A 54,288-nucleotide genomic window follows, 5' to 3' on the forward strand; every position below is an offset into this window, starting at 1 on the left:
GCGCGCACCTGCAGCAGGCAGAACAGGCAATAAGGCACGAAGCTGCTGCCGATGCCGATATCGCCGTAGGCCATCAGCTTGACGAAGCTGACCAGCACCCCGGCGAGGAAAATTTCCACCATGCACCAGGTTTTGAACTGGAACAGCACCCGGGCCATCCACTCTTTGAGCCCCAGCGGCAAGCGCACTTTGGCGCACAGCAGAACGATCGCCACCATGCAAAACGCCGGGATCAGCTGCACGAACACCATAAACAAGGTGGCCATACTGGCGTAATCTTCCGCCACCATGACCTCCGGAATTTGAATCAGCCGGATTTCGTTGCCGAGGCCGGCGACGCGCATGTTGATAAACGGGAAAATGTTGGCCAGCACCAGCATGAACAAGGCACTGAGCGCGTAACCGATCGGCCGCTTGCGCGGTTCGTCCCAGCGGACGCTGAGCGTGGTTTTGCAGCGCGGGCATACCGCTTTGCTGCCATAGGCCAGCGGCGGTAGCGCCACCAGCATGTCGCACTGCGGGCAAAGCGTCTTATCGTGTGACGACGCGTCGATGTGCTGTAGCGCTGGCCGACAGAAGGATGGCAACTGGTTTTCCCTGCAATTGGGGGGCAATGTACGGGGTATTTGACTCAAAAAACGGTCCCAAGAATGATCATGATAGTTTCATTAAGCGATTTTCGCGCAGAGGTTAGTCGTATTAAGCGTGCGCACTTGCTCTGCTATATCGTCTATGATCTGAAAACGTCGGCGATACTCCGCCCGCTTTTTACTGGGGATATGTTCCAAAGATTTTCTTTCAAACGTCAATGGCAGCTGCCAGCGCCACGAATTCTGTTTTACCCCACCTATCAACGACCAGAAATCGTCGTAACTTGCATGCAAATGTCGGCCTTTACTCATTCGATACCGCAGTGAGCGAAAAACGTGTCCATTATCGCTGACGCCATAAATAGCGTGTACCGCGGTGAGATCAGCGAGGCGGCTAATAAACTCCATCAAAACACGTTTGGGGAAAATACCCGACAGAGCGCGCGTAGCTTCTTTGATGGTCTCGTGAGGGACATGCCGTCCAGGACCTTGCAGGCCACCAATGACGAAATGCCATTCGGCCCTCTCGGACACGGCAGAAAAGGTCGCGCTGGCGAGCAGTTCTTTATTGTCGCCACGCAACCATAGCGTTGACTCGCCCTCTCGTTCTGCTTTGTGCGCACAAGAGGCCGAAATGGTAAAACGAGCTTTCTCTCTGCCGGTGAATTCCGCCAAAATCGTTTCTTCTCGCGATATCAGCGCGCTGGACAGTGCTTTGTTACTGAGAGAGGACACATACCGGTAATGGCTGACAATTGCCGATGCACGTTGTTTGGCATTGAGGTTGCGCGTCAAGTATTGCCGGTGCGTTTTACACGGGAATGTGTCTTGATTATATAGCATCGATTTCAACTCACTCTGTAGAGTTAAAATGGATAGTGATTTTTTAGTCGATGAATAGTATAAAATAAGGCGAAGCAAGAACTTTGCACGGAAGCTCTTTTTCCTCCACGCCGGACCAGGGACGATCTGTCCCGAGAGTAATTCTAAGATAATATTTCTTTTCAAGATTTCCATCCTATAAGTGCGTTTTTTATTTTGATTTTTCGTTTATTAATTGACGGCATTCTTGATATTTTAATGGGGGATTGTTAATTTATTATCCATAATCTATCAAGATTTGATGGAGAAGGCGCTTTTAACCGGACAGCATGTCGTCCTGAGTCTGCTTCGGCCGGCCTTTTGCGCATGCGGTTCAGGTTGTGCACCTGGTTGGTGAGCAGTGCTACTTGCGGAGAATGTAGCTGCAACTTTAATCAATGTATTGAAGTGACATGGTAAGGTTGAAAATAGTGCATAGGGTGAACGGCTTTCCGATAAATTTTTTCTGAATAGGACAATTATTGGTAACGCCTGCCTTGTAAGAAAAATGCGGTGCCGGCGTCAAATACCTATTTGTGGGAGAGTTCTCTGTTTGTTGCTGAGTGATAATGTGCTGCCAGGTATATATATTAGTGTGTTTGTTTAATCATTCACACAACCAGCAAGCGTCGTAAGCAGAATAATCTGTTGCTACGGTTGAACCTCACCGTCTTTTCCCTCATCTGGGAAAAGACATTATCGCCAGTGTTAAATTACTGGCTTGTTTATAAAGTGAGGTTGTTATGTGTGGATGTTTGATTTCAAGAACGAAGGACTTTAGCTTTAATGATCAGCGTTATAGAGTTTTTATTGCTCATGACAAGCAAGCACATGGCGATTTAAAAGCGCTTTACTTTCTCGATGCCAATACTCAGTTCTCCAGGCTGACTGAACGCCATCGGTACAGAAGTAACGACAATATTCTTTATGTCGGCATCGGCTATCAGGATGGGGTGGATAGACTAAAGGCAAGAACCCGCGACTATACGGTTCCCTCTGATGATAAAGAGTTTATTGACGGTGGCGGAGCGCCGGCATTTTATCAGTTTATCACCACACGCGTTAAGCCTTGGATTGAGTCACACTACTCAATCAATAAAGACAAACAAACGCTGGCAGGTCATTCACATGGCGGGCATTTTGTACTTTATACGTTGTTGAACCATTCTGACGCGTTTCAAAATTATCTGGCAGCCAGCCCATCGATCTGGTGGGGGAATGGCGCGTTGCTTCCTGATGGCAAGTTAACAATCGCTGAAAGCGTTAATAAAATAACCCTGATGATCGGCGAGTATGAAGAAAAGGTTCATCCGCAAAGCAATCAAACTGAAAGAGAGCGGGTGACCAGAATTAATGCAACACCCAAATTGCGAGTCAGGCATCTGGCAAAAAAACTGATCGAAGATGAGCAACGCTGTGCTTTTATTTTCTGCTCAGGGCGTCGTCACTCGGGGGTCATCAAGGATTATGCACTGATGGCGAATGCGATTGCGGCGCATAATATTCAAAGTGATGGGCTTTAGTGGCGTGATGCGATCATTTTTTTGAACGCCTGCAAGTGAGCCGCTTTTAGCCGTCTGCAGGTATTCACCAGGGAAACTAAAAATGAGAACGGTATGCCAATATCAGACAATGAAAATCTGTTTTAACCTTATCTCTTATAATGACTGCTGCGGGATCATTGTCGTCCATCTATTATGCCGACGAGATCCTGCAAGCGTACGTGCTTTTTGAGCCGAAACCGGGCGTCTGTCGCCTCACCTCCCATGCTTCCCTTTGCTTACCTTTTCGCCGGTTAAACAACCGTTTAATCATCCGCTGTTATAATTACCCCTGTTGAGTCTTGATGGATGAATGTTTTCTCCTCAAGCATTGCGATGCGGCGCTCTGTGGAGCGGCATCCGTTTTTTGGACATGCCGGTGGTTCGGTGAGAAGTTAGGAGAAGTGCACTATGAGCAGAAAAGACAAGCTCGCGGCGGCCCTGCTGGCCATCTTCCTGGGTGGGTTGGGCATTCACAAGTTTTACTTAGGCATGAAGTGGTGGGGGCTGTTCTACCTGCTGTTCTGCTGGACGGGGATCCCGGCGATTGTCGGCTTTATCGAAGGCATTATTTATCTGTTCCAGTCGGAAGAGAAATTCAACCAGAAATACAATCCTGGTCTGATTTAACGCGTTTTCTGGCGGCGCTTCCTGTTAAGGGGAGCGCCGCTTTTCATTCCGCTACTGTTTTTTCATCATCATCTTGCCGCGCATCTCTTTGCTCATCATTTTATTCGAGCTGGAGATTACGCAGTTATATTGCTTGCCTTGGTTGATGATCATAAAGGTGCTGACCGGATTTTTAAAATCCTTGTCGATGGTGAAATAAATATAGGCCTGCGGCAGTGCGGCCGGTTTAAAGGCGCCGAAGGCATACACATCCGCCAGGCCCAACGCGGAGAGATCGACCGTCAGCTCCATGGGCTTCATGGAATCCGGTGATGGGAACATCGATTTGGCCGACATCATCATGGTGCTGCTGTTAATGGTGTAATCGGTTTTAACCTTCATGCCCATATATTTCGATTCCGGCATGGAAAGTTCTTTTTTGCAGGCGGCGTCGTGCTGTGGAGCCGGGCTGCCGTTTTCCATCACGGCGTGCACGTGTTCCAGCGTCACTGCCGCGCTGCCGGTGGTAGGCTGCGCATCGGCCGCGTAAGCCGCGCCGCTGAAGGCGGCTACAGAGGTAAGGATGATGCCTGTAACGATTTTCATTGTCGCTCTCCGGAATACTAATAATGATATTAATTGCGGTGTGTAGCCTATTGGCTTGATAAAACGCAAGGTTACCCGTTCCGTGGAAATAAAATCCCATCGGAATATTGCTATAGAATGTTTTTCCACCCTCGCGGTTAGCGGGGGTGATTCAACTTTGCTAAACGCCTTTCACTTTTTTATTCAGCGTTTTTACCTGCATATAAATAGTATGTCTAAACATAGTCAATGTTTAGAATATACACAAATTATTGCGGTTTTTTTCCTCTTTTATCTTTTGGCTTTTAATGGGGTTGCGAATATTGCATTGAGATACAGAGGGTTATCTTTTTACGTTGAAATCAACTCTGTGAAGCGTTATTTATGTGATCTTCACAGTCACAGAAATAACGATGAAATTATTACCTTTCTATTTAACGGCTAATTATTCATGGCATAGGCTTCAACCCCGCTAACCGCCTGAGCTAGAATCAGGCGGTTTTCTCGTGGAAAAGGATATCGCCATGGCCGCCTGGGCCCTTTTGATCGTCGGTTGGTTGTTGATTTGGCAGGATCACCCGGTTTTCGGCGTGCTGTGCATCGCGCTGTTTGCCGTGCTGCAATGGGCGAAGTACGCCGCTAAAAGCGCGCAAGACCCCGCAGAGGCGGCAGAATGGCGCAAGACCGACTGGCGCTCGCAGCCGATTGAGATGGCGCACGCCGGCGACAGCGATCGGCAGATTGGCGGCGTGGGGGAGCTGGGCATGGGCGGCCCCAATTTTTGGACGCTGCTGCTGCGTGACGGGGCGATTGTGCATAGCGCCTGTGCCGCGCCGCAGGACGTGGACGGCGGCAAGCTGCGCCTGATCCCGACCCGCAGCCGCGAGGGTGAGGGGCTGACGGTGTACGAGCCTGCCGCCCGAGTGGTGTACGCGCTGCCTGCATTGACCGATCGCGAGCAGGACGCGTTGGCCGCCGGTTCCGCTGAGGCGCTGGCGCGGCTGCGGGCGAGGTGTCGGCAGGCGGAGGCTACGCCGCTGCGTCAGCTGCGCGGTCTGTGGGTGCCTCAGTGGACTGAGGATCCGGCGGATCGTCTGGCGATCGCCTTACCCAGTGGGCGGGCGCTGGCGGCGCGCTCGATGTTGCCGGCGGATCTGCGCCAGGCGGACGATCCGGCCGCGTTGCTGCACGCGCCCCCTTATGAGCTGTTGCTGGATAACCGGCCGACGGATCGTTTTGTGCGCGATCTCGAACGCGTGGCGGAATCCCCGGCGGGTGACGGCTTGAGCGTCGGCGGCTGCCAGTTCCACGGCGAGCATATTGTCGATGGTCTGTACCATCTGTACTTCGCCGGCGAGTGGTTCAGCCTGCTCTCTCACGCGCACAAACCGGCGGGCGGGCGCGGTTCGGACACCACTTTTTTCGTCGAGCGGGTCGAGCCGCAAGACGGCGGCGTGTTCGTGATTGAATGGGATGCCTACGGCGTGGGGCCCGACGGGCGTGCGCCGCGCGTAGCGGCGCCGCCGGTCTTGGTTATCGCGGTGAGCTGGCAGGAAGCGCCGCTGCAGCTGCCCACGGCCAATAACCGCGTGACCGTGCGCTTGCCCAACGCCACGGCGTAAGGCTTAGGGCAGCACCCTGACTTCGCCGTTGTGCAAGGTCAGTACGGCGATCGGGCTGCCGGAGAAGCACTCCCTAAAGGCCCAACCGCTGGGCCGAAACGCCGCCGCAGGCAGCCCGGCCTGCCACTCCTCCCACTGCGGAGCCGGCCGATCCGGCGGCAACAAGAAGGTGACCAGCCAGCCGGCTTCGCAGCGCACCCTTTGGCCGGTTGGACGGGTGAAGGTATGCGCACCTGCCAGCTCCATCACCGGCGGTAAAACCTCAAAGGCGATGATCGGCACGCCGGCCACGCTCTGTGGCTGAGGAAAACGCACGGCGGTCACGCCGTCCATCGTGATAGGGCTGTCTTCGGTGCCGGGCAGGCGTGGCTCCTGCCGATTTACCCAGCTTCCCTTCGGCAGCGTGATTTCACCGAACGGCTTTGCCTCGTCGAGCGTCAGGTAGCTGCGTTGATTCCAACGATCTTCCGCCCGCTGGCTCTTGATGTCCTGGATGGCCATGCCGATCAGCATCAGCGCGCACGCCACCGGGTAGACCGCCAGCGCCGAGGCCAGCAGATAGCCGCCCCAGGAGAGCGGCGGTCGCGGTCGGCCGCAGCGGGCGGCGATGTAGCGCCAGCCCCACCAGGTGAGCAGGATACCGGTGAGCAGCAGGGCCAACAACAGCGCCAGCAATCCTGCGGCGCCGGCGCCATAACCTAGCAGCATGGCAGGTTCCTCATGTTCACGGCGTGGTGGAACGATAGCGAACGAAGTAGGGCAGTGGCGGGGTCTCCCCGTCATCGCCATAGTGGCTTTCCGGTTCGATCACGGTCTGACGTGCGTCGTCGCGCCCGTTGTAGCGGTACTCCAACGGCTGCCGGTAGCGCACGTCGGATGAGCGCAGATCGAAAATCAGCGAAAGGCGCGCATCGCCGTTATCCGTTTGGGCGACCAGCTTGTCGTTGCCCGCCCACAGCTGATACAGCGATTTATCGCCGTTTTCCAACAGCACCGTCAGCTGCCCGCTAGATTGATAACGCAGGAGCTGATACAGCCCCCTGTCCAGCGTTTGCGCGATCAGGTAGATGCCGCCATCCGGGGCCTGGGCGCTTTCCTTCACGCGCACCGTTAGCCAATGCAGTTCGGCCACCTCGCCGGTTTTGCCGTTAACGGCGATGTGCAGGGCGCCGGAACCGAGCACCGGGTTCATCCAGAACAGCACGCGTTCGCCATCAACGGCGGTAAAGATCTCGGGCATGGATTTGCGCTTTCCGGCGGCGTTAACCGTCGGTGAGTCCTCCTCGCCGCGCTCAAAGCCCAGCAGCTGCCGCGCGTCCAGCTGCGCCGGCAGATCCAGCGTTTGCCGCCAATGGGCGCCAAAGTCCGGGCTGTAGAATACGCCTTCGGTGCTGATGAAATACAGCGCGTGTTGCCCCGGCAGCGCCACCAGTTTGCCGCCGATAAAGGAAGGCTGGTTGTCGTCGCCCTCCGGCCAGGGGATCAGCGCCCCGAGGGTGCCCCGTTGCACATCGACCAGCCGGCGCCCCTTGGACAGAAAAAGCGCGCACTCCTGCTCGACGCAAACCGCATCGTAGATCGATTCGTCGAGTTGCCCCAGCATCTGCAACCCCTTCGGGCCGGTGAATAACACCTGGCTGAGGTAGCTGGCCGCCCAGCCGTAAAAGCTATTGTAGGCCCCGCGTTCACTCCTTTTGCTGATGAGCAGCAGAGCACCGTCCTGCGCCGGGTAGCTGTGGATGAGATCGTAACGGGCTATCGTCGGCAAGGCTTCGTCGCTCTGGGTCCATTGCCACTGTGCATAGCGTTGTTCAGGGGCGAGGAAATAGACGCCCAGCGCGCTGGCCAAAAACAGCATCAGGATAATAAGGGGTCTTTTATAAAGCGCTAACGTCATCATTTCAGCTCCGTCACCTGTTCCTGCCGCCATAGCCTGCGGCGCAGATGGCGCAGGTATTTGAAGGTTTTAAACGTGCGGTGCTGGTCAAACGCGTAGAGGCGGCAGATCTGGGCGAAGCCCTCGATCAACAGCGCCAGGCCGCTGACCATCAACATCATCAGCAGCAGAATCGGCGGCAATTCACTGCCGAGGCGCTTCAGGGTCCAGGCATCCAGGTAAAAGCCCGCTGGGGTATCGGCGTTATCCCACACGATCATGCCGAGCATCAAACACATCATGATCGCGCCGAGGATGAAGACGACGCGCGTGCTCAGGTTAAGGCCGGCTTCGGTGAAGTAGCGGCTGCTGCCGATGAGATAGGTTTGGCGGTCGCGGTGATTGATGATCCCACGCACCGTCGGCAACTCGGGGACGGTGTCGTTTTCGCAATACAGCACCTGCAGCGGATCGCCTTTGGCGATGAAAAGCGGATGTTGCCGACGAAATACCGGATGCAGTTTGGTATTGGGGACGTTGAGCGCGCGGGTCGTCAACGCGAAGTGCGTCTCCTTCTGGCGCCACGCATAAGTGTCCAAATACTGCACCTGCCGCGGGAGCTTATAGTCGCGGAGTTCGTAGCTCAGGGCGTTGACCGTCTCGATGCCGGAGGCCTCGACGCCGTCAGGGAGGGGGAACTCGGTTTGTTGCGTTGTGGGCACTGGCGTTGCGTCTGCACGGACGGCCCGGTATTTGATGCCGGGAATTTTCAGGCTGAGTGAGCCGGGCGGCGTGACGTCTTGCCCCAGCAGCACGCGATCCAGAGCCCTGAGCAGGCGCCTGCGGCCGCGGTGCGCTATCAGCAGGAGCTCCGAACCGACGAACAGCACCAGGCCGATGCCGATAAGGCCGGCGATAATGGCGATAAAGAACAGGGCGATGGTCAGCCAGGAATCTTCTCGGTCCATGATGAAAAAGGCCGCCGGGAAACCGCCGGTGAGCGCCGCGCCCAGCACCAGCAGGGCGAAGTATTTCAGCTTGTATTTCAGCGTTCTGTCTGGCTCCAGCCGGCCTTTAGTGCTGTGTAGCAGCCAGTGCAGCCAATAGCTGCCGTCTTGCAGGCGGTGGGCGCCAATCTTCACCCGATCGCCGGCGGCGAGCCTGGCCAGCAGATTTTCGCTGTCGCTGAAGTCGTCACGGTAAAAAAAGAACGTCTGGCCGGAAGCGATGATCCTCACCAGGTTGTCGGGCGCCGTCTGTTGGCTAGCGCATTGCTCGACGGTCACATGAAAAAATTGGGTTTGCATGTCATTCCCTGTCAGCGGGCGTGGCCCGAAAATTCATCCCTGGCGCCGGGTAGTCAGCGCTTTTTCATCAGTGGCAGCATGCGCACCAGCGCATTGTCCTTGACGATATAGTGGTGGAACAGCGCGGCGGCGGCATGCAGGCCGATCAGCCAGTAGCCGAACGACGCCAGCGTTTTGTGCCAGCCGATAATCATCCGCGCCTGCGGCCGATCCGCCACGTCGGCGAACGGCATCGGCAGGCCGAACAGATACCACTCCTTGCCGCCCAGATAGCGCGAGTACACCCCCAGTACCGGCAGCGTTAGCAGCAGCAGGTAAATCAGGGTGTGCGTCAGGTGCGCCAGGCCGGTTTGCCACTTCGGCGGTTTGGGCACGATAGCGGGCGAAGGGTGGCGCCAGCGCAGGAACAGGCGGGCGATCATCAGCGCAAACACCGTTACGCCGCAGCTGAAGTGGGTGACAACCAGCACGTACCAGGGGGCGCTGCCCGGTTCGGCAAAGCCGCGCAGCTCGATGGTGACGCAGGTGATGACCAGCAGGATCGCCACCAGCCAGTGCAGGCGAATTTGCCACGGCATGTAGGTGTTCTGCACCGGGTTACCTTTTGATGTTAAAGGGTCTGTGTGCCGATGGTAACGAAATGTTACAGGCGAGGAAAGCGCCTGCGTGCAGTTTAAGCAAAATGCCAGGGATTACGCCGCTTATTAAGCTATGAACTTAGTGGATTAAATGCCTGGCGGCAGGGGAGGGCGCTAGCATCGTAAGTTGTGAAGTTAATGCGCGGTAGGTTCAGAGGCTGGCAGCTTATTAAGCGATGAGGCGGGTAGCGCCGCAGCTCTCGCCGCGGCGCCTGGGATCAGTTCAATTTGGCCTTGGCGAAGTCGCTGCCGTTCACGTCCACCACGTAGCCGCTCAGGTTGCTGCGGGTGGCGTAGAACACTTTGCCGGTGGCCAGCGGCAGCCACGGCGCCTGTTTGGCGAAGATCACCTGCGCCTGTTGATACAGCTTGGCGCGCGCCTGCGGCTGATTCTCCTGAATCGCCTGCTGGATCAGGCTGTCGTAATCCTTATCGCACCAGCGCGCCACGTTGGCGCCGCTCTGCACCCCGGCGCAGCCGAGCAGGGTGGCGAAGTTGTCCGGATCGCTGTTGTCCGACACCCAACCGTACAGCGCGCTCTGCTGTTCGCCTTTGCGCAGCCCGGCCAGATACTGGCCCCACTCCCAGGTGACGATCTTGGCTTTCACGCCTACCTTCGCCCAGTCGCTCTGGATCATCTCGGCGATGCGCTTCGAGTTCGGGTTGTAGGGGCGCTGTACCGGCATCGACCAGATGTCGGTCTCAAAGCCCTGCTCCAGCCCGGCCTGCTTCAGCAGCTCGCGCGCCTTCTGCGGATCGTAGGCGTACTCCGGCAGTTTATCGTTGTAGCCCAGCATGCCCGGCGGCAGCAGCGAGTTGGCCGGCGTGCCGCTGTCTTTGAACACTGCGGCGACGATCGCTTTCTTGTCCACTGCATAGCTCAGCGCCTGGCGCACCAGCAGGTTGTCGAACGGTTTTTTCTGGGTGTTGAACGCCAGATAGCCGACGTTCAGCCCGGTGATGTCGTGCAGCTGCAGGTTGCCGTCGGCCTTGATGGCGGCGAACTGTTCCGGCAGCGGCGCGGGGATGATCTGGCATTCGTTGGTCTTCAGCTTGGCCAGCCGGGTTTGCGGATCCGGCGTAATCGAGAAGATCAGATGCTTGCTGGCCACTTCGCCCTGCCAGTAGTGCGGGTTGGCGATGTAGCGGATCAGCGAATCCTGCTTGTACTGCTGCAGCGCGAACGGCCCGGTGCCGATCGGCCAGTTGTCGACGTATTCCGGCGTGCCCTTTTTCAGCATGGCGTCGGCGTATTCGGCGGACAGGATTGAGGCGAAATCCATCGCCCAGTCGGCGACGAAGGCGGCGTTGGGCTGGCTCAGCGTGAAGCGCACGTGATGCTCGTCCACCGCTTCCACCTTGGCGATCAGTTTATCCAGGCCCATGTCGGTGAAGTATTCATAGTTGCCGCCGGAGACCTTGTGATACGGGTTAGCGGGATCCTTCTGCCGCATCACGGTGAACACCACGTCTTCGGCGTTGAAGTCGCGCGTTGGGGTGAAATATTTGTTGCTGTTGAATTTTACGCCCTGGCGCAGGGTGAAGGTGTAGGTCTTACCGTCCGGGCTGACGCTCCACTCGGTGGCCAGCGAAGGGGCAGGGGTTTTATCGCTTTCGCGCAGCGTTACCAGCCGGTTGTACAGCACCTGCGAGGTGGCGATAAAGGTCGGCCCGGAGCTGGAGAGCTGCGGGTTGAACGATTCCGGCGAGGCGACGGTGCAGTACACCAGCGCATCGGAAGCGGCCAGCGCGCTGCCCGCCGACAGCAGGCCGGCGCTTGCCAGCGCCAGCGCGGCGATAGGGTGTTTTGAAAACGTCAAGGCAAGATCCTCAGGTGGGGGGAGCCGTTAGCGGCGAATTGATTTAACTATAGATAACGGATGGCGCGACGGGTAACAAGCGCCTCAGCTGCGCATTCTGTGCGCCTTGCGTTGCCTGCCGCCACAGCGCAGATCTACACTGCTGGGCAATCACTCACTCGCAAGGATTTCCCGATGAGCCACTTTCGTCCTGTCGCCCTCGAACACGCCAGCCGCCTGCTGAACCACGGCCCGACGGTATTGATCACCAGCCGCAGCCGCGACGGCGCCAAACGCAACGTGATGGCCGCCGCCTGGTCGATGCCGGTGGAGTTCAGCCCGCCGCGCATTGCCATCGTGGTGGACAAAGGGGCGCACAGCCGGCAAATGATCGAGGAGAGCGGCGTATTCGGCATTTGCGTGCCGGCGGCCATGTTCATCGACGCCACCTACGCGGTCGGCAGCGTGTCCGGGCTGGATGACGACAAGTTCGCCCGCTTCCACATCGCCGCGGCGCCGAGCGCCACCCTACAGGTACCATTGATCGAACAGGGCTGCGTGGCGTGGCTGGAGTGCCGCTTATTACCGGAAAGCGGCGCGCAGGAAAAATACGACACCTGCTTCGGCGAGGTGCTGAGCGCGGCGGCGGACGAGCGGGTGTTCCAGCAAGGGCGCTGGAACTTCACCGCCGCCAATGCGGATCTGCATACGATTCATCATCTGGGGGCGGGCAACTTCGTGCGCAGTGGCGAGACGCTGCGAGCCAAACCGCTTTAATCGGCCGTGCGCTTGCGGTCGGCATCATAGCGCTCGCGGGCGGCGTCCAGCTCGGGGAAATGGTATTCCGCCCATCGGTCCAGCGCCGTCAGCGTCTCGACCAGCGAACAGGCGACGGCGCTGAGACGGTATTCCACATGCGCCTGATTCTTTTCACTTAAATCCAGCCGTTCGAGCAGCCCGTTGCGTTCCAGCTGGCGCAGCGTTTGCGTCAGCACCTTCTGTGAAATGCCGTCGATGCGGCGCAGCAGCTCGCCGTTGCGCATCGGCCGCTGCGTCAGCGCGGGCAGGATTAGCATCACCCACTTGCCGGAAATCAGCGCCAGCGCATCGCGCGCGGAGCATTTACTCGAATAGACGTCGCCGGGATAGGCCATGGGGGGTTACCTTCAGGTGCGTAATTGCCAAGGATGCGATAAAGCCACAGCATAGCAGCACCACCTTACAGCGGGAGAAACAGGATGAACGTGCTGATTGTGCTGGCTCACCCCGAGCCGCATTCTTTCAATGCCCATTTGGCCGAACAGGCGCGGCAGGCCTGGCTGGCGCAGGGGCACCAGGTGAAGACGGTCGATCTGTATCAGGAGGGGTTTGATCCGCGCGAAGGCGCTGGCCATTACCCCAGCAGAAAGCAGGCAGACCGGTTCGATGCGATGCAGGAACAGCGCCATCACTGGACGATCCAGGCGCTGCCGGCGGAGATCCAGCGGCATGTTGAGCTGCTGCGCTGGGCGGATACGCTGGTGCTGCAGTTCCCTTTCTGGTGGTTCGGCGCACCGGCCATCCTCAAGGGCTGGATGGATCGGGTGTTCGTTTACGGCGGGGTGTACGACAGCCGCCACCGCCATGAGAACGGCGTGATGCGTGGTAAGCGGGCGCTGCTGACCGTTACCGCCGGCGCTTCCGCTCAGGCCTGTGCGCCGGACGGGCGCGACGGCGATATGCGGCTGATGCTGTGGCCGATCATGCATGCGCTGCACTATATCGGCTTTAGCGTGCTGGAGCCGTTCCTGGTCTATGGCGTGCGCGGCGGGTTGGCGGGCGAGGAGCGGCAGGCGCAGAACGCCGCTTTGGCGCAGGTGACGCAGGCGTATCGGGAAGGCTTAAGCGATCTTGCCGCCTGGCCGGCGGTACCGTTCAACCGCAATGACGATTTTGACGCCGATCTGGCGCTGAAGCCCGGCGCGCCGGTCTACAGCCCGTTCGTGCGGCACCGCGATCCGGTTTAGAATCCGGCCTTCAGCAGTTCCTCGCGCAAGTCGTCGATAATCGCCGGTTCGATGTCGGGGAACTGTTGCTGGATATCGGCGATGGCGTCGGCCACGCTCGGGCCGGCGAAGGTGCCGGAGAAGGGCACCAGCGGCAGGTTGGCGTCGCTGTCCGGCAGTTCGCCGCGGATAGTGCCGGTGATCATGCCCGCTTTTTTTTCCGCCGTGAGGTCGTACTCCCCCACGTTTTTGTCGATCGGTTTCATTGGCCGCCTCGCAGTCGGTGAGTGTTTACCCTGTTCTGTTAAAGCATAGTGTTTCAGGCAATGAATACCAATCAATGTATATAATATTAATATAAAACAAAGTGATGCGCGATTTGTCGTTTGACGTTCACCGGGGGCCGGCGCTATGCTCTTGGCGCTAAAGGACCTTCCTCACTGACAGGGACAGACGACATGAAAAAACTGAAAAGCGCGGCGCTGCTGTTGCCGCTGTTGGCGCTCAGCGCCTGCACCCACCACCTCAGCAGCGCGGAGCTGCATGCCAAGCATTACGTTTATCAAACGCGCGATGACTTCGATCCGCAATTCCGCACCGATGTGAACGGCAGCATTAAAAACGCCGTGCCGATGTTCGAACAGTTCTACCAATGGGGGAAAAAGGATCGCGCGGCGGGCGTGGCGCGCAGCGAGGCGCAGAAAAAGGCCGACTATCTGGGCAGCCCGGAATTCCAGCAGAACATGGAACACAAAACCATTTTCATCAATCGCGCCTACAGCGGCTCCGACAATCCTAAGCGTCGCCAGGTGCTGTCGCAGGAAGCGGTAGGTGCCTATTGGGACGGCTACGAAGGGCGCTGACTGAATCCCACATAAACAGAAGGTAATAAAAACTGGCCTTCTGCCGGTTATTTGATTATAAAAACCGCCGCTAAGGACGATGTTCATAATCGAAACCAGGAGTGTTTATGTTGGCAAAAGTTAAGCGTTCGTTCGCCGCCGCCGTCGTATTGATGTTGGCGTTGCCCGTGGTTCAGGCCGCGGATTACCGTGCGGGCGAGCAATACACCCGGCTGGATAAGCCGGTGGGCGCCGCGCCGGCGGTGGTGGAATTTTTCTCCTTCTACTGCGGCCCTTGCTATCAGTTCGCCGAAACCTACCGCGTAGGCAGTACCGTTGCTCAGGCGCTGCCCGCCGGTGAGAAAGTCACCAAGTACCACGTCAGCCTGATGGGCAAACTGGGCAATGAGCTGACCGAAGCCTGGGCGGTGGCGACGGTGCTGGGCGTGGAAGACAAGATTGAAGGGGCGATGTTCGATGCGGTGCAGAAACAGCGCGCCGTCAACGGCGCCGAAGATATTCAGCGGGTGTTCACGGCGGCCGGCATCGATGCCGCTACCTATGAAAACGCGCGTCACAGCCTGCTGGTCAAAGGATTGATCGCCAAGCAGAACGAAGCGGTGAAAGCGTTCGAGGTGCGCGGCACCCCATCGTTCTACGTGGCAGGCAAATACAAGATAGACAATGCCGGCATGGCCAGCACCAGCGTCGAAGGCTACGCCAAAGAGTACGCGGCGGTGGTGCGTTACCTGTTGGACAAGCAGCCGTAAACCGGGCCGTCAGGGCCCGATGTTAGCCGCCGGGTCTATTTTTCCGCAGGCAAATCCAGCGCCAGACGCAGCTCGTCGCGCGCTTGCCGGTACTGCTGCTGGAAATCCTGCTGCTGTGAAAGCTGCTGGCTGATCACGCTGCCGGCGATGCGGCCCATCTCGATATCGGAAGGGTAGTGGATCCCTGCCACCACTCGGTTGTCACCGTATTGCCAGGCGCGCGTCATGATGGCGGCGCGCTTTTCCGGCACCATGTTGGCCAGGGTGATGCCCATCAGCGTGCCCAGCGTGGTGTGGCCGGAAGGCCAGGAGCCGGAGCTGGAGCGCTTGACGATCGGCTCGATGCGGCTGTCGAGCATATGCGGGCGCGGGCGCTTCCAGAAATCTTTCGCCGGATCGACCACCGCCGCTTCGGTGGCGACGATGCGATCGAAGAAGGCGCTCACGGCCGGCAACGCTTTGGCGTTGAACTTCGGCCCCATCACGTTGCTGTACACCCAGACGTTCTCTTCCGCATCCGCCTTGGCCTGGCTGGCCATTTCCGGCGTGCGTTTCTGCTGCATGTCGAGCACTTCCCGCAGTTCGCGCTGGGTCTGCGCCGAGTCGTTGGCCGGCGGCGGCGGCAGGATGTGGGTCAGATCCACCTGCTGCGCGGTGGTGAACGGTTGGGCTTCCTCTGCCGCCTGCGCGTGGAACGCGGTCAGGGCGCTGGTGGTAAACAAACACAGCGCTAAAACGGATTTCTGCAACGATTTCATCGGGTCATGTCCAGGGTATCAAAGTGAAAGGGGAGCAGTCTGTATCTTTGGTGAGGCCTGTGACGATGAGATGACGGTTTCGTGGCGGATTGATGACGGGCGCTGGGTGAACTGTGATCGCGGCGCCAAATCCCCCGCTCGCCATTGATTGTGTGTTAACGGATTGTTATGGTGTTTTTCTGTTCAACGGCGCAGCACCGCTGCTGTTTGAAGGGAGAGATCATGACGGCATTGGCAACGCTCCGGGACGTCGGCTTCGAAGAGTGGCTGGGGAAAATCAACACCGCCTGCGGCCGATTCTGCGCGAAAACGCTGGGGCCGGGCTTCAGCGGGGCGATGCAGGAATTCCGCGCCCATGCGCTGCGCCTGAGCGTGGTCGACGTGTCTCAGGCCCGGCTGTACCGCACGCCGCGCGAGATCGCCCGCAGCGACGGCGCGCACTTTTTTACCGTCTTCCAGCTGCGCGGCAGCGCGTTGATGGAACAGGGCGAGAGCCAGACGGTGCTCTCTCCCGGCGACATCACGCTGATCGACGCCTCACGGCCCAGCAGCTTCACCTTCCAGCGCGATTCACGCCAAATCTCACTGCTGTTGCCGCGCGGCTGCCTGCCGGTGCCGCCGCCTTGTGCCCAGCGTCTCGGAGCAGAGCTCAGCGCGGTGCGCCTCAGCCGCCAGCTGGTGCTGAGCAGCATGCAGGATCCTCAGCTCGCCGCGGCGGAAAGCGAAGCGGTGCTGAATGCGCTGGCGGCGCTGCTGCGCCCGGCGCTGGCGCTCGAACAGGCGCGCCCGGAGGGGCAACAGCCGGTTTTCGACAAGGCGCTGGCGTTGATTGACAGGCATATTCAGTCGGCGCAGCTGCGCCCGGAATGGGTGGCGGCCGAGTTGGGGGTGTCGCTGCGCAGCCTGTATCGGCTGTTCGCCCGCCAGGGGCTGGTGGTGGCGCAGTACATCAGAAATCGCCGGCTGGATCTGTGCGCGCAGGCGCTGCGCAGTGCCGCCGGGCAGGAAAAGCTGGCCGGAGTCGGCCTCGACTGGGGGTTTGCCGATCACAGCCATTTCTCGACCGCTTTCAAGCAGCGTTTCGGTATGTCGCCGAGCGAGTACCGCCGGCAATATCAATAAGTCAGGGCGCGGGCCAGGCCCGCGCCGCCTCACTCAATAGCGGATGCAGACCGATTTGGTTTCGGTGTAGGCATCCAGCCAATCCGGGCCGAAGTCACGGCCGCTGCCCGACTGTTTGAACCCGCCGAACGGCATGTTCGGGTCGATCAGCGTATGGGTGTTGACCCACACGGTGCCGGCCTGGATGCGCGGCGTCAGCGCCATCGCTTTCTGCAGGCTGGTGGTCCACAGGCTGGCGGTCAGCCCGAAGTCGGTGTCGTTGGCCTTGCTCAATGCCTCTTCGGCGCTCGCTACCCGAATCAGGTTAACCACCGGGCCGAACACTTCCTCGCGCGTCAGGTTCAGCCTGTCGTCCGGGTTGATCACCAGCGTTGGCGGGATGTAGAAGCCGTTGGCATCCGGCCCGGCCGCGCCGCCGATAAGCTCGGCGTTTTTCGCCCGGGCATCGTCCAGGTAGGCCGCCACCTTGTTGCGGTGCGCGAGCGACACCAGCGGGTTGATTTGCGCGCCGGTGTCCATGCCCGGCCCGACCGACAGCGATTTCACCGCCTGTTCGAAACCGGCCACCAGTTGGTCATAAATCGGCGCTTCGATATAAATCCGCGAGCTGGCGGCGCACACCTGCCCCTGGTTGAGGAAGCTGCCGAGCATCAGGCCTTCGATCACCTGCTGCGGATCGGCGTCTTTCAGCACGATGGCCGGGTTTTTGCCGCCCAGCTCCAGCGTCACCCGGGTCAGGCGATCCGCCGCCGCGCGCGCGATGCTTTTGCCCACCGGCGTGGAGCCGGTAAAGCTGACTTTGGCGATCAGCGGATGTTCGGTCAGCGCCTTGCCGCACAGGGTGCCGCGGCCGGTCACCACGTTGAACACGCCCGGCGGCACGCCGGCTTCGCTCGCCAGTTCGGCCATGCGCAGCAGGGTGAGCGGGGTGGTTTCCGACGGTTTGATGACGATGGAGCAGCCCGCCGCCAGCGCCGGCATCACTTTCCACATGCCGATCATCAGCGGGAAGTTCCAGGGCACGATGCCGGCGACTACGCCAATCGGCTCTTTACGGGTATAAACCTGATATTTGGCGCCCGGCGGCATCGGAATGGAGACGTCCAGCGTCTGGCCGGTGATTTTGGTCGCCAGACCGGCGGTGTAGCGCATCCAGTTCAGGGTGCTGCCGACTTCGAAAGCGCGGGCGATGTTGATGGACTTGCCCTGCTCCAGGGTTTCCAGCTGCGCCAGCTCCTCGGCGTGTTGCTCCACCAAATCGGCGTAGCGCAGCAGGATGCGTTCGCGCTCTACCGGCAGACGCTGTGCCCAGACGCCTTCGCTGAAGGCTTTGTGGGCGGACTGCACCGCCAGCGCGACGTCTTGCTCGTTGGCGTCGGCGGTGGTGGCGATCTGCTGCCCATTGGCGGGGTTATACACCGCCAGGCGGCCTTCCGCGGCGGACGCGCGCCACTGGCCGTCGATATACAGCCCATGCTGACGATCGAGAAAACGCGACACGCTATCCAGCACGGCTACGGTATTGTCAGACATACATCCTCCGATCAGGCTCATCAGGTTATCGTTAACCCTGCAAGTCTAGATCAGCGGGAAAGCGGCGGCTTTGGTCTGCCTGACATTCGGTTTGCCCTGCGTGTCATTTTGCCGTGACGAACGAGTAAACCGCGGCCGGCGGGCGCCGGCCGGGAGGGATCACGAACTTAGGGTTGCCAGACGGGTGGCGAAGCCGAGGAACAGCAGGCCGATCAGGCCGTTGCCGAGCTTCGCCAAGCCTTTCTTGTGATTGAAGAAATGCGCCAGCATCGCGCCGGAGAAGATCAGCGTGCTCATGTAGATAAAGCTGACGGCTTCGAGGATCAGCGCCAGAATGGTGAACGACAGCCCGGTGTGCGCGTAGTTGAAGTCGATGAACTGCACGAAGAACGACACGTAAAACAGGATAGCTTTTGGGTTGGTCAGGCTCAGCGTCAGCGACTTGCGCAGAATGCTGTGGCCGCCTTCAATCTGCTGCTGTTGCGCCTGCGCCTTCTGCACGAAGGTGGCGTAGAGGATTTTTGCGCCGAGGAACAGCAGGTAAATCGCACCGAGAAAACGCACCAGGGTAAACAGGAACGGCGTGGTGCGGATCAGCGAAGCCACGCCGATATAGGCGCAGAAGATCAGGATCGCATCACCGATGAATACGCCGAGCGCTGCGGTGTAGCCGGCGCGCACGCCGCGCGATACGCCGGTTTTCAGCACGTACAGCGTATTCGGCCCCGGCAGAATGATAATGAAGACCACCCCGGCCAAATAGGTCCATAAATTCAGGACGCCAAAACTCTCTAACACAATAACCTCTCCATGCGCGCAACTAACAGGCAAAAACACTGGCCACGCCCGTGGCCGGCCGCGATCCTAACGCTGTGCAACCGGGTTGGCAACGTAATAAACTTCATGTTGTTGGTTAAAAATTGTCGAAACATTGTCGAAAACGTCGGCGCCGAATTAAAAAGCAAGAGTCGGCGTGTTTCGCCAACGGCCCGTCACTATGCTGGTTAACATCGAAACCGCAGTGAGGAACGGATGATGAAAAACGTAATCGACAGCGCCGATCCGCGCTGGCTGGCGATCGTCAGCCGCGACAAGCACGCCGACGGCCGCTTTATCTACGCGGTGAAAACCACCGGCGTGTATTGCTCACCTTCTTGCCCGTCACGCCAGCCGAACCGGCAAAACGTGGAGCTGTTCGACGACGCCGAGCAGGCGGAGGCAGCGGGTTATCGGCCCTGCAAACGCTGCCGCCAGGGGCTGACGCCGTTGACGGAGCAGCATGCGCGGCAGATAGCTGAGGCCTGCCGCTATATCGAACGGGCGGAGAAAGCGCCGTCGCTGCAGACGCTGGCGCGCCACGTCGGGTTGAGCCAATACCATTTCCACCGGTTGTTCAAAGCGATCACCGGCCTGACGCCGAAAGGCTATGCCGACGCGCAGCGCAGCCAACGGCTGCGCACCGGTCTTACGCAGCAGGAGACGGTGACCGACGCGATCTTCGACGCCGGCTATGGCGCCAACGGCCGCTTCTACCAGCAAGCCAACGCCGCGCTGGGCATGACGCCGAAGGCTTACCGGGCGGGCGGCAAAGGCATACGCATCCATTTCGCCGTCGGGCGCTGTTCGCTGGGCGAGATCCTGGCGGCACAGAGCGAGGTGGGCATCTGCGCCATTTTGCTGGGGGACGATGCGCAGCGGTTGGTGCAGGATCTGCAGGACAAGTTCCCTAATGCCGAGCTGATCGGCGGCGACGCGCAGTATGAAGCGCTGATGGCGCAGGTGGTGGGGTTGATTGAAGCGCCGGAGAACGGGTTGGCGCTGCCGCTGGATATTCGCGGCACCGCGTTTCAACAGCGGGTTTGGCAGGCGCTGCGGACGATACCGGTCGGCGAGACCGTCAGCTATGCCGATATCGCCCGGCGCATCGGCGCGCCCAAAGCGGTGCGCGCGGTGGCCGGCGCCTGCGCCGCCAACGTGCTGGCGGTGGCGATCCCCTGTCACCGGGTGGTGCGCAACGACGGCGCCTTGTCCGGCTATCGCTGGGGCGTCGAGCGCAAGCAAGCCTTGCTGGAAAAAGAGGCGCAGCGATGAGCGGCCCGCTGGCGGCGCGGCTGGCCGAATTGGACTGGGCGGCGATTGAACGCGAACTCGATGCGCAGGGCTGCGCGCGGTTGCCAGGCGTGCTCAGCCAAGACCTGTGCCGCGAGCTGGCGGCGTTCTACCCGCACGATGCGCACTTCCGCAGCCGCGTCGTGATGGCGCGACACGGTTTTGGCCGCGGCGAGTACCGCTATTTCGCCTATCCGCTGCCGCTTCCGGTGGCCGAGGTGCGCAGCCTGATGTATGCACGGCTGGCACCGGTGGCCAACCGGTGGAATACCTTATTGGGTTTGACGGCGCGCTATCCCGCCGAACACGAGGCCTACCTGGCCGAATGCCACCGGGCCGGCCAACGGCGGCCGACGCCGCTGCTGTTGCGTTACGAAGCGGGGGATTACAACTGCCTGCATCAGGATCTGTACGGCGAGCGGGTGTTTCCGCTGCAGGTGGCGTTTTTACTTTCCGCCCCTGAACGGGACTTCACCGGCGGCGAATTCGTGCTGACCGAACAGCGGCCGCGGATGCAGAGTCGGCCTGAGGTGGTGCCGCTGCAGCAGGGCGACGCGGTAGTGTTCGCCGTGCATCACCGGCCGGTGGCGGGAGTGAAAGGCTACTATCGGGTCAATCTGCGCCACGGCGTCAGCCGGATACACGCCGGCCAACGCCACACGCTGGGGGTTATCTTTCACGACGCGCTATAGCTTGCGCGCCAGCAGGGTGGCGAAGCGCAGCGAGATGCGGTTGCCGGCGGCGTCGGTCTTGTGCAGTTGGCCGACGTCTTCGTTGTATTTGAGGATCTCCCAGTTGCGATAATAATGCTTCAGCTCACCCGGGCTGAAGGTGAACGGGAACGGCAGCGGGCAGGGATAATCCTCGGTATCCATCGCCGCCACGATCAGGTTATGGCCGCCGCGCACGGTGCTGTCCTGCATGTTTTGCACGATAGACGGAATTTGCTGGCGTTCGAGGAACATCATCACCACGGTGGACAGGATGAAGTCGTATTCGCCGCTGAAGCGGTGGGTATTGAGATCCTGCACGCTGGCGCTCAGGCGGGTCAGCTGCTCGGCGTCGATGATCTGATTGAGGCGGTCTATCGACGGCGCGTGCTTGTCCCAGGCGGTGACGTCGAAACCTTTCAGATTGAGATAGAGCGAATTGCGGCCGCCGCCGCAGCCCAGATCCAGCGCCTTGCCCGGCGCGATGCGCGCCGCCGCCTCGATCACTTCAGAGTGGGTGCGCGTCAGTTCGTATTTCTTGTGGTAGTAATCTTCCGGCGTGCAGTAAAACGCCAGCCGGCAGGTCATGTCGTCCGAGAAGGAAACGATGCGATGCCACTGCTGCGGTGCGATAAACGGCGGCTGGCTTTCGGGGCTGAACTGCCAGGTCTCGGTGGTGGCGCCGTCTTCGGTCATCATGGCGAACGTCAGGCTGCCGCTCAGGACGGTGAGCTTCGCCCAGGTGCCGCTCTGGGTGTTGTGGCGCTGGCGGAAGGCTTCCGGCAGCGTGTCGCTGTTCCATTCCGGCAGGGTTTTATAGCAAAGCAGCTGCTGCTCCATAAGGGGCTCCTCTGGCTGGGCAAGCAAAGTGATTTATATGATGTATATAAAATACATCTTTATGAGGCGTTTGAACATAGCGGCCTGACGGGAAGGCGCGGCGATATCTTTATACTGGATTGTGCGCGGCGGCTGGGCTAATTTCAGTGCTGTTCATGTCATCACGTTCAGGGAAAAGATGCCGATACCTCGTTTATTTCACCCGACGCCCTTCCGTTGGCTGAGCCTGGCCGCGCTGCTGGCGCTGGCGGGCTGTACCAGTAAAACCCCCACCACGGCGCCGGCGGCGCGCCCCGCCGACGTCAAAGCCCGACTGATGACGCTGATCCCAGCCAACGCCGGCGATCGTCAGGGCTGGGCTACCGATATTACCGCCGCCTTCGCCGCGCAGGGCATCGAGCCGAGCGATGAGAACCTGTGTTCGGTGCTGGCGGTGACCGAACAGGAGTCGACGTTCCAGGCCAACCCGCAGGTGCCGGGGCTGCCGAAGATCGCCTGGAAGGAGATCGATCGCCGTGCCGATCAGATGCACATCCCGAACTTTTTGGTGCACACCGCGTTGAAGATCTCGTCGTCGAACGGGAAGAGCTACAGCGAGCGGTTGGATAAGGTGCGTACCGAGAAGGATCTGAGCGATATCTTCGATGACATGATCGACCGCGTGCCGATGGGGCAGAAGCTGTTCGGGCATTTAAACCCGGTACATACCGGCGGCCCGATGCAGGTGAGCGTCGCCTTCGCCGAGGCGCACGCCAAAGGGTACCCTTATCCGATTGACGGCTCGATTCGCCGCGAAGTCTTCAGCCGGCGCGGTGGCATGTACTTCGGCATTATGCATTTGCTGGGGTATCCGGTCGATTACAGCCGGCCGATTTATCGCTTTGCCGACTTCAACGCCGGCTGGTACGCCAGCCGCAACGCGGCGTTCCAAAACGCGGTCAGCCGGGCGAGCGCGATTCCGCTGGCGCTGGACGGCGACCTGATCGATTTCGGCAGCGACAAGCCCGGCTCGACCGAGCTGGCGGTGCGCACGCTCGGCAAGCGCCTGAACATGAGCGACAGCGCCATTCGCCGGGCGCTCGAGAAAGGCGACACGGCCGGCTTTGCCGACACCGACCTGTATAAGAAGGTCTACGCGCTGGCGGGCGGCAAGCTGCCGCGTGAGATGCTGCCGGGTATCCAGCTGGAGAGCCCGAAAATCACCCGCAAGCTGACCACCGCCTGGTTCGCCAAGCGGGTGGACGAACGCCGCCAGCGTTGCATGGCGCGCGCCGGCGGGTAACGACATAAAAAAATGCCGCCGGTGGCCTGAACCACCGGCGGCGCGGTAGCGCCTCAGGCGCTGCGGCGTGGGTTGGTCAGGCCGAAGTTAAAGCTGTTGCAACGGTTGCAGAACTCTTTCATCACCGGCGGCGTGTCCATCATCGGCACTTTCACCTCGATAAACGCCAGCCGATCCTGCCGCGAGGCCCGTTCCAGGGCCATTTCCAGCTGCTGCGTGGTCTCCACCGCCACGCTGAACGGCTGCGCCTGAGTATTCAGCACCGCCGGCAGTTTGGCGTAGTCCCACGGGCCGATGTCGTTGTAGGACGAGTTTTCGCCGAGGATATAACGCTCGATGGTGTAGCCGTCGTTGTTGATCAGGAAGATGATCGGCTTTTGCTCGCAGCGCAGCAGGGTAGACACTTCCTGCGCGGTGAGCTGGAAGGAGCCGTCACCGATGAACAGCAGATGCCGGCGCTCCGGCGCCGCCATCAGGGTGCCGAGCAGCGCCGGCAGGGTATAGCCGATCGAACCCCAGATCGGTTGGTTGACCACCTTGACGCCGCCGGGCATGCGCATGCCGCCGATGGCGGCGCCCGAGGTGCCGTTTTCCACCACCACCACGTCATCCGCCCGGATAAATCGCTGGATCCGTTGCCACAGATAGGCCTGATCGATGGGGGTATCGCTCGGTGTCGCCAGCTTCTCACGCGGATCGGGCAGCGGTGCCAGGGGCTGTACCGGCGCGTCTTCACTCAGATCCAGCAGCGCCTGCAGCAGATCCGCCGCCGCCACCGCCGGGTAGGAGGTGTTGTCCAGCTTCAGCGAGAACGGCTGGATATCCACCTGAGCGGCGGCGGGAATTTGCTGCGAGAAATAGCCGGTGGTGGAGTCCACCAGACGCACGCCGAAGCTCAGCACGCAGTCCGAGTGGGCCATGCGTTCATACAGTTCGGGGCGCGACAGGTTGCCGCTGTAGCCGCCCATCCAACCGGCGGTATCTTCCGGAATAATGCATTTGGCGGTCGGCATATTGGTCAGCGGAATGGCAAAGCGATGAGCGACCTCGATAACCCGCTGCTGCAGCTGATAGCGATCCACCATTTGGTCGATCAACATGATCGGGCGCTGTGCGCGTTTTATTTTGGTTAACAGCGCCATCGCCGCTAATTGCACATTGTATTTATCGCTGGCCGGCAACTGCGGCGCCGCTGCGGCTGCGGTGATTTCAATTTCGACGTCGCAAATATCGGAAGGCAGCTGTAAATAGACCGGTTTCTTCTCTATCCAGGCGCGGGAAATAACGCGCGGAATTTCCTGCGCGGCATTTTCCGGCGTAATCAAGGCTTGAGCAACGGTGAATTGTTTAAAACAGTTCATGACGTTGTCGAAATTGCCGTCGCCCAGGGTATGGTGCAATAGCTGATGATTCTTCATCGCGTGCAGCGGCGGCGTGCCGGCAATGCAGATCACCGGCGAAGATTCGGCATAGGCACCGGCGATGCCGGACAGCGCGGCCAGATCGCCAACGCCGTAGGTGACGATCAGCGCGCCGGCGCCTTTCATTCGGGCGTAGCCGTCGGCGGCGTAGGAGGCGTTCAATTCATTGCAGTTGCCGATAAACGCCAATCGGTCGTCGCTTTCCAGCAGCTCCAGCAGGCTGAGGTTATAGTCGCCGGGCACGCCGTAAATACGATCGACGTTCAGGGCGTGAAGCTGTTGCAGAATGAATGACCCGATAGTTATTTTCATTGATTGCTCCGGATTATTTATCTTTATTTTGTCAGGCGAAAATCAGCAAAAATAAATTGCTGGCGATGTTGTGTCGTTAGCTTTAACAGTTATTTAAAACGTCGACTTGTTCAAGATAGGGTTGGCAGCCGAAAAATGGGCGGTTTGTATTCGGCGCTTTACGCGATTGAGTAATACATAAAAAGTAGGGGTATTGCGTATTGGCGTGCGGCGGTATTTTTCCTTGATGGAATATCAGCAGAGAAACGGCCCGCGTTGGCATTTATCATGACGCAGGGGGAGTTTACCGGTACTTTTGATGCCGCGTTAAATCCTGTCTGGCGGTACCCGGCAGTTAGCCTGGAAAAGAAAAGCCGACGCTGACGTAAAGGGGGATTTTGGTGATCCGCCGCACGCTTATTTCAAGAAACCATTCTGTAACCAATTAAAAACAAAAAATTAACAGCGATCGTTTTTTATTCGTCGGTTTCCGTCAGCTTTGCTTTACGGGGGCGGCGGTGCGCGCCACGTCGGGCCGGCGTTAAAATACGCCGCCACGGGCGCTAAGATAACGTGGTGGCCATCACATTCCGTGGGAAGTGATACGTAAACTTTTCTCTACGTGCGCGCAGATGGCGTATACCTACCAAAGAGGGCGGTGCCCCAGTGGCACTGACTGACGGGGGAAAGAGCGATGAAAAGCTATCGACACATTCTGGTACTGATTCACGATGAGCGCGATGGGCTGCCGTTACTGCGTCAAACGCTAGCGATGGTGGGCGGGCTGCCGATCGCCATCACCGTCGGCCACCTCAACGCCGACTATGCGGAGCTGGAGTACGGCAGCGATGCGCTGGTCAAAGATCGCCAGGCGCAGGAGGTGATCGCCGCCAAGGCGATGCTGAGCCGGCTGGTGAGCGCCGTCGAGGCGCCGGTTGCGGTCAAGGAAATCGTCACTATCCGGCGCTTTAAGGACGTCAACGATTTCATTCATCAGGCCGGTATCGATCTGGTGGTGGTCGGGCACCAGAATCGCCTGTTCGGTCTCTATTCTTCTTATTCCCTGGAGTTTGTGAACCGTCTCGATGTCGATGTGTTGGTCAAGCACCTTGCCCGCGAGTCGTGTGCGACAAAGCGGACTTTTCCCACGGCTTTGCCGCCCGAAAGGCGATAGCATACGCAGGCCGGCACAACCTGTTAAAAGTTACCGGGAATTTTCCGGTGCTAAACTTAACCAAAGCACAACGGGCGTTGGATAAATTAGATACAGCTTGATCTTGCCTGGGCTATCGGTAAGAATCTTCGGCCGTATTTTTACAGGAGCTTTACGATGTTTCTCAAACGGACTCTTTTGGCATGTTCTCTGGCGTTGATATTTCCTGCACTGCCTTCTTACGCTGAGGTTGGTACAGAAAGTGGCAATACCGCGCAGGCTGAAAAACCGGGTCTATGGCAGCGTTTTACCGATAACGTGGCGGAGACCTGGAACAACTCGCCTAACCACGATCTCTATATTCCGGCCATCACCTGGCACAACCGTTGGACTTACGATGATGAACATATCGATAAGTACAACGAGCGCCCGTGGGGGGCCGGTTACGGTATCTCCCGCTACGACAGCGACGGTGACTGGCACGGCATCTACATCATGGCGTTCAAGGATTCCTTCAACAAGTGGGAGCCGATCGGCGGCTACGCCTACGAGAAGATCTGGCGCCCGCTGGATGACAAGGATTTCCGCCTGGGGCTGGGCTTCACCGCCAGCGTCACCGCGCGTGACAACTGGAAATACATTCCTATCCCGGCACCGCTGCCGCTGGCCTCTATCGGCTATCAGCGGCTGACGTTCCAGGCGACCTACATTCCCGGCACCTATAACAACGGCAACGTGTTCTTCGCCTGGCTGCGCTGGCAGTTCTAAATTTCCTGAATTCCGAAAAACGGCGCGGCGGCGAGATAAAAGGAACTTGTCGCCGCCGGCGGCGTCGGAAGGGTATCCCGGCGCGCTGCGCCGATCGCATGCCGTTATTACAGGAGTTTTACCACTATGATCACCAAACATCGTTTACTGCTGGCCTTGGCGCTGTCCGCTACCCTGGCTAGCGGCGCCACTCAGGCTGCCGGGCTGATGGATTCCCTCAGCAGCGCGGCGGGCGAACTGAGCAAGTCGGGCGGCGACAGCAGCGGCGGCATGTCGCTCTCCTCGCTGACCGGCCTGTTGAACGGTGGCGACAAGGCGTTGAGCTCCAGCAGCATGACCAATGCCGCCGGTATCCTGCAGTACTGTGTGAAAAACAACGTGCTGTCGGCTAACGGTGCCGAAGGGGTGAAAAATCAGCTGCTCAGCAAGCTGGGCATCACCAGCACCGAAAACGCCAAGAGCCAGGATTATCAGCAGGGCCTGGGCGGCTTGCTGCAGACCGGCGAAGGCAAGAGCCTGGATCTGAACAGCCTGGGCACCTCGCAGATCACCGAGAAGGTGAAGCAAAAAGCCTGCGATCTGGTGCTGAAACAGGGCAAATCCTTTATTTCATGATGAACGAACGGCGGAGCGCTCCGCCGTTCTTTTTTGCATAAGCTGGAAAAATGAAAAAAACGTTGATGCTTTCCCTGTTGGCGGGGATGACGATGTTGCAGGGGTGTTCCGTGAAATCCAACGATGCGCCGCCACCGCCGCAGGTGAAACCGATCGGCATGGCGAACCCGGCCGACGTGTATTGCACCCAAATCGGCGGCAAGCTGAATGCCAAAGAGAACGCGGCAGGCCAGTATTCCACCTGCACCTTGCCGAGTGGGCAGGAAATTGAAAGCTGGGAACTGTTCCGCCGCGATCACCCGGTGAAAAAGTAACCCTCGCGGCGCCGGCGCTTCCGCCCGGCGCCCGATCAGAATTGGCGATCCCCTATCGACTGCAGCTGCAGGCTGCCGTCTTTTTGTAGCGTCAGCGGCATGCGCCAATCGCTCTGTTTATCCAGGTTGAACGGCCGGGAGCGGAACATGCAGCCGGTCTTGATGTTCTTGATTTTCATGACGTGTTCCGCGTCCGCATTGATTTTCACCTCGAAGCTGCCGGCGGGCGGAATAAAGACTTCCGCCAGCTGCTGCGGTGCCGTCGGCGTTTCCAGCTTGACCAGCACCGCGAAATCGTTGCCCTGATTATCCAGCGTCAGCCGATGCAGACCGGTCGCGGGCAGCCGCGTCGGCTGGTGCAGATAACCGGCTGAGGCGGGCCACGGCTGCCCGGCATTGTCGTGCAGCGGCCCCCCGCACTGTTCACGCGCCTCGCGCAGCGGCATTTCGCGCTTTATCGCGCGGTTGTAATCGGTGGGGGCGGCGAGGCTGAACTCGTCGTCATATTGATGAGCGCGCAGATAGCGCTTGGCGCCGAGCACCGCGATGGCGACCAGCATAAAGAACAAAAATATCCTCAGGCGATTTTTAAAAATCAGCCCGAACAGCTTCCCGGGGAGTTGAAACAGCCACCTTGCGATCGTCAATAACATCGTTTTCCCTTTACGCCCAAGCCGTTACGTCTACGGTAACTTCGCCTGCCTCAGTATAGCCAAAGCGTTGCCTCCGGGCGGCATGCGCCATGAAATTCCTGTTTTTTTACCCCAAACCTTCCTCTAACAGCAACAGCAGCAGGAAGCCGGCAAAGAACATCGCGGTGGCGAACGGTGTCTCTTTTCCGCCTTCATGCGCTTCGACCAGCAGCTCCTCGGTGACCAGGTAGAGCAGGGCGATCAGGCCAAAGGCCAAAAAGGCGGTCAGCCAAAATGCGCCCAGCATGGCCACCGGCGCCCCCAGCAGGCCACCGATGGGCAGCAGCAGCGCCAGGCCGACTATCGCCGCCATGGCCCGCAGCCGCCTGCCGAGAAAGTCTTTCAAATCGCCGACGATCGACAACCCCAGGAACAGCACTTCCAGCGTCAACGCCAGCGTCAACAGCAGACCGGCCTTGGCACCGGCCGCGAAGGCAATACCCAGCACCAGCCCATCGATAAAGATATCGACGCCGACCGCGGCGATAAAACCGACCGGCCCCTGCGCTTTTTCACCCAGTTGCCTAACCAATAGCATTAACAGCACCCCCGCAGCGCCGCCCAGCAACACGGCCACAGGCGACTGCTGCTTGAGATCGGGCAGGATTTCGGTGGCGGCGGCGGCAAAAACGATGCCGGCGGTAAAGTGATGGATGACGCGCATTGTGGCGGCACCGGGGCGGCGATAGAGTGCCACCGCAGCGCCGATGACGGTGGCTGCGGCGGGAAACAGCGTATAAAGCACGGCGGAGGTCATCGCGTCATAATCCCTTATCGGTGATGTCACTCTCAGTCTAGACGAGCGCCGCCGCTTCAGCGTGGCGAAAAAAATGATTGTTCGATTGTGTACGTTTATGTACATTCGTGATCACTTTAGCGTCACCGGATTTACGCGATGTCCAAACTGTTACCGAATGAACGCCACCAGGCCATTCTCGACGCGCTTCGCCAACAGGGGCGGGTGTTAGCCCTGGAGATGGCGCAGCGGTTGAATACCACCGAAGCCACCATCCGCCGCGATCTGCGCCAGCTGGCGGCGCAGAACCTGTGTAAACGTATCTATGGCGGCGCGCTGGCGCCGACGCCGGCCGAAGGCCCCGTTGCGGCACGCATGGCGCTCAGCGGCGATGAGAAGCTGACGCTGGCGCAGACCGCGCTGGGGTTGATCGGTGAAGAGCAGCTGATCTTCCTCGATGCCGGCAGCACCCACCTGTATCTGGCGGATATGTTGCCGCGCGATCGGCGTTTGACGGTGGTGACCAATGCATTGAGCATCGCCGGCAAAATGCTGGAACGGCCGGGGATCCGCACCATCCTGATCGGCGGTGAGCTGGATGCGCAGGTTGGCGGCTGCGTGGACGCCAAGGCGGCGGAAGAGATAGATGGTTTCCATTTCGATCTGGTGTTCACCGGCATCTGCGCCTACGACCCGGACGGCGGCTTCTCCGCGCTGAGCTACCAGGACGCCACCTTCAAAAAGCGGCTGCTGACGCGCGCCGGCAGCGTGGCGGTGCTGTGTACCCGCGACAAGCTCAATACCTACGCCCCTTACCCCTTCCTGCCCGCCGGGCGGGTGGATCATCTGGTGACGGCGCGCGGCGCGCACCCGCAGCTCGAGCTGCAGGTGGCGCAGGGCGGCGGCCAGGTTTGGCACAGCGATTTACCGACCGGAGAATGATGATGAAAATAGCCCATGTTGCCCTGTGGACCCGTGATATCGACGCGCAGCTGGCGTTTTGGCAGCGCTATTTCAACGGTGAGGCGGGTGAGGAGTACGTCAGCCGCAACCGGCCGGGGTTTGTTTCCCGTTTCGTCAGCCTGGCGGCCGGGCCGACGCTGGAGATCATGCGCGTGCCGACGCTGTTGCCGGCGCAGGCCCTGGAAGAACGGGTGGGCTGGGCGCACATCGCGCTGTCGCTGGGGGATGAACGGCAGGTCGATCGATTGGCGCAGCGCGCGCAGCAGGAGGGTATCTTGCAGTCCGCTCCGCGCTGGACCGGCGACGGCTTCTATGAGGCCGTCATCCGCGATCCGGACGGCAACGCGATCGAAATTACCGCCTAATCACTCCTCTTCGATGCTGGCGAACTGCTCGCCCAGATAATCGAGCAGCAGCCGCACCGCCGGCAATAAACCGCGGCGCGACGGGTAGACCGCATGCACCACGCCGCCCTGCGGCTGCCAGCCGGGCAGCAGCTGGACCAGTTCGCCGCGCAGCATGTCGTCACGCATCATCATCGCCGGCAGCTGAACGATGCCGGCGCCGGCGATGGCGGCGGTGCGCAGCATCAGCATGTCGTCGGTGACCAGCCGCGGCGTGTGTTCCCACTCGACCCGTTCACCCTGCGGGCCGGTCAGCCGCCATTGGTGCTGAGCGCGCGCCGGGCCGAGATCGAGCGTCGGGTATTTACGCAGGTCTTCCGGCGTGTGCGCCGGCCCGAGGGTGCGCACCAGCGCCGGGCTGGCGGCGACGCACCAGGTGCGCTGCGCCAGGATCTTCAGCACCAGATCGCTGTCTTCCAGCGGCGGCGGCCGCACGCGGATCGCCAGATCCAACCCTTCCCCCACCACGTCCACCCGGCGGTTGGTGGCCTCCAGATGCACCGTCACCTTCGGATAGTCGGCCATAAAGGCCGCCACCATGCTGCCGACGCGGGTGTGCAGGATCGCCACCGGGCACGACATACGCACCGTGCCGCAGGGCTCGGCGCGCGTCTGTTCGATCGCCTGCTGCGCCGCTTCCGCTTCCACCAGCATCGCCTTGCAGTGTGCGTAATAGTTTTGGCCGACCTCGGTCACCGAGAAACGCCGCGTCGAGCGCTGGATCAGGCGCACGCCCAGCCTCTCTTCCAGCAGCGCCACGCGGCGGCTGAGCTTGGATTTGGGAATGCCCAGCGCCCGGCCGGCGGGAGCAAATCCCTGGTGATCGACCACGCTGGCGAAGAAAAACAGATCGTTCAGATCGGTCAGCATCGTATCCCTTATCGTTCTACCAGTAGAACGCTGAGTGTACATCTTGCCTACTACTGCAGCAAACCCCGACAGATTAAACTTCTGCCATCAACTTAAGGCCGTGAGGTCTGAAACGGGAGTTCAAGATGAAAAAAATCCTCGGTATTCACAACAGCCCGGAAGCGCATTGGGTCGGTAACGGTTTCCTGGTGAATTCGCTGTTCTCTTATAACGATTTGGGGGCGGAAATGAGCCCGTTCCTGCTGCTGGATCACGCGGCGCCCACCAAATTCCGCTCTGCCTCCGGCACCCGCGGCGTGGGTCAGCATCCGCATCGCGGGTTTGAAACGGTGACCATCGTCTATCAGGGCGAAGTGGAACACCGCGACTCGACCGGCAGCGGCGGGGTGATTGGCCCCGGCGACGTCCAGTGGATGACCGCCGCCTCCGGCATTCTGCACGAAGAGTTCCATTCGCGGGACTTCTCGCGCAAGGGCGGCACCATGGAAATGGTGCAGCTGTGGGTCAACCTGCCGGCCAAGGACAAAATGGCCGAGCCCGGTTACCAGACGCTGCTGAACGCCGATATTCCGGTGGTTCCGCTGGCAGACGGCGCAGGGCAGGTGCGGGTGATCGCCGGTGACTTTGGCGGCCACGCCGGCCCGGCACGCACTTTCAGCCCGCTCAACGTGTGGGATATGAAGCTGAATGCCGGCCACACCACCACGCTGACGGTGAAAGAAGGCCATACGCTGGCGCTGGTGATGCTGCATGGCGCGATCCTGGTCAACGGCGAAGAGGTGGTGCGCGAAACCCAAATGGTGCGTTTCGACCGGGCGGGGGATTCGATCACGATTGAAGCCAACAACGACGTCGCGCTGCTGGTGCTGAGCGGCGAACCGATCGATGAGCCTATCGTCGGCTACGGCCCGTTCGTCATGAACAGCGACGCGGAAATCCAGCAGGCGTTCCGCGACTTCAACAGCGGCAAGTTCGGTAGCATGAACGCCGAAGCGAGCGCCGGCTGACCTTGGTGCCTGGGGTGGGACGTGTTCCCCGGCCCAGGCGCTACACTTAAACCTCAACGCCCCGTCCCAGCGGCGGGGCGTTTCATCCGCAACATCAACCCCCACAGGAGTAAAACCATGACTGCAAATTACAAGCGCCTCGACAAGGACCAGGCCGCCGTATTGCTGGTGGATCATCAGGCAGGGCTGCTTTCGCTGGTGCGCGATATCGATCCCGATCGGTTTAAAAACAACGTGCTGGCGCTGGGTGATTTAGCGAAGTACTTCAATCTGCCGACCATTCTGACCACCAGTTTCGAAAACGGCCCCAACGGCCCGCTGGTGCCGGAGCTGAAGGCCCAATTCCCCGATGCCCCTTTTATTCCTCGCCCCGGCCAAATCAACGCCTGGGACAACGACGACTTCGTCAAGGCGGTAAAAGCCACCGGCCGTAAACAGCTGATCATCGCCGGTGTAGTGACCGAAGTGTGCGTGGCATTCCCGGCGCTGTCGGCGCTCAATGAAGGCTTTGAGGTCTTTGTGGTGACCGACGCCTCCGGCACCTTCAATGAGCTGACGCGTCAGTCGGCCTGGAGCCGCATGGAAGCCGCCGGCGCGCAGCTGATGACCTGGTTCGGCGTCGCCTGCGAGCTGCACCGCGACTGGCGCAACGACATCGAAGGCCTGGGCACGCTGTTCTCCAACCATATCCCGGACTACCGCAATCTGATGACCAGCTATAACACGCTGGCCGGCGGTAAGTAACACGGCGGCCCTTTACCCCACCTTTCGCCTTTCATCACGTTAGATGCGGGATGTAAGCAAAACGTAGCGGGGCGAAAAGGTAGCGAAAAGCGGCTTTCTCATTGGCCGGGGGCGGGGTAGCGTAATCCCGAACCCGGCAAATGAGGCTAATTCAATGAAACAAGCAATCAAGATCCTGGCGCTGCCCTGCATGGGCATAGCGCTGTTGTTCAGCGCGAGCGCGATGTCGGCCCCCGAGGCGCCTGCGGCCAAAGCGTTGCCGCCTGTGGCGGATGAACCGATGCGCATGCCGCCTTTCCCGGGCGGGCACCCGCCCAAACCGGGGTTCTGCCACGGCGGCGAACTGTTCTGCGCCACCTCGGCCAGCGACAATCCGGTGGAAACCATCAACAAACTGACGGCGGTGATCCCGGCGGGCAGCGCCAAGCATTACGAGGTGCGCGTCGCGGTGGTGGCCGTGCCTGACGCCCCGCCTGCGCCTTAACGGGCCCTGTCATCCCGCTCTGGTTCGCACGCTCAAGGCGCGTTAGGCTAAGGCGAGCATTTATCGGGAGGCGGGATGACCCTTTTAGCACAACTGCCCTGTCTCCAGCCCGGCGAGTGCGCGCTGTTGTTCGACGGCGAATGCAATCTGTGTCACGGGCTGGTGAGGTATCTTATTCGCGCCGATCGGCAGCGGCGCATTCTGTTGGCGACGGTGCAATCCGTCGAAGGGCAGGCGATCCTGCAGGCGCTGGGATTGCCGACCGATCGTTTCGATTCCGTGGTCTATGTTGAGCAGGGGCGCTGTTGGCTGCGTTCGGCGGCGCTGTTCCAGGCGTTGCGCCAATTGGGGTGGCCGCATCGCGCGCTGGCGCTGGCGCGTTACCTGCCGCCGCGGCTGGCGGACAAGGTCTACGATGCGGTTGCCGGCAATCGCTACCGGCTGTTTGGCCGCAACGACGGCACCGGTTTGCCGGGCGCCGACCAGCCCGGGCGCTATCTGCCCCGGCGGCGGGAACCTCCCGCCTGAGCTTTACGCTTCTTTACCATCCAACCGCTTGAAATATCAGCACTCCAGCTCCATATAATGGAACGTTCAGCCAACAAGGAGCGCGTATGGGAATCAGTGAAGAAGAGCACATCCGCCGTTTGACCCAGGAGAAGAACGACATGGGCAATACGGCGAAATGGGTGGCGATCGTTTCCGCCGTGTACTTTGCCTTGATGGTGTTTTACGGCCACCCGACCGGCGTATTGGCGATGTCGGGCGCGGTGTTCATCGTTTCTACCGCCACCTGGCTGAAAAAGCGTCAGAAGGTCAAATCTTACCGCATGGCGTTGGCCAAAATCAGCGACGATCAGCCCTGATAGTCGCCGCGCTTTAGCGTATACACCAGGCTCGGCGCTGCGCCGGGCACGTCATCCAGCGTATCCACCCGCTGCATGCCAATCTTTTCCAGCACCCGCCACGAAGCCTGATTCTCCGCGCGCACAATGGCAGAAATCTCACCCACCTCCAGACCGACAAACCCGTATTGCAGTGAAGCCCGCGCCATCTCGGTGGCCAGCCCCATGCCCCACACCCGGGTGTCGAAGCGATAGCCGAGGTTAACGGTGCGCTGCGCGCCGAGCGGTTTCCAGGACAAGCCGCCAAAGCCGATAACCCAATCCGACCGTTCGCGCAGGGCGAGCGCCCAGGAGCCGTAGCCGTGTTGCCGCCAGACGGCGAGCCGCTCCTGCAGCGCCGAAGCGGCCTGCGCTTCGCTGGTGAGCGGGCCGGCGGGGTTGAAGAGTTGGGTTTGCGGATCGCCAAAGATGGCGTAGAAACGTTCGAGGTCCGCCATCACCGGCGGCCGCATCTGCAGGCGCTCGCTGAAGTACGGGGCTGAAGGATTAAAGCTCGGCATCGTTTCTCCCGGCCGGATCAATGAACAGCGTTCACTGTAGTCCAGATCGGCGAAACGGGAAATCCCCCTCTGCGGGTGAGAGGGGGAGAGGGGCATTACAGGAAGGAATCGTCGTCGTCGTTGTAATCGTCGTCGGCGTAGTCCGTGTCATCCTGATAGTTGGCGTTCTGGAAGCCGTTGTCCTGATTCAGGAAGCTGCCGCCGTCGCCGTTGTTGAAGGTATCAAGGTTGTTGGAGGCGTCGAAATTGCGCATCGCGCTGTCGTCCAGCGGTGCCGGGTTTTCTTCGATAATATTCACGATTTCCTGCGGCTGCGAATGGCGGAACATGCCGGTCAGCATGTCGGCCAATACCACGCCGCCGGCGACGCCCGCCGCGGTTTGCAAAGCCCCACCCAGGAAGCCGCCGGCGCGCGAAGGCGCCGCCTGCTGCGGTTGGGCATAGGCTGGCTGCTGCGGCTGTGAGTAGCCCCCTTGCTGCGCGTTGTTCCAGGCCGCCGTATTTTGCTGCTGCGCCTGATACTGTTCACGCGGGCTTGGCGTACTGCGGCTGCCGCCGCCGAACAGGCCGGCCAGGAAGCCGCCGCTGCTCTGTTGGCCGCTGGCGGTTTGCTGCAGCTGCGCGACCTGGGCTTCCAGCTCTTTGACCCGCTGGTCCATCTGTTTGAGCGCCGCTTCCTGAATGATCATTGCCTGCGCCATGTAATAAGGGGCGGAAGGCTGCTCGCGAATATGCTGATTAATTTGCTGTTCTGCCTGGAGATCCCGTGGGCCCGTCTTGGTCTCGGCTTCTTTCAGGCGGCCAAACAGACCATCGATAAGGCGTTGTTCTTCGGATTGCATAGGCGTACCTCGGGAGATAAATAACGGTGCTGGATGATCGTTGTCATCGGTAACAATCACCCTAGCGCGTTTGCATGAACCAATAAATAAATGGCGGGTAAACCTGTCTATGAATTTGTTACCAATTACGGCAGCGGGATCAGCATCACCAGCTTCAGACCGCCGTGCTCCGCCGGGTGGAAGGTGAGCTGGCGATAGCGCAGCGCACCTTGCTGAGGATGTTCGAACGCTCTTTCGCCGCCTTCGCGCGCCATCACGTCATGCTGTTTCCACCAGTGATTAAAGTCCGCGCTGTTGTGCGTCATGTTGCGCACGAAGGCGCGCATCTCTTCGGTGTTTTGGTGATGGCTGGTCTCGGCGCGAAACTCGGCCACCACGCGGCGGGCACGTTCTTTCCAATCGCTGACCAGCGTTTTCGCCAATGGGTGGAAGAACATGAAGTGCAGCAGGTTGGGGCTGTTGGCCACATCCAGCCAGCCGCTGAACAGCGCCGCCGCCTGCGGGTTCCAGGCGACGACGTTCCAGGTCACGTCCAGCAGGTAGCAGGGCACCGTCATTTGGTGCACGCTTTGCAGCACCGCGTCGTTGGCGGTTTCGCGGTGCGTTTCCTGCTCGGGATCGGCGACGCGGGCCAGGGTAAACAGGTAGTGGCGTTCGGCGGGGCCGAGCCGCAGCGCCTTGGCGATGCGTGCCAGCGTATAGGGGGAAATGGACACCTCGCGCCCCTGTTCGATCCAGGTATACCAGGTGGCGCTGATGCCGCTGATTTGCGCCAGCTCTTCGCGCCGCAGGCCGCTGGTGCGGCGGCGCGAGGAGCTGGGCAGGCCGAGCATTTCCGGCGTGATACGCTCGCGGTGTGCGCGCAGGAATGCGCCGAGGGCCTTTGGCCCGGATAAGGCTTCTGATGACATAGCGTGGTACCTATTTATACCAGGATAACTGCTCATATTGTACCCGTATAGTAGCCTGATTATAGTAGCCGAAAGCCTTCAGGCACAGGTGCAAGCCGGATAATAACGGGAGCAAACATGAGCATCAGCAACAGCCATAAAAACGCGGTAGACCGGCAGTTCGGCGAGCAGGCCAACGCTTACTTAACCAGCGCGGTGCACGCGCAGGGCAAGGATTTGCAACGCCTCGCACAGTTACTGGAACCGCATGCCGACGCGCGCCTGCTCGATCTGGGCTGCGGCGCCGGGCACGCCAGCTTCACGGCGGCGGCCAGGGTGGCGCAGGTGGTGGCCTACGATCTGTCGGCGCAAATGTTGGCGGTGGTGGAGCAGGCGGCAGCGGAAAAAGGCTTGAGTAACATTCAGCTGCAGCAGGGCGTGGCGGAGTCTTTACCGTTTGAGGACGCCAGCTTCGATCTGGTCATCAGCCGCTATTCGGCGCACCATTGGCACGACGTCGGCCAGGCGCTGCGCGAAGTCAGGCGGGTATTGAAGCCGGGCGGCAGAGCGATTTTTATGGACGTGGTCTCGCCGGGGCATCCGCTGCTGGATATCTACCTGCAAACCGTGGAAGTGCTGCGCGACACCTCACACGTGCGCAACTATGCGCCGGGCGAGTGGCTGGCGTTATTGACCGAGGCCGGGCTGGTGGTGCGTGAGGTGACGTCGGATCGATTGATGCTGGAGTTCGGCAGTTGGGTGGCGCGCATGCGCACGCCGGCGCATTTCGTTACCGCGATCCGCGCGCTGCAGCAAAGCGTATCGCAGGAGGTGGCGGCGCATTTCGCCATTCAGCCGGACGGCTCCTTTACCAGCGATATCATGATGTTTGACGTGACGAAGGGCTGAAAACAACGGGGCAGCCGATGAAGGCTGCCCCGTGAAACGCTATCGGCTGCGATGCGCTTATTTTTTGTCTTCCAGCAGGCAGCGGTAGATCAGGCCGCCGATAATGCCGCCGACCAGCGGCACCAGCCAGAAGACCCACAGCTGCTGCAGCGCCCAGGTGCCCTGGAAGATCGCTACGCCGGTGCTGCGCGCCGGGTTGACGGAGGTGTTGGTCACCGGGATGCTGATCAGGTGGATCAGGGTCAGCGTCAGGCCGATCGCCAGCGGGGCAAAGCCTGCCGGCGCGCGTTTGTCGGTTACGCCATGAATAACGAGCAGGAAGAAGGCCGTCAGCACCAGCTCAATCACGATGGCTGATTGCAGAGAATAACCGCCCGGTGAGTGTTCGCCGTAACCGTTGGAGGCGAAACCGCCTGCGGTGGCGTCGAAACCGGCTTTGCCGCTGGCGATCAAATACAGCACCGCCGCTGCGGCGATACCGCCGATCACCTGTGCGATAACGTAAGGAATCACGTCTTTCGCCGCGAAACGGCCGCCGGCGAATAAGCCAACGGTGATTGCCGGGTTAAAGTGCCCGCCGGAAATATGGCCGACGGCATAGGCCATCGTCACCACGGTCAGGCCGAAAGCGAGCGCGACGCCGAGGAAACCAATACCCAGCTGTGGGAATGCCGCGGCTAATACTGCGCTACCACAACCACCAAACACCAACCAAAATGTGCCAAAAAATTCGGCAAAAAGTCGCTTTGACATAGATTCCATCCTGCGGAATAGACTAACGGGTGTTAGCACTAAAAACTATAGAACAGCTTTTTCAGTTCATGCAGATATTCTATAGAATTTTCTTAATGCACCTTGAATAACGGCGGTATTAAATCCCCGGTATTTTATTTTGTCTATGAGAAAAACGCCGTTTTTCGCCGTGCCGGCGCGCGTTTGCCGATTTTTTTATCTTTGATATAAGAATTTACCCTAAGCGAAATGACGGGTTATTTTCAGGCGCTTTTTTCCAGCGGTTTTCTCCATTCAATATCCCCAGGTTAATTGCTAATTTCTATTTGCCAGTCAACCTTGTTGCCTATTGCACATTTGACGAAACGCCTGTTGTCATCTCAGTGTCATGCTAAATTAATATCTTCTTCTGCCTGATAACGCTTCGTTCAACCTCGGGTAAAAACCATGAAAATAAAATCGCTCTCCCTGCTGTTGGCTTCACTGTTTCCTGTATTCACCTACGCTGCAGATATTGAGGTAGCGCGTTATGTGGTCGGCTTCCCCGGCGGGGAACGCGTCGCCTATCAGGGGGCGTTCGCCAAGAATTTCCCGCAGGGGCTGCCGGTGGGGATCGGCTCCGGGCTGACGTTCAATCGCAAGCAGGGCGACGATCTGGTGCTGACGACGCTGACCGATCGCGGCCCGAATGCCGATGCCCCGGCGGTGGGCAAGCAAGAAGCCAAAATTTTCGCCAACCCGCAATTCGTGCCTCTGTTGATGGACATTCGCATCGGTGGCGGCAAGGCCGTGGCCGAGAATGCACGGCCCTTGCATGACGAAAAAGGGCCGATTAGCGGGCTGCCGCTGCCGAGCGAGCTGATTGGTTCCACGAACGAAGTGGCGTTGAACGACGCGTTGCAGCCGCTGCCCGGCGATCGCCGCGGGTTGGATACCGAAGGCATCATCGGTGACGGCAACGGCGGCTATTGGCTGTGCGATGAGTACGGTCCGTTTCTGATCCATGTCGACGGCAACGGTAAAATTCTCGCCAAATACGGCCCAACGCCGGAGGCCGGCGAGCAGGCGGTGGCGAGTGGTTTGCCGAACATCCTGAAGTGGCGCCAGCCCAACCGCGGTTTTGAGGGGCTGACCCGGATGCCGGATGGGCGCATTCTGGCGGCGGTGCAGAGCACGCTGGATGTCGATGGCAAAAGCAAGAACAAGGCGCAGTTTACCCGGCTGGTGAGCTTCGATCCGCGCAGTGGCAAAACCGCCATGTACGGCTATCCCATCGATATCGACAGCTATAAAAAAGCCAAAGACGCCAAGATTGGCGATGTGGTGGCGTTGGACAACCAGCGCATCCTGTTGATTGAACAAGGAACCGGTAAAGATAAGACGATGATCAACAAGATCTATCTGGTGGATCTCGCGCAGGCCAGCGATCTGAGCGCGTTTGACGGCCAGGGGAAAGCGCTGGAGTTCGACGATGCGAAAGATCTCGCCAAACGCGGCGTGAAGCTGGCGCAGAAACGGGAAGTGGCGGACCTGCGCCAGTTGGGCTGGCGCCAGGAGAAAGCGGAAGGGTTGGCGCTGATCGACGATCGCACGCTGGCGGTGATTAATGACAACGATTTCGGCCTGCAGGCCAAGCTGGTGGACGCATCGCCAAAGAGCAAGAAAATCGGCGATTATCAGCTGGAGAAAGAAGGGCGGCTGAGCCTCGACGGCGATAAGACCGACGCCCGTATCGAATTGCGCCCGCTGGAGCAGCCGGAGTCGCTGAGCGAGCTCTGGGTGCTCACCTTGCCGCATCCCTTGAAGTGAGACAGCGGGGGCGATAGCGCCCCCGTCAGACCGTTGACAAAGGAGGAAAAAACGTGGTTTTTCCTCCTTTGTGGCCATCGGCCGAAAATCAATAAATTGATTTTCCTTGTTTTTTTATCCGTTGCTCTCTGCAAACCCGGCAATGGCATGAGGTTTGTCATCAATCTCACAGCGGGGGCGGTGACGCCCCCGTTTGCTTCAGGCTTCCGCGTGCCGCTGCGGCGCTCTGCCGCGCGAGATGCTCTCCCACACCGCCACCACCACCATGATCAGCGTCGTCAGGCCATTGACCATCAGCAGATCGGTTAAATAGGCGACGGGGGCCAATACCGCCAGCGCCAGCAGCCCCACCAGGTGCGACAGCGGGAAGCGATGATACACCAGCCGTTTATACAGCGCGTTGGCGAACAGGTAGAGCGCCGGGCCGAGCAGCAACACCGCCGCCGTGGCGTTTTGGATGCGGCCGTCGGGATGGGCGATCACCAGCTCGTTGGCCACGGCGCAGACGATGATCGCCCCCACCAGCGCGACGTGCACGTAATGGAAGTAAGCGCCCAGCTGGCCGGGGTTTTCCGCCTGGCTGATGGCGTGGCTGCCGGCTTTGCTGCTGGTGTCGAAGTAGACCCACCACATCGCCAGGCTGCCGAGAAAGGCCACCAGCGAGGCGATGAGCACCGGCAGGTTCCAGCTTTCCATCTCGCTCAGGGTGGCGCCGGTGATCAGAATGGTTTCCCCCAGCGCCACGATAACGAACAGCTGGCAGCGCTCCGCCAGGTGGTGACCCTCGATGGTCCATTCGCTGCTGCTGTCCGAGCGCCCCAGCACCGGCAGCCGGAAGCCGAACATCGGCGAGACGTATTCGCACAAGACCGCGACCGCCCACAGCGCCAGGCGGGCGTTGCCTTCCGCCAGCCCACCGGCGATCCAGAAGACGGCAGAGATGCACAGCCAGCCGAGAATGCGGTGAAAGTTTCGTTTTAACGGATGACCGGGCGCCAGCAGGCGCAGCACCGTGACGGAGCGCCCGACCTGAATGGCGACATAGAACAGCGCGAAGATCAGGCCGCGCTCGCCAAACGCCTGCGGCAGCGCGGCAGCGGCGAACAGCCCCAGCAGCATGATAGCGAACAGCAGCAGGCGGATCTGACGGGTATCCGGATTGAACCAGTTGGTGACCCAGGCGGTGTATTGCCAGGCCAGCCAGACGGCGAACCACAGCAACAGGGTTTCCAGCGCGCCAGTCAGCGTCAGGTGATGCAACAGATAGTGGGAAAGTTGGGTCACGGCGAAAACGTAGATCAGATCGAACAGCAGCTCGGAAAACGAGACTGAAGCGCCCTGACCGTCACGCACGCGCAGCAGGTTTTGCGACATAAGCGTTCTTCCTTAAAAGGGTAAGCCACAAAATCAGCGTAGCTCAGCGCGCCCCGGCGGGTAAAAAATCTTAAATAGCGGCGGCGCGCGTTCTTTCTTTCGCCCTGTCTTTAATTGTTCATCAAATAGGGGTAAGGTGAACCCTATAAAGTCATTTCCGCCTTAAAATACACACTCGCTCTCACTTCCTCCTTATTCTCCTCACAATGATTGATGTTCTTTACGTTGCATGACGTCCGTTTTCATTGGCTAGCGGATAATTAACATCACTGACAACGAGCTAATAAACAAGAACACCTGGAGTCAATCATGAAACTTATCCCAAGCATCGCAGCAGTATTGATCGCCGCCGCTTCCTTCTCCACTTTCGCCGCGCCGCTGTCGTCGGTGAAACAGGTCAACAGCGAACAGGCCGCCAATCTGCAAAGCCTCGGCGTGGTGTCGGTTTCCGGCATTAGCGGCTCACCGCATGACGCCATTCACGCCCTGAAAGAAAAAGCCGCGGCGGACGGCGCCGGCCATTACCGCATTATCGGTCTGGACACCCCCGGGGATTCCAGCAACTGGCGCGGCAATGCGGAAATTTATCGCTAAGCGTTGGTTTTTTACCCTCTGGCCACGGCAACGTGGCCAATAAAATAAACGGTCGTAATAATTATCTGATAGGGCGCGCGTGGGCGGCTTATTTTCAGGTCATTATTACGACCGTTTTTCATTTTTCCGCTGCGGCTGAGGTTGCATTTTATTACAACTGTGTCCGCCGCTTTCGGAATCATGTTAATGAATACTTAAGAAATTCGGCTCACATTGAGGACTTAACCCAAGGAGGCCTCAATGTTAAATGCGACCCGGCTGCAACTGATGAATCACTTCGCTTACCTGCAGCAATTTATGGCTTCACCGCGCACCGTCGGTACGCTGGCGCCTTCTTCCCCGTGGCTGTGCCAGGCGATGCTGAACCAGGTTGAATGGACCCGGGCGCTGTCGATCGCGGAGCTGGGGGCGGCGGACGGCGTATTGACCAAACGCATTCTGGGGCGGATGCGCGCCGATGCGGCGCTGGAGGCTTTCGAGATCCAACCGCATTTCGTGCATCGGCTGCGGGGGATAGACGATCGGCGGCTGCAGGTGATGGCCCATTCGGCGACCCAAATGGCCACGGATTATGACGTGGTGTTTTCCTGCCTGCCGCTGCTGTCGATCCCGGTCAGGATCAGCGTGCGCATCCTTCAGCAGGCCCGGCAGCGGCTGCTGGCGCGCAACGGCACGCTGGTGCTGTTCCAATACAGCCACCTGTCGGAAAAATTGCTGTCCCGCTATTTTCACTGGAAGCGCCTGCGGGTGGTGCGCAATTTCCCGCCGGCGCTGGTGTATGTCTGTACGCCGCGTTAACTACAGCGTTTTCACCATCACCACCACGTCTTCGTCATACTGCCGCCGGCGTTCCAGAGGCTGCCAACCCCAGCCGGCGTACAGCGCTTCCGATTTGTCGGTGATGAGATGCAAAATCGAATGATGGCGCTGCCGCGCCGCTTCGACGATCGCCATCTCCAGGCGGTGGGCAATGCCCTTGCGGCGGTGATCGGGATGCACGAAGACGCCGGCCAGCCACGGGGTGAGATCCTGGCGCTGATGATCGTCGCTGGGCCACAGGCTGGCCATGCCCACCGGGCGATCGCCGTCGATCATCATCAGCGTCAGGTGATCGTCGCTTGGCCGGCTGCATTGGGCGAAGCGCAGCTGGGTGCGCTCCAGCGTGCCGCCGCGTTGTGAACCCCACTGGCCGAAGGCCCAGGCGGCGCACACATCGGCAAACTGCGGGCACTCCGACAGCGGAATAATGCGTTGATCCATGGATGTCTCCCTATTTTGGTGGTTTCCGCTCTATTTAACCGATTTCCCCGCCATTTTTTTAACTTTTTAAAGCCGCTCTTTTAGCGGTTTCACGGTGTTTCGCCGCGCGCCCGGCGCCGTTTCCCGGATTTCTTTTGGCAATCGCCGTGCAGGATTGCAAGTGCTAATGAGAGTGATTATCATGCGCACACTATTTCCCCGTGTCGGCTTAATCATGCGCAATTCCCTCATTTTACTGCTGCTTTCCCTGTGCTTCGGCGTGTTCTCCGCTCAGGCGAAGACGGTGACCGATATCACCGGCCGCCAGGTCGTGGTGCCGGACAACCCGCAGCGCATCGTGGTGGGGGAAAGCCGCATGCTGTATACGCTGGCGCTGCTGGAGCCGGGCAACCCGGCGCAGCGCATCGTCGGCTGGCCGGCGGATCTGGCGCGGTTCGATGCGCAAAGCTGGCAGCTCTATACGCAGAAGTTCCCGCAGATCGCCGCGATCCCCATTATCAGCGGCAATAATTTCCGCCAGGTTAATATTGAAAGCCTGCTGCAGCTGAAGCCGGATCTGGTGATCCTGGCGCGCTACGCGCGTGAAGACGGCGACAACGATCTGCTGGTTTCCGCGCTGAACAAGGCCGGCGTGGCGGTGATCTACGTCGATCTGCGCATCGATCTGCTGAACAACACCGTGCCGAGCGTACGGCTGCTGGGCGAAGTGCTCAATCGCCAGCAGCGCGCTGAGCAGTTCATCGCGTTTTATCAGCAGCATATGGCTGTGATTCAGCAGCGGCTGGCGGGCTATCAGGGGCCGAAGCCCAAAGTGATGCTGCACCTGCATCTGGGGCGGCGCGACACCTGCTGCACCACCGCCGCGCATGGCAACCTTGGCGATCTGCTGACCTTCGCCGGCGGCGACAACATCGCCAACGCCAGCGTCAAAGGGGTGTACGGTGAGCTGAACCCGGAAACCATCCTGAGCGCCAATCCCGACGTTTACCTCGCCACCGGCATGGCCGGGCCGCAGGGCAAGCGGCTGTCCGATCTGCGCCTCGGGCCGCAGGTCAGCCAACAGGACGCCGCCGACAGCTTCCGCCGGCTGATCGCCACACAGCCGATGCTGGCCAGCCTGCAGGCGGTGAAGCATCACCGCGCCTGGAGCGTCTGGCACAACTTTTACCTCAGCCCGTACCACGTGGTGCTGGTCGAGATGTTCGCCAAAGCGTTTTACCCGGATCTGTTCGCCGACATTAACCCGCAGCAGACCTTCCAACAGCTGTATCAGCAGTTTTTGCCGTTACCTTTTTCAGGGACCTATTGGAGTCAGTTAGATAATGAATAACAACAAGCGCGGCTGGTGGTGCGCATTGCCTTTGGCGGCCTGCGCGACATCGCCGACGTGGGCGGCGGAGAAAGCCGCGCCGCAGGAAGAGAGCCTGGTCGTGGTCGGCCGCAAAGATGCCGACGGCGTGCAGAGCTATCAGCCGTTGACCAGCGTCACCGGCACCCGCAGCGAAACCAACCTGCTGAACGTGCCGCAGGCGATCGACGTGGTGCCGCAGCAGGTGATTACCGATCAGGCGGTCAGCAGCCTGGACGAAGCGCTGTACAACGTCAGCGGCATTACCCAGGCCAACACGCTGGGCGGCACCCAGGACGCGGTCATGAAACGCGGCTTCGGCGACAACCGCGACGGCTCCATTCTGCGCGACGGCGTGCGCTCGGTACAGGCGCGCAACTTTACGCCGACCACCGAGCGGGTGGAGGTGCTCAAGGGGCCGGCCTCGATGCTGTACGGCATGGGCGAGCCGGGCGGGATGATCAACATGATCACCAAAAAGCCCCAGCTGCAGCAGCATACCCACGTGGAAGGCTGGGGCAGCAGCTTCAACGGCGGCGGCGGCCAGCTCGACGTTACCGGGCCGCTCGGCACGTCGGGGTTTGCCTATCGCATGATCGTCGATCACGATGAAACCGATTACTGGCGCAACTTTGGCCGCAATCGCCAGACGGTGATCGCGCCGTCGTTGATGTGGTACGGCGAGAACACCACCGTGCGCTTGGCCTATGAACATATGGAATATCTGGTGCCGTTCGATCGCGGCACCATTATCGATTCGCGCACCGGCAAACCGGTGAATACGCCGCGCGATCGCCGTTTCGACGAAGCCTATAATGCCACCCGCGGCGATCAGGACAGCATTACCCTGCAGATCGATCAGACGCTCAACGAGCGCTGGAAAAGCTCACTGACCTACGCCTACAGCCGCAACAGCTACAGCGACAACCAGGCGCGCGCCACGGCGCTGAACCCGGTGACCGGCGTGTTGAGCCGCCAGGCCGACTCGACTGCCAACGCCGTCAGCCACGCCAACGCGGTGCAGCTGACGCTCAATGGCGACGTGGACTGGGGCAGCATCAACCACCAGATGCTGTTCGGCTTCGATTTTGAAGATAACCGTACCTTCCGCGGCGACATGATCCGCGGCAAAAAGAACAGCGATTTCAATATCTATCATCCGGTATACGGCCTGATGCCGCCGTCGACGGCGGTCAGCGCCAAAGACAGCGACCAGCGGGAAAACCTCACCAGCTACGGTTGGTTTATGCAGGATTCCATCCAGCTAACCGATAAATGGCTGGTGATGGGCGGCCTGCGTTACGACGCTTTCGACGTCTATGCCGGCAAGGGGCGGCCGTTCCAGGCCAATACCGACAGCTCGGACAGCAAGCTGGTGCCGCGCGCCGGGGTGGTGTACAAGCTGACGCCTTATGTGTCGCTGTACAGCAGCTATACCGAGTCGTTCAAGCCGAACTCTTCCATCGCCACCCAAATTGGTTCGCTGCCGCCGGAGCAGGGCAAGTCGTGGGAAGTCGGCGGCAAGCTGGCGTTGCCGAACGGCGTCACCGGCACGCTGGCGCTGTTCGACATCACCAAGCGCAACGTGATGGTCAATGAGCTGGTGGAGGGCGAAACCGTGACGCGCACCGCCGGGCGCGTGCGTTCGCAGGGCGTGGAGCTGGACGTAGCCGGTAACCTCACCGATTCGCTGAGCCTGATCGGCTCCTATGCGTATACCGACGCGCGGGTGGTGGACGATCCGGACAACAAGGGGAAAGAGATGACCAACGTGGCGCGCCACACCGCCTCGCTGTTCCTGACCCAGAACCTGGGCAGCCCGGGCTTGTACAGCGGCGATGAGGTGCGCATTGGCGCCGGCGCGCGCTACGTAGGACGCCGCCCGGGTGACGCTGCCAACAGCTTCTCCCTGGATAATTACACCGTTGCCGATGCGTTCGCCGCTTACACTATGCCGATCAACGGCTATCGGGTGAAATGGCAGCTGAACGTGAAGAACCTGTTCGATAAAACTTACTACCCGTCCAGCGGCGGTAATTTGCGCGTGGCGGTGGGGGAACCGCGTGAGGTGGTGCTGCGCGGCAGTATCGATTTCTAAGCTACGGGCGGTGAAATTTGCTTAAATAACCGCCCCAACGTTAAGGAGAACCCATGAGCCTGCAGATTCGTTTGGCGCAGCAGCGGGATATCGTGCATCTGATGGCGGTTGAACGTTCGGCGGCGCAGCTGTTTCGCCAGCAGCCGGAATGGCGCTTTATCGCCGAAGGCGAGGTGATGGCCCCGCAGCAGCATGCCGCGTTTATTGCCGAACGCCGTGAATGGCTGGCGGAAAGCGACAACGGCGAGTGCGCCGGTTTTATCGCCGTGCAGGCTCAGGGGGAAGATTGGCACATCGCCGAATTGTCGGTCGCCGGCACCTGGCAGCGGCAGGGCGTCGGCCGTCGCCTGATCGGCGCGGTGGCGGAAGAGGCCAAACGGCAGGGCGCCGGCCGCCTGACGCTCACTACCTTCATTGAGGTGCCGTGGAATGCGCCTTACTACCGGCGGCTGGGATTCCGGCCGCTCGACGACGCGCGCCTCACGGCTGCCCTGCGGCGGCATCTGGATGAGGATCTGGCGCACGGCTTTGCCGCAGGCAGTCGCTGTGCCATGGAATTTACACTATCGTAAATATTGAAATACAGAGCGGGCAGGGTATGATGCCACCACCACGCCATCGCACCCGCTCGGTATTTTGGTATGCAATGCACTCAAGTCACCGCATAAGGGACAACCCGTAATGACACAAACCCTGTTCATGATAGGCGCTCGCGGAGCCGGCAAGACCACGGTAGGCAGCGCATTGGCGTTGGCGTTGGGCTATCAGTTCGTCGATACCGATCTGTTTATGCAGCAGGCGGCGCAGATGAGCGTGGCGGAAATGGTCGAGCGCGAGGGCTGGCTGGGGTTCCGCCGCCGCGAGACCATCGCGTTGCAAACCGTGACCAAGCCGTCAACTATAGTTGCCACCGGCGGCGGGGCGATCCTGGCGGAGGAGAACCGTCAGTTTATGCGTCAGCATGGCACCGTTATCTACCTGCGCGCGCCGGCCAGCGTGTTGGCGCGGCGGTTGGAAGAGTACCCGGAAGATGCGCAGCGCCCGACGCTCACCGGCAGGCCGATCGCCGAGGAGATGCTCGAGGTGCTGGCGGCGCGCGAAGCGCTGTATCAGGACGCCGCGCATTACGTGATAGACGGCGCCGCCGATCCGCAGCGGGTGGTGGAACAAATTCTCGCGGTGCTGCCGCGTGAGACGGTGAAGTAACCCTTTCTTCTCTTCGGGCGCTGGGCGCCCGTTTTCTTATTCCGTTTGCCGAGCCGGCGCAAAGTACGCCCCGGGCGTGACGCCGAAGCGGCGGCGAAAGGCGGCGATATAGGCGCTGACGTTGTCATAGCCACAGGCGTCGGCCACCTCGCTGACCGCTTCGCCGCGTGATAATCCCTCCAGTGAACGCAATACCCGCGCCTGCTGGCGCCACAGCGCGAAGCTGATGCCGGTTTCCTGCAGAAAACGGCGGCTCAGGGTGCGCGGGCTGAGCCCGGCCCAGGTGGCCCAGTCGCACTGGCTGCGCAGGCTGGCGGGATCGTTCAGCAGCGCCCGGGCGATGTTCAGCAACCGGGCGTCCTGCGGCAGCGGCAATTGCAAAGGGGCGCGGCTTGCCGCGTGCATTTCGTCCAGCAGCACCTGCAGCAGCCGCCGTTGCGGCGCACTCAGCGGGCCGGCGGGGAACTGCGCGATGCGCTCTACCAGGGCCTGCAACAGCGCAGAGGCCGTGAACAGCTGCGGCTGCGGCGGCATCTCCGGCACGCTTTCCACCGGCAGATACAGACTCCAGCCTGCCACGTCGCCGCAGGCCAGCGCCTGATGGGCGCATCCCGGCGGCAGCCAGCCCAGCGTACCGCCGGTGATCGCCCATTGCCGGCCCGGGAGTTCCATGGCCAGCATGCCGCGCGTCAAGAGATAGATCTGGCCGCCTTCGTGCCGGTGCCAGGGCGTCAGGTGTTTTTTTTCATGCTGAAGGCGTTGGCTGCGGATCTGCGTCATGTTGGCCGTTTAACGTTATTGAAAGTCTTGATGTGGTTATTATGCCATCGCCTGACCGGGATAGGATCGTCGTTCACCCTATTTCGGAGAAACGTGATGACTCAACTTACCCCACTGGATCTGGTACTCGATACGCTGCAGCAGGTCGTCGCCAGCCCGGAACATCGCCCGGCGCAGATCGCCGCCCGCTTCAGCGCGGGCTACCGCCAGCAGGTGGATGGCAAGGCGCTGAACTTCGAGCAGTTTGAGCAACACATGGCGCTGCTGAAGCGGCAAACCCGCCGCATGACGCTGAGCGTGATCGCGGCGGCGGAGCAGGGCGAGGCGGTGCTGACCCACCATCTGGTCGAGCTGGAAAAGTGCGATGGTTCCTGCAGCCGCGTGCGGGTGCTGGCGCACTTCATCGTGCGTGAGGGCCGCATTTGCGCCTGTGACGAACTGACCGAGCTGTTGGCGGGCTCCCCCGGCGATCGCGATCTTGGCTCGCGCGTGTCGGAATGAGGGCGGCTGCTATACTTGCTACTGTGTGAAACACACGGGAGAACGGCATGCGCGAAAATGATCAACCTGCTTATCCACGGAGCGCCCGCGTCGTAGAGGTGTTTCGGGGCGACCCGAGCCTGCATCTGCGCCGTTTTGAAGTGCGCACCGACGACATTGAGCCGAATACGCTGCTCAGTGAACATGAAACCGAGCAGGAAGCGCTCGACGCCAAGCATCGCTATGAGGACGAGGCGTTAGAGCTCTGACCTGCAGCCCAGCGGAAACCGGCGTCAGGCCGGTTTCCTGTTTATCCCCGCCTTAGCACATATTTCCCAGAACAATATTGATAATGATAATCATTTATGTGATTTTTATCGCCCCTATTGGGTGTTTCACTTCTGGGAAAAGAGATGTCCAATTCCGAGTTGCAGGCGCTGTTTCTGCGCCACATGCGGCCGCTGCAAACTTATTTGAACGCCAAACTGCGCGACCCTCAGCTGGCCGCGGATTTGGCGCAGGAAAGTTTTACCCGCCTTACCGAGCAATACCCGCAGGGTAACATTCTCGATATTGAGGCCTACCTGTATAAAACCGCCAAAAACCTGATGCTCGACCATCTGCGCCAGCAGCAGCGGCGGCAGACCGAAGCGGTAGAAGACGACATTCTGGCGCAGTATCCCTCCGGCGAACCGGCGCTTGAACAACTGGCGATCGATAGCCAACTGCTGCAGCTGTTGCAACAGGCGTTGGCGGGCATGCCGTCGCGCACGCAGCAGATTTTCCGCCTTAACCGGCTCGATGGCCTGACCCAGGCGCAGGTGGCGGCGCAGCTGGGCGTGTCGCTCAGCACGGTGGAAAAACACCTGGCCAGCGCGCTCGAGCGGCTGATGGCGCGTATGGAAGAACAATAATGGCAATTTTTTTACGGGTTTATCCGCCCTCAGACGTCTTAACCTATAACCAGAAAAAACAGGGGGCTACGTCATCATGAAACCGCTAACCGCGCAGGCGCGACAGCAGGCGGCCGCCTGGGCCGTACGCCTGGCCGAAGGGGCGCTGCCCGCCGAACGGCGGCAAGCGCTGGACGCCTGGCTGGCCGATGATCCGCAGCATCCGGCGGCGCTGCGTCAGGCGCGCCAGCTTTGGGCGACGCTGGGGCAGCTGCCGCCAGAGCAGCGGCAGGCCTTACAGCCGCAGGTGGCGGCGCTGAAAACGCCCTCTCGCCATCGATGGCCACGCTGGGCGGTGGCGGCGGCGGTGGCGATCGCCGTTTCCTTCGGCGTTTATCGCGGGCCGGATCTGTGGATAGGCATGCAGGCGGATTATCAAACCGTTCGCGGCGAAGTGCGCGAAGTTGCGCTGCCGGACGGCAGCCGGGTGGCGCTGGACAGCGGCAGCGCGATCGCGCTGGCGTATTCTGCAGACGAGCGCAAGGTGCGATTGCTGCGCGGCACCGCCTATTTTATCGTCGCGCCGCTGGGCGGGGCGGAACGTCGCCCGTTCAGGGTGGAGGCGGAAAATGGCGTCACGCAGGCGCTGGGCACCGAGTTCAGCGTAGCGCGCACCGAGCAGGGCGTGGATGTCAGCGTGCATCAGCACAGTGTGCGGGTGACGCTCGAGCGCGGCGAGCGCTCGCTGGTGGTCGCGCAACGTCAGGCGGCGCATTACCGCAGCGGCCTGCTGTGGCTGACGCGGCAAGCGGCCGGTGATGACGCCTGGCGGCGCGGCTGGCTGGTGATCGACCGCCAACCGCTGGCGCAGGCGCTCGCGCAGCTCAATCGCTATCGCGAAACCCGCATCGTGGCGGTCAACCCCGCGCTAAGAGCGCGCACGGTGAGCGGCGTGTTCGCGCTCAATAAACTCGACGACGGCGTCGGCGCCATTCGTCAGGAACTCTCCGCCCGTCAGCTGAATCTCCCCGGCATCACGCTGCTGTACTGAGCGGCAAAGGCGGGCCGGGATGCCCGTTTCGCCGCTATTTTCACTTTCTGTAAAAAATCTTTACGGGTTTTTGCCTCCCGGAACGTCCTTATGTTTAAACGAGATTGATTTCCATTATCACTTGGTTTGGCATTCTTTCGGGTGGAACACACACGCATGTTTATTCACAAGGGAACCACGCCGGCCGGCCGATTGGCCACGGCGGTACGCGCCGCGCTGGCGGCGATGATGCTGACTCAGCCGGCGGTGGCGCTCGCCGCCCAGGCTGACGCGAGCAGCGCGCAGGCCGCACAGCAAAAGCATTTCAACATTGCGGCGCAGCCGCTGCAGAGCGCCATGTTGCGCTTCGCCGAGCAGGCCGATATGCAGGTATTTTTCGACGAGGTGAAGCTCGACGGCATGCAGGCGGCGGCGCTGAACGGCAGCATGAGCGTTGAACAGGGCCTGCGGCGCTTGATTGGCGACAATCCGGTGGCTTTCCGCCTGCAGCCGCAGGGGCAGATCGTATTGAGCCGGTTGCCAGCGGCAAACGGCGACGGCGGCGCGCTGGCGCTGGACAGCCTGACGGTGCTGGGCGCCGGCGGCATCAACGCCAACGATTGGGTTTACGACGAACCGCGCTCGGTCAGCGTCATCAGCCGCGAACAGATGGATAACCGCCCGGCGCGGCACGCGGCCGATATTCTGGAGCAGACGACGGGGGCTTATTCCAGCGTCAGCCAGCAAGATCCGGCGCTGTCGGTCAACATCCGCGGCATACAAGACTATGGCCGGGTGAACATGAACATCGACGGCATGCGGCAGAATTTTCAAAAGAGCGGCCACGGCCAGCGTAACGGCACCATGTACATCGATTCCGAGCTGCTGTCCGGCGTGACCATCGACAAGGGCACCTCCGGCGGCATGGGCAGCGCCGGCACGCTCGGCGGCATAGCCACCTTCAATACCGTCAGCGCGAGCGATTTCCTGGCGCCGGGCAAAGAGCTGGGCGGCAAGCTGCACGCCAGCACCGGCGATAACGGCACCCACTTCATCGGCAGCGGCATACTGGCATTGGGCAACGAAACCGGCGATATCCTGCTGGCCGCCAGCGAACGCCACCTCGGCGACTATTGGCCCGGCAACAAGGGCGACATCGGCAACATTCGCATCAATAACGACACTGGCAATTACGATCGCTACGCCGAGAGCATCAAGAACAACAAAATCCCCGACACAAATTACCGCATGCACTCGCGGCTGGCCAAGGTGGGCTGGAACCTGCCCGCCAATCAGCGCCTGCAGCTGAGCTATCTGCAGACCCAGACCGCGTCGCCGATCGCCGGCACCTTGACCAACCTGGGCACCCGCCCACCCTATGAACTGGGCTGGAAGCGCACCGGTTACAGCGACGTGATGGCGCGCAATGCGGCATTCGACTACAGCCTGGCGCCGGAAGGCGTCAACTGGCTCGATTTTCAGGCCAAGCTGTATTACGTCGATACTCAGGACGACAGCGACACCTACAGCACCAGCTCGCTGCTGGACAACGGCTACGTGACGCGCACTCGTCTGCGTACCTATGGCGCGCAGGCGCAAAACACCTCGCGCTTCAGCCTGGCGCCGGGGCATGACTTCCGCGCCAACTACGGGCTGGAGTTCTATTACGACAAAGCGACCAGCGACTCTTCCCGTCAGGGCATGGAAGGGGTGACGCCGGCCGGCAACCGTTCGGTAGCCAGCCTGTTCGCCAACCTGACCTACGACTACGACGGCTGGCTGACGCTGGAGGGCGGGCTGCGTTACGACCGCTATCGCCTGCGCGGCCAGACCGGCCTGAGCTATCCGGATTTGGCTAAGGATGGGCAACGCTACACGATTGATAATCCTTGCAAAGCGCTGCGTCTGACCGGCTGTTCAACCACCACCCGCGAGGATTGGGCGGTTGACCGCGATCAGGGCAAACTGTCGCCGACGCTGGCGGTGGCGGTGCGCCCCGGCGTGGAGTGGCTGGAGCTGTATTCCACCTACGGCAAATCCTGGCGGCCGCCGGCGATCACCGAAACGCTGACCAACGGCAGCGCGCACAGCACCTCCACGCAATACCCCAACCCGTTCCTGCAGGCCGAGCGCTCGCGCGCCTGGGAGGTCGGGTTCAACGTGCAGCAGCCGGATCTGTGGTTTGAGGGCGATCGGCTGGTGGCCAAGGTGGCCTACTTCGACACCAAAGTGGACAACTACATCAACCTGGCGATAGACCGCAATAAACCGGGGCTGGTGCAGCCGAGCATCGGCAATGCCGCTTACGTCAACAACCTGTCGAAAACCCGCTTCCGCGGGCTGGAGTACCAGCTCAACTATGACGCCGGGGTGTTCTACGCCGACCTGACCTATACCCACATGATCGGCAAAAACGAGTTCTGCTCGAACAAAGCCTGGCTGGGAGGGCGTCTGCGCTACGGCGACGGTTCGCGCCGCGGCAACTTCTATGTTGAACCGGATGCCGCGTCCAATGATGCCGTCACGTGCGACGGCGGCTCGCAGTTCGGCACGGCCGCCTATCTGCCGGGCGATCGCGGCTCGGTCACGCTGGGCGGCCGCGCTTTCGATCGCAAGCTGGACGCCGGGGTGACCGTGCGCTTCGCGCCGGGCTATCAGGACAGCTCGGTGCCGTCCAACTACCCGTACCTGGCCGACTGGCCGAAGTATACCCTGTTCGATCTGTACGCCAGCTACAAGCTGACCGACAGCCTGACGCTGCGCGGCTCGGTGGAGAACCTGACCAACCGCGCCTACG

Annotated in this window: 60 protein-coding genes (1 of these 60 only partly in view); 35 read left to right on the forward strand and 25 right to left on the reverse strand. The window is 60.3% G+C overall.

The window, feature by feature from the left end; genetic code table 11:
* Positions 1–509: paraquat-inducible protein A (locus AWX27_RS14355; RefSeq protein WP_195904070.1), on the reverse strand; the 509-nt coding region annotated here is incomplete at its 3' end.
* 159 nt (positions 510–668) lie between these two features.
* A complete protein-coding gene (locus AWX27_RS14360; protein WP_060423137.1) occupies positions 669–1,607 on the reverse strand; it encodes a VirK/YbjX family protein in 939 nt (312 codons plus the stop codon).
* A gap of 587 nt (positions 1,608–2,194) precedes the next feature.
* Between AWX27_RS14360 and AWX27_RS14365 the strand changes: the two genes are divergently transcribed.
* Both AWX27_RS14365 and AWX27_RS14370 read left to right on the forward strand, forming a co-directional pair.
* Positions 2,195–2,974 (forward strand): alpha/beta hydrolase, encoded by a 780-nt coding sequence (locus AWX27_RS14365; protein WP_060423142.1) that lies wholly within the window; start codon positions 2,195–2,197, stop codon positions 2,972–2,974.
* 429 nt (positions 2,975–3,403) lie between these two features.
* The gene (locus tag AWX27_RS14370) at positions 3,404–3,622 is read left to right on the forward strand and encodes a TM2 domain-containing protein (protein WP_015376761.1); all 219 of its coding nucleotides are present in this window, start codon (positions 3,404–3,406) and stop codon (positions 3,620–3,622) included.
* Positions 3,623–3,673: 51 nt separating this feature from the next.
* Here the strand turns inward: AWX27_RS14370 and AWX27_RS14375 are convergent, their stop codons facing one another.
* Entirely contained in the window at positions 3,674–4,207 is a 534-nt protein-coding gene (locus tag AWX27_RS14375) for a hypothetical protein (RefSeq protein ID WP_060423146.1), read from the reverse strand.
* A 485-nt stretch (positions 4,208–4,692) separates the two neighbouring features.
* Between AWX27_RS14375 and AWX27_RS14380 the strand changes: the two genes are divergently transcribed.
* Positions 4,693–5,808 (forward strand): hypothetical protein, encoded by a 1,116-nt coding sequence (locus AWX27_RS14380; protein ID WP_227818378.1) that lies wholly within the window; start codon positions 4,693–4,695, stop codon positions 5,806–5,808.
* Between the two features lie 3 nt (positions 5,809–5,811).
* On the opposite strand, the gene AWX27_RS14385 is transcribed toward AWX27_RS14380, so the two are convergent.
* The 5 genes from AWX27_RS14385 to AWX27_RS14405 form a co-directional block, all read right to left on the reverse strand.
* Positions 5,812–6,516 carry a hypothetical protein gene (locus AWX27_RS14385; RefSeq protein WP_060423148.1) on the reverse strand — a complete coding sequence of 235 codons (705 nt, stop codon included), beginning with the start codon at positions 6,514–6,516 and terminating at the stop codon, positions 5,812–5,814.
* A gap of 16 nt (positions 6,517–6,532) precedes the next feature.
* Positions 6,533–7,708 carry a hypothetical protein gene (locus tag AWX27_RS14390; protein WP_060423151.1) on the reverse strand — a complete coding sequence of 392 codons (1,176 nt, stop codon included), beginning with the start codon at positions 7,706–7,708 and terminating at the stop codon, positions 6,533–6,535.
* Positions 7,705–8,991: a hypothetical protein gene (locus tag AWX27_RS14395; protein WP_060423154.1), complete on the reverse strand. Its 1,287-nt coding sequence runs from the start codon at positions 8,989–8,991 to the stop codon at positions 7,705–7,707. Before AWX27_RS14395 ends, AWX27_RS14390 begins: the two co-directional genes overlap by 4 nt.
* A gap of 53 nt (positions 8,992–9,044) precedes the next feature.
* On the reverse strand, positions 9,045–9,569 hold the full coding sequence (cybB, locus tag AWX27_RS14400) for a cytochrome b561 (RefSeq protein ID WP_072265465.1): 525 nt from the start codon (positions 9,567–9,569) through the stop codon (positions 9,045–9,047).
* Positions 9,570–9,847: 278 nt separating this feature from the next.
* On the reverse strand, positions 9,848–11,449 hold the full coding sequence (locus tag AWX27_RS14405) for an ABC transporter substrate-binding protein (protein ID WP_060423162.1): 1,602 nt from the start codon (positions 11,447–11,449) through the stop codon (positions 9,848–9,850).
* 174 nt (positions 11,450–11,623) lie between these two features.
* Between AWX27_RS14405 and AWX27_RS14410 the strand changes: the two genes are divergently transcribed.
* Positions 11,624–12,205 (forward strand): flavin reductase family protein, encoded by a 582-nt coding sequence (locus AWX27_RS14410; RefSeq protein ID WP_060423165.1) that lies wholly within the window; start codon positions 11,624–11,626, stop codon positions 12,203–12,205.
* On the opposite strand, the gene AWX27_RS14415 is transcribed toward AWX27_RS14410, so the two are convergent.
* On the reverse strand, positions 12,202–12,582 hold the full coding sequence (locus AWX27_RS14415) for a winged helix-turn-helix transcriptional regulator (RefSeq protein ID WP_060423170.1): 381 nt from the start codon (positions 12,580–12,582) through the stop codon (positions 12,202–12,204). The genes AWX27_RS14410 and AWX27_RS14415 overlap by 4 nt on opposite strands.
* Before the next feature lie 84 nt (positions 12,583–12,666).
* Between AWX27_RS14415 and AWX27_RS14420 the strand changes: the two genes are divergently transcribed.
* Positions 12,667–13,434 carry an NAD(P)H-dependent oxidoreductase gene (locus AWX27_RS14420; protein WP_060423173.1) on the forward strand — a complete coding sequence of 256 codons (768 nt, stop codon included), beginning with the start codon at positions 12,667–12,669 and terminating at the stop codon, positions 13,432–13,434.
* Here AWX27_RS14420 and AWX27_RS14425 read toward each other — a convergent pair.
* On the reverse strand, positions 13,431–13,679 hold the full coding sequence (locus AWX27_RS14425; protein ID WP_038873128.1) for a hypothetical protein: 249 nt from the start codon (positions 13,677–13,679) through the stop codon (positions 13,431–13,433). The genes AWX27_RS14420 and AWX27_RS14425 overlap by 4 nt on opposite strands.
* Before the next feature lie 192 nt (positions 13,680–13,871).
* Between AWX27_RS14425 and AWX27_RS14430 the strand changes: the two genes are divergently transcribed.
* Positions 13,872–14,276, forward strand: a complete 405-nt coding sequence (locus AWX27_RS14430; RefSeq protein WP_060423177.1) for an Exc2 family lipoprotein — start codon at positions 13,872–13,874, stop codon at positions 14,274–14,276.
* 107 nt (positions 14,277–14,383) lie between these two features.
* Positions 14,384–15,025, forward strand: a complete 642-nt coding sequence (locus AWX27_RS14435; protein WP_060423181.1) for a DsbA family protein — start codon at positions 14,384–14,386, stop codon at positions 15,023–15,025.
* 35 nt (positions 15,026–15,060) lie between these two features.
* Here AWX27_RS14435 and AWX27_RS14440 read toward each other — a convergent pair whose 3' ends face one another.
* Entirely contained in the window at positions 15,061–15,783 is a 723-nt protein-coding gene (locus AWX27_RS14440; RefSeq protein ID WP_049202307.1) for an acid phosphatase, read from the reverse strand.
* A 222-nt stretch (positions 15,784–16,005) separates the two neighbouring features.
* Here AWX27_RS14440 and feaR point away from each other — a divergent pair, with 222 nt between their 5' ends.
* Positions 16,006–16,905, forward strand: coding sequence for a transcriptional regulator FeaR (gene feaR, locus AWX27_RS14445; protein WP_038873140.1), 900 nt, complete (start codon positions 16,006–16,008; stop codon positions 16,903–16,905).
* A gap of 33 nt (positions 16,906–16,938) precedes the next feature.
* Here feaR and AWX27_RS14450 read toward each other — a convergent pair whose 3' ends face one another.
* Positions 16,939–18,438 (reverse strand): aldehyde dehydrogenase family protein, encoded by a 1,500-nt coding sequence (locus AWX27_RS14450; RefSeq protein WP_060423183.1) that lies wholly within the window; start codon positions 18,436–18,438, stop codon positions 16,939–16,941.
* 159 nt (positions 18,439–18,597) lie between these two features.
* Positions 18,598–19,236, reverse strand: a complete 639-nt coding sequence (gene leuE, locus AWX27_RS14455) for a leucine efflux protein LeuE (RefSeq protein ID WP_016928933.1) — start codon at positions 19,234–19,236, stop codon at positions 18,598–18,600.
* Positions 19,237–19,473: 237 nt separating this feature from the next.
* Here leuE and ada point away from each other — a divergent pair, with 237 nt between their 5' ends.
* The gene (gene ada / locus AWX27_RS14460) at positions 19,474–20,529 is read left to right on the forward strand and encodes a bifunctional DNA-binding transcriptional regulator/O6-methylguanine-DNA methyltransferase Ada (protein ID WP_060423188.1); all 1,056 of its coding nucleotides are present in this window, start codon (positions 19,474–19,476) and stop codon (positions 20,527–20,529) included.
* Positions 20,526–21,239, forward strand: coding sequence for a 2OG-Fe(II) oxygenase (locus tag AWX27_RS14465; protein ID WP_060423192.1), 714 nt, complete (start codon positions 20,526–20,528; stop codon positions 21,237–21,239). The genes ada and AWX27_RS14465 overlap by 4 nt, the downstream gene beginning before the upstream one ends.
* Here AWX27_RS14465 and tehB read toward each other — a convergent pair.
* Complete coding sequence (tehB, locus tag AWX27_RS14470; protein ID WP_060423195.1) at positions 21,234–22,097, reverse strand: SAM-dependent methyltransferase TehB; 864 nt, start codon at positions 22,095–22,097, stop codon at positions 21,234–21,236. The genes AWX27_RS14465 and tehB overlap by 6 nt on opposite strands.
* Positions 22,098–22,275: 178 nt before the next feature.
* Here tehB and AWX27_RS14475 point away from each other — a divergent pair, with 178 nt between their 5' ends.
* Complete coding sequence (locus AWX27_RS14475) at positions 22,276–23,379, forward strand: DUF1615 domain-containing protein (RefSeq protein ID WP_060423200.1); 1,104 nt, start codon at positions 22,276–22,278, stop codon at positions 23,377–23,379.
* Positions 23,380–23,432: 53 nt separating this feature from the next.
* Here AWX27_RS14475 and AWX27_RS14480 read toward each other — a convergent pair whose 3' ends face one another.
* Entirely contained in the window at positions 23,433–25,112 is a 1,680-nt protein-coding gene (locus AWX27_RS14480; protein WP_060423204.1) for an alpha-keto acid decarboxylase family protein, read from the reverse strand.
* 673 nt (positions 25,113–25,785) lie between these two features.
* Between AWX27_RS14480 and AWX27_RS14485 the strand changes: the two genes are divergently transcribed.
* From AWX27_RS14485 to AWX27_RS14500, 4 genes are all read left to right on the forward strand, one after another.
* Positions 25,786–26,265, forward strand: coding sequence for an adenine nucleotide alpha hydrolase family protein (locus AWX27_RS14485; protein ID WP_060423210.1), 480 nt, complete (start codon positions 25,786–25,788; stop codon positions 26,263–26,265).
* Between the two features lie 156 nt (positions 26,266–26,421).
* On the forward strand, positions 26,422–27,012 hold the full coding sequence (gene pagP, locus AWX27_RS14490; RefSeq protein WP_025301698.1) for a lipid IV(A) palmitoyltransferase PagP: 591 nt from the start codon (positions 26,422–26,424) through the stop codon (positions 27,010–27,012).
* Between the two features lie 126 nt (positions 27,013–27,138).
* The gene (locus AWX27_RS14495) at positions 27,139–27,627 is read left to right on the forward strand and encodes a YjjA family protein (protein WP_060423213.1); all 489 of its coding nucleotides are present in this window, start codon (positions 27,139–27,141) and stop codon (positions 27,625–27,627) included.
* Between the two features lie 50 nt (positions 27,628–27,677).
* Positions 27,678–27,941 (forward strand): putative hemolysin, encoded by a 264-nt coding sequence (locus tag AWX27_RS14500; protein ID WP_004940597.1) that lies wholly within the window; start codon positions 27,678–27,680, stop codon positions 27,939–27,941.
* 35 nt (positions 27,942–27,976) lie between these two features.
* Here AWX27_RS14500 and AWX27_RS14505 read toward each other — a convergent pair whose 3' ends face one another.
* Together AWX27_RS14505 and AWX27_RS14510 are read right to left on the reverse strand one after the other, a co-directional pair.
* The gene (locus AWX27_RS14505) at positions 27,977–28,594 is read right to left on the reverse strand and encodes a hypothetical protein (RefSeq protein ID WP_047728779.1); all 618 of its coding nucleotides are present in this window, start codon (positions 28,592–28,594) and stop codon (positions 27,977–27,979) included.
* Positions 28,595–28,700: 106 nt separating this feature from the next.
* Entirely contained in the window at positions 28,701–29,390 is a 690-nt protein-coding gene (locus tag AWX27_RS14510) for a ZIP family metal transporter (protein WP_047728778.1), read from the reverse strand.
* A 138-nt stretch (positions 29,391–29,528) separates the two neighbouring features.
* Here AWX27_RS14510 and AWX27_RS14515 point away from each other — a divergent pair, with 138 nt between their 5' ends.
* Both AWX27_RS14515 and AWX27_RS14520 read left to right on the forward strand, forming a co-directional pair.
* A complete protein-coding gene (locus tag AWX27_RS14515; RefSeq protein WP_060423217.1) occupies positions 29,529–30,311 on the forward strand; it encodes a DeoR/GlpR family DNA-binding transcription regulator in 783 nt (260 codons plus the stop codon).
* 2 nt (positions 30,312–30,313) lie between these two features.
* A complete protein-coding gene (locus AWX27_RS14520; protein ID WP_060423221.1) occupies positions 30,314–30,697 on the forward strand; it encodes a VOC family protein in 384 nt (127 codons plus the stop codon).
* On the opposite strand, the gene AWX27_RS14525 is transcribed toward AWX27_RS14520, so the two are convergent.
* Complete coding sequence (locus tag AWX27_RS14525) at positions 30,698–31,606, reverse strand: LysR family transcriptional regulator (RefSeq protein ID WP_049273915.1); 909 nt, start codon at positions 31,604–31,606, stop codon at positions 30,698–30,700.
* A gap of 125 nt (positions 31,607–31,731) precedes the next feature.
* Here AWX27_RS14525 and AWX27_RS14530 point away from each other — a divergent pair, with 125 nt between their 5' ends.
* The 5 genes from AWX27_RS14530 (at position 31,732) to AWX27_RS14550 (ending at position 34,707) form a co-directional block, all read left to right on the forward strand.
* Positions 31,732–32,613, forward strand: coding sequence for a pirin family protein (locus tag AWX27_RS14530; RefSeq protein WP_038873171.1), 882 nt, complete (start codon positions 31,732–31,734; stop codon positions 32,611–32,613).
* Positions 32,614–32,730: 117 nt separating this feature from the next.
* Complete coding sequence (gene ycaC, locus AWX27_RS14535) at positions 32,731–33,357, forward strand: isochorismate family cysteine hydrolase YcaC (protein WP_060423224.1); 627 nt, start codon at positions 32,731–32,733, stop codon at positions 33,355–33,357.
* 154 nt (positions 33,358–33,511) lie between these two features.
* Entirely contained in the window at positions 33,512–33,841 is a 330-nt protein-coding gene (locus tag AWX27_RS14540) for a hypothetical protein (RefSeq protein WP_060423227.1), read from the forward strand.
* A gap of 75 nt (positions 33,842–33,916) precedes the next feature.
* The gene (locus AWX27_RS14545; RefSeq protein WP_060423232.1) at positions 33,917–34,369 is read left to right on the forward strand and encodes a thiol-disulfide oxidoreductase DCC family protein; all 453 of its coding nucleotides are present in this window, start codon (positions 33,917–33,919) and stop codon (positions 34,367–34,369) included.
* 86 nt (positions 34,370–34,455) lie between these two features.
* Positions 34,456–34,707 carry a hypothetical protein gene (locus AWX27_RS14550; RefSeq protein WP_033642017.1) on the forward strand — a complete coding sequence of 84 codons (252 nt, stop codon included), beginning with the start codon at positions 34,456–34,458 and terminating at the stop codon, positions 34,705–34,707.
* Here the strand turns inward: AWX27_RS14550 and AWX27_RS14555 are convergent.
* The 3 genes from AWX27_RS14555 to AWX27_RS14565 all read right to left on the reverse strand — a co-directional run bounded on the left by AWX27_RS14555 (position 34,698) and on the right by AWX27_RS14565 (position 36,999).
* Positions 34,698–35,246 carry a GNAT family N-acetyltransferase gene (locus AWX27_RS14555; RefSeq protein ID WP_060423234.1) on the reverse strand — a complete coding sequence of 183 codons (549 nt, stop codon included), beginning with the start codon at positions 35,244–35,246 and terminating at the stop codon, positions 34,698–34,700. The two genes, AWX27_RS14550 and AWX27_RS14555, sit on opposite strands and share 10 nt — an antisense overlap.
* Before the next feature lie 95 nt (positions 35,247–35,341).
* Complete coding sequence (locus AWX27_RS14560) at positions 35,342–36,088, reverse strand: DUF2076 domain-containing protein (RefSeq protein ID WP_060423237.1); 747 nt, start codon at positions 36,086–36,088, stop codon at positions 35,342–35,344.
* 125 nt (positions 36,089–36,213) lie between these two features.
* Positions 36,214–36,999, reverse strand: a complete 786-nt coding sequence (locus tag AWX27_RS14565; protein ID WP_060423241.1) for a helix-turn-helix transcriptional regulator — start codon at positions 36,997–36,999, stop codon at positions 36,214–36,216.
* 117 nt (positions 37,000–37,116) lie between these two features.
* Here AWX27_RS14565 and AWX27_RS14570 point away from each other — a divergent pair, with 117 nt between their 5' ends.
* On the forward strand, positions 37,117–37,887 hold the full coding sequence (locus AWX27_RS14570; protein ID WP_060423243.1) for a class I SAM-dependent methyltransferase: 771 nt from the start codon (positions 37,117–37,119) through the stop codon (positions 37,885–37,887).
* Between the two features lie 57 nt (positions 37,888–37,944).
* Here the strand turns inward: AWX27_RS14570 and aqpZ are convergent, their stop codons facing one another.
* Positions 37,945–38,640, reverse strand: a complete 696-nt coding sequence (gene aqpZ, locus AWX27_RS14575; protein ID WP_060423246.1) for an aquaporin Z — start codon at positions 38,638–38,640, stop codon at positions 37,945–37,947.
* 426 nt (positions 38,641–39,066) lie between these two features.
* Between aqpZ and AWX27_RS14580 the strand changes: the two genes are divergently transcribed.
* The gene (locus AWX27_RS14580) at positions 39,067–40,428 is read left to right on the forward strand and encodes an esterase-like activity of phytase family protein (protein ID WP_060423250.1); all 1,362 of its coding nucleotides are present in this window, start codon (positions 39,067–39,069) and stop codon (positions 40,426–40,428) included.
* A gap of 198 nt (positions 40,429–40,626) precedes the next feature.
* On the opposite strand, the gene AWX27_RS14585 is transcribed toward AWX27_RS14580, so the two are convergent.
* Positions 40,627–41,802, reverse strand: a complete 1,176-nt coding sequence (locus AWX27_RS14585; protein WP_060423253.1) for a low temperature requirement protein A — start codon at positions 41,800–41,802, stop codon at positions 40,627–40,629.
* Positions 41,803–42,111: 309 nt separating this feature from the next.
* Here AWX27_RS14585 and AWX27_RS14590 point away from each other — a divergent pair, with 309 nt between their 5' ends.
* Both AWX27_RS14590 and AWX27_RS14595 read left to right on the forward strand, forming a co-directional pair.
* Positions 42,112–42,396: a YdgH/BhsA/McbA-like domain containing protein gene (locus tag AWX27_RS14590; RefSeq protein WP_038873191.1), complete on the forward strand. Its 285-nt coding sequence runs from the start codon at positions 42,112–42,114 to the stop codon at positions 42,394–42,396.
* A 240-nt stretch (positions 42,397–42,636) separates the two neighbouring features.
* Positions 42,637–43,194, forward strand: a complete 558-nt coding sequence (locus tag AWX27_RS14595) for a class I SAM-dependent methyltransferase (protein WP_060423257.1) — start codon at positions 42,637–42,639, stop codon at positions 43,192–43,194.
* Here AWX27_RS14595 and AWX27_RS14600 read toward each other — a convergent pair whose 3' ends face one another.
* The gene (locus AWX27_RS14600) at positions 43,195–43,656 is read right to left on the reverse strand and encodes a GNAT family N-acetyltransferase (RefSeq protein WP_060423260.1); all 462 of its coding nucleotides are present in this window, start codon (positions 43,654–43,656) and stop codon (positions 43,195–43,197) included.
* 214 nt (positions 43,657–43,870) lie between these two features.
* Between AWX27_RS14600 and AWX27_RS14605 the strand changes: the two genes are divergently transcribed.
* The 4 genes from AWX27_RS14605 to aroL all read left to right on the forward strand — a co-directional run bounded on the left by AWX27_RS14605 (position 43,871) and on the right by aroL (position 48,308).
* On the forward strand, positions 43,871–44,986 hold the full coding sequence (locus AWX27_RS14605; RefSeq protein WP_060423264.1) for an ABC transporter substrate-binding protein: 1,116 nt from the start codon (positions 43,871–43,873) through the stop codon (positions 44,984–44,986).
* Positions 44,979–47,102, forward strand: a complete 2,124-nt coding sequence (locus AWX27_RS14610) for a TonB-dependent siderophore receptor (protein ID WP_060423267.1) — start codon at positions 44,979–44,981, stop codon at positions 47,100–47,102. The genes AWX27_RS14605 and AWX27_RS14610 overlap by 8 nt, the downstream gene beginning before the upstream one ends.
* Before the next feature lie 53 nt (positions 47,103–47,155).
* A complete protein-coding gene (locus AWX27_RS14615) occupies positions 47,156–47,674 on the forward strand; it encodes a GNAT family N-acetyltransferase (protein ID WP_060423270.1) in 519 nt (172 codons plus the stop codon).
* A 109-nt stretch (positions 47,675–47,783) separates the two neighbouring features.
* On the forward strand, positions 47,784–48,308 hold the full coding sequence (gene aroL, locus AWX27_RS14620) for a shikimate kinase AroL (protein WP_060423273.1): 525 nt from the start codon (positions 47,784–47,786) through the stop codon (positions 48,306–48,308).
* Positions 48,309–48,344: 36 nt separating this feature from the next.
* Here the strand turns inward: aroL and AWX27_RS14625 are convergent, their stop codons facing one another.
* Positions 48,345–49,088, reverse strand: coding sequence for a helix-turn-helix domain-containing protein (locus AWX27_RS14625; RefSeq protein ID WP_060423278.1), 744 nt, complete (start codon positions 49,086–49,088; stop codon positions 48,345–48,347).
* Between the two features lie 96 nt (positions 49,089–49,184).
* On the opposite strand from AWX27_RS14625, the gene AWX27_RS14630 reads away from it, so the two are divergent.
* The 5 genes from AWX27_RS14630 to AWX27_RS14650 form a co-directional block, all read left to right on the forward strand.
* Complete coding sequence (locus AWX27_RS14630; RefSeq protein WP_060423281.1) at positions 49,185–49,589, forward strand: hypothetical protein; 405 nt, start codon at positions 49,185–49,187, stop codon at positions 49,587–49,589.
* 47 nt (positions 49,590–49,636) lie between these two features.
* A complete protein-coding gene (locus AWX27_RS14635) occupies positions 49,637–49,837 on the forward strand; it encodes a YaiA family protein (RefSeq protein ID WP_046688340.1) in 201 nt (66 codons plus the stop codon).
* 144 nt (positions 49,838–49,981) lie between these two features.
* Positions 49,982–50,482, forward strand: coding sequence for an RNA polymerase sigma factor (locus AWX27_RS14640; protein WP_060423284.1), 501 nt, complete (start codon positions 49,982–49,984; stop codon positions 50,480–50,482).
* 76 nt (positions 50,483–50,558) lie between these two features.
* Positions 50,559–51,512, forward strand: a complete 954-nt coding sequence (locus tag AWX27_RS14645; RefSeq protein WP_060423288.1) for a FecR family protein — start codon at positions 50,559–50,561, stop codon at positions 51,510–51,512.
* A 156-nt stretch (positions 51,513–51,668) separates the two neighbouring features.
* On the forward strand, positions 51,669–54,288 hold the 5' portion of the coding sequence (locus AWX27_RS14650) for a TonB-dependent receptor (protein WP_060423291.1). The gene runs 80 nt beyond the window's last position; the window shows 2,620 of its 2,700 coding nt (coding positions 1–2,620); its start codon is at positions 51,669–51,671; its stop codon lies off the right edge, out of view.

It is taken from the genome of Serratia sp. 2880STDY5682894 (assembly GCF_001537385.1).
GTDB classification, from domain to species: domain Bacteria; phylum Pseudomonadota; class Gammaproteobacteria; order Enterobacterales; family Enterobacteriaceae; genus Serratia; species Serratia nevei.

What these genes read in the sequence shown, in the direction of transcription:
- AWX27_RS14645 (WP_060423288.1), top strand. Translation starts at nt 50,559, where the DNA reads ATGAAACCGCTAACCGCGCAGGCGCGACAGCAGGCGGCCGCCTGGGCC.
- AWX27_RS14440 (WP_049202307.1), bottom strand. Translation starts at nt 15,783, where the DNA reads ATGAAATCGTTGCAGAAATCCGTTTTAGCGCTGTGTTTGTTTACCACC.
- AWX27_RS14375 (WP_060423146.1), bottom strand. Translation starts at nt 4,207, where the DNA reads ATGAAAATCGTTACAGGCATCATCCTTACCTCTGTAGCCGCCTTCAGC.
- AWX27_RS14540 (WP_060423227.1), top strand. Translation starts at nt 33,512, where the DNA reads ATGAAACAAGCAATCAAGATCCTGGCGCTGCCCTGCATGGGCATAGCG.
- AWX27_RS14420 (WP_060423173.1), top strand. Translation starts at nt 12,667, where the DNA reads ATGAACGTGCTGATTGTGCTGGCTCACCCCGAGCCGCATTCTTTCAAT.
- AWX27_RS14550 (WP_033642017.1), top strand. Translation starts at nt 34,456, where the DNA reads ATGGGAATCAGTGAAGAAGAGCACATCCGCCGTTTGACCCAGGAGAAG.
- AWX27_RS14595 (WP_060423257.1), top strand. Translation starts at nt 42,637, where the DNA reads ATGTTAAATGCGACCCGGCTGCAACTGATGAATCACTTCGCTTACCTG.
- AWX27_RS14625 (WP_060423278.1), bottom strand. Translation starts at nt 49,088, where the DNA reads ATGACGCAGATCCGCAGCCAACGCCTTCAGCATGAAAAAAAACACCTG.
- AWX27_RS14480 (WP_060423204.1), bottom strand. Translation starts at nt 25,112, where the DNA reads ATGAAAATAACTATCGGGTCATTCATTCTGCAACAGCTTCACGCCCTG.
- AWX27_RS14465 (WP_060423192.1), top strand. Translation starts at nt 20,526, where the DNA reads ATGAGCGGCCCGCTGGCGGCGCGGCTGGCCGAATTGGACTGGGCGGCG.
- AWX27_RS14450 (WP_060423183.1), bottom strand. Translation starts at nt 18,438, where the DNA reads ATGTCTGACAATACCGTAGCCGTGCTGGATAGCGTGTCGCGTTTTCTC.
- AWX27_RS14390 (WP_060423151.1), bottom strand. Translation starts at nt 7,708, where the DNA reads ATGATGACGTTAGCGCTTTATAAAAGACCCCTTATTATCCTGATGCTG.
- AWX27_RS14510 (WP_047728778.1), bottom strand. Translation starts at nt 29,390, where the DNA reads ATGACCTCCGCCGTGCTTTATACGCTGTTTCCCGCCGCAGCCACCGTC.
- AWX27_RS14415 (WP_060423170.1), bottom strand. Translation starts at nt 12,582, where the DNA reads ATGGCCTATCCCGGCGACGTCTATTCGAGTAAATGCTCCGCGCGCGAT.
- AWX27_RS14635 (WP_046688340.1), top strand. Translation starts at nt 49,637, where the DNA reads ATGCGCGAAAATGATCAACCTGCTTATCCACGGAGCGCCCGCGTCGTA.
- aroL (WP_060423273.1), top strand. Translation starts at nt 47,784, where the DNA reads ATGACACAAACCCTGTTCATGATAGGCGCTCGCGGAGCCGGCAAGACC.
- AWX27_RS14515 (WP_060423217.1), top strand. Translation starts at nt 29,529, where the DNA reads ATGTCCAAACTGTTACCGAATGAACGCCACCAGGCCATTCTCGACGCG.
- AWX27_RS14520 (WP_060423221.1), top strand. Translation starts at nt 30,314, where the DNA reads ATGAAAATAGCCCATGTTGCCCTGTGGACCCGTGATATCGACGCGCAG.
- AWX27_RS14435 (WP_060423181.1), top strand. Translation starts at nt 14,384, where the DNA reads ATGTTGGCAAAAGTTAAGCGTTCGTTCGCCGCCGCCGTCGTATTGATG.
- AWX27_RS14395 (WP_060423154.1), bottom strand. Translation starts at nt 8,991, where the DNA reads ATGCAAACCCAATTTTTTCATGTGACCGTCGAGCAATGCGCTAGCCAA.
- cybB (WP_072265465.1), bottom strand. Translation starts at nt 9,569, where the DNA reads ATGCCGTGGCAAATTCGCCTGCACTGGCTGGTGGCGATCCTGCTGGTC.
- pagP (WP_025301698.1), top strand. Translation starts at nt 26,422, where the DNA reads ATGTTTCTCAAACGGACTCTTTTGGCATGTTCTCTGGCGTTGATATTT.
- AWX27_RS14485 (WP_060423210.1), top strand. Translation starts at nt 25,786, where the DNA reads ATGAAAAGCTATCGACACATTCTGGTACTGATTCACGATGAGCGCGAT.
- AWX27_RS14410 (WP_060423165.1), top strand. Translation starts at nt 11,624, where the DNA reads ATGAGCCACTTTCGTCCTGTCGCCCTCGAACACGCCAGCCGCCTGCTG.
- AWX27_RS14505 (WP_047728779.1), bottom strand. Translation starts at nt 28,594, where the DNA reads ATGTTATTGACGATCGCAAGGTGGCTGTTTCAACTCCCCGGGAAGCTG.
- AWX27_RS14495 (WP_060423213.1), top strand. Translation starts at nt 27,139, where the DNA reads ATGATCACCAAACATCGTTTACTGCTGGCCTTGGCGCTGTCCGCTACC.
- ycaC (WP_060423224.1), top strand. Translation starts at nt 32,731, where the DNA reads ATGACTGCAAATTACAAGCGCCTCGACAAGGACCAGGCCGCCGTATTG.
- AWX27_RS14630 (WP_060423281.1), top strand. Translation starts at nt 49,185, where the DNA reads ATGACTCAACTTACCCCACTGGATCTGGTACTCGATACGCTGCAGCAG.
- AWX27_RS14565 (WP_060423241.1), bottom strand. Translation starts at nt 36,999, where the DNA reads ATGTCATCAGAAGCCTTATCCGGGCCAAAGGCCCTCGGCGCATTCCTG.
- AWX27_RS14530 (WP_038873171.1), top strand. Translation starts at nt 31,732, where the DNA reads ATGAAAAAAATCCTCGGTATTCACAACAGCCCGGAAGCGCATTGGGTC.
- AWX27_RS14475 (WP_060423200.1), top strand. Translation starts at nt 22,276, where the DNA reads ATGCCGATACCTCGTTTATTTCACCCGACGCCCTTCCGTTGGCTGAGC.
- feaR (WP_038873140.1), top strand. Translation starts at nt 16,006, where the DNA reads ATGACGGCATTGGCAACGCTCCGGGACGTCGGCTTCGAAGAGTGGCTG.
- AWX27_RS14605 (WP_060423264.1), top strand. Translation starts at nt 43,871, where the DNA reads ATGCGCAATTCCCTCATTTTACTGCTGCTTTCCCTGTGCTTCGGCGTG.
- AWX27_RS14425 (WP_038873128.1), bottom strand. Translation starts at nt 13,679, where the DNA reads ATGAAACCGATCGACAAAAACGTGGGGGAGTACGACCTCACGGCGGAA.
- AWX27_RS14615 (WP_060423270.1), top strand. Translation starts at nt 47,156, where the DNA reads ATGAGCCTGCAGATTCGTTTGGCGCAGCAGCGGGATATCGTGCATCTG.
- AWX27_RS14580 (WP_060423250.1), top strand. Translation starts at nt 39,067, where the DNA reads ATGAAAATAAAATCGCTCTCCCTGCTGTTGGCTTCACTGTTTCCTGTA.
- AWX27_RS14555 (WP_060423234.1), bottom strand. Translation starts at nt 35,246, where the DNA reads ATGCCGAGCTTTAATCCTTCAGCCCCGTACTTCAGCGAGCGCCTGCAG.
- AWX27_RS14545 (WP_060423232.1), top strand. Translation starts at nt 33,917, where the DNA reads ATGACCCTTTTAGCACAACTGCCCTGTCTCCAGCCCGGCGAGTGCGCG.
- AWX27_RS14585 (WP_060423253.1), bottom strand. Translation starts at nt 41,802, where the DNA reads ATGTCGCAAAACCTGCTGCGCGTGCGTGACGGTCAGGGCGCTTCAGTC.
- AWX27_RS14560 (WP_060423237.1), bottom strand. Translation starts at nt 36,088, where the DNA reads ATGCAATCCGAAGAACAACGCCTTATCGATGGTCTGTTTGGCCGCCTG.
- AWX27_RS14370 (WP_015376761.1), top strand. Translation starts at nt 3,404, where the DNA reads ATGAGCAGAAAAGACAAGCTCGCGGCGGCCCTGCTGGCCATCTTCCTG.
- AWX27_RS14385 (WP_060423148.1), bottom strand. Translation starts at nt 6,516, where the DNA reads ATGCTGCTAGGTTATGGCGCCGGCGCCGCAGGATTGCTGGCGCTGTTG.
- ada (WP_060423188.1), top strand. Translation starts at nt 19,474, where the DNA reads ATGAAAAACGTAATCGACAGCGCCGATCCGCGCTGGCTGGCGATCGTC.
- aqpZ (WP_060423246.1), bottom strand. Translation starts at nt 38,640, where the DNA reads ATGTCAAAGCGACTTTTTGCCGAATTTTTTGGCACATTTTGGTTGGTG.
- AWX27_RS14640 (WP_060423284.1), top strand. Translation starts at nt 49,982, where the DNA reads ATGTCCAATTCCGAGTTGCAGGCGCTGTTTCTGCGCCACATGCGGCCG.
- AWX27_RS14360 (WP_060423137.1), bottom strand. Translation starts at nt 1,607, where the DNA reads ATGGAAATCTTGAAAAGAAATATTATCTTAGAATTACTCTCGGGACAG.
- AWX27_RS14610 (WP_060423267.1), top strand. Translation starts at nt 44,979, where the DNA reads ATGAATAACAACAAGCGCGGCTGGTGGTGCGCATTGCCTTTGGCGGCC.
- AWX27_RS14570 (WP_060423243.1), top strand. Translation starts at nt 37,117, where the DNA reads ATGAGCATCAGCAACAGCCATAAAAACGCGGTAGACCGGCAGTTCGGC.
- AWX27_RS14600 (WP_060423260.1), bottom strand. Translation starts at nt 43,656, where the DNA reads ATGGATCAACGCATTATTCCGCTGTCGGAGTGCCCGCAGTTTGCCGAT.
- AWX27_RS14430 (WP_060423177.1), top strand. Translation starts at nt 13,872, where the DNA reads ATGAAAAAACTGAAAAGCGCGGCGCTGCTGTTGCCGCTGTTGGCGCTC.
- AWX27_RS14500 (WP_004940597.1), top strand. Translation starts at nt 27,678, where the DNA reads ATGAAAAAAACGTTGATGCTTTCCCTGTTGGCGGGGATGACGATGTTG.
- AWX27_RS14590 (WP_038873191.1), top strand. Translation starts at nt 42,112, where the DNA reads ATGAAACTTATCCCAAGCATCGCAGCAGTATTGATCGCCGCCGCTTCC.
- tehB (WP_060423195.1), bottom strand. Translation starts at nt 22,097, where the DNA reads ATGGAGCAGCAGCTGCTTTGCTATAAAACCCTGCCGGAATGGAACAGC.
- AWX27_RS14365 (WP_060423142.1), top strand. Translation starts at nt 2,195, where the DNA reads ATGTGTGGATGTTTGATTTCAAGAACGAAGGACTTTAGCTTTAATGAT.
- AWX27_RS14525 (WP_049273915.1), bottom strand. Translation starts at nt 31,606, where the DNA reads ATGCTGACCGATCTGAACGATCTGTTTTTCTTCGCCAGCGTGGTCGAT.